The 57,671-nt window shown below is 70.9% G+C and carries 50 protein-coding genes and 1 pseudogene (2 of these 51 only partly in view); 25 read left to right on the plus strand and 26 right to left on the minus strand.

What is annotated here, in order from left to right; all coding sequences use genetic code 11:
* Nucleotides 1-1,197: the 3' portion of a regulator gene (locus tag PH203_RS02305; RefSeq protein WP_289915450.1), read on the plus strand. Its footprint begins 237 nt before the window's first position; the window shows 1,197 of its 1,434 coding nt (coding positions 238-1,434); the start codon falls outside the window, past its left edge; the stop codon is at nt 1,195-1,197.
* On the opposite strand, the gene PH203_RS02310 is transcribed toward PH203_RS02305, so the two are convergent.
* A complete protein-coding gene (locus PH203_RS02310) occupies nt 1,194-2,561 on the minus strand; it encodes an NAD(P)/FAD-dependent oxidoreductase (protein WP_289915451.1) in 1,368 nt (455 codons plus the stop codon). The two genes, PH203_RS02305 and PH203_RS02310, sit on opposite strands and share 4 nt — an antisense overlap.
* A 173-nt stretch (nt 2,562-2,734) precedes the next feature.
* The gene (locus tag PH203_RS02315) at nt 2,735-3,631 is read right to left on the minus strand and encodes a TIGR01777 family oxidoreductase (RefSeq protein WP_289915453.1); all 897 of its coding nucleotides are present in this window, start codon (nt 3,629-3,631) and stop codon (nt 2,735-2,737) included.
* A 56-nt stretch (nt 3,632-3,687) separates the two neighbouring features.
* Here PH203_RS02315 and PH203_RS02320 point away from each other — a divergent pair, with 56 nt between their 5' ends.
* On the plus strand, nt 3,688-4,176 hold the full coding sequence (locus PH203_RS02320; RefSeq protein ID WP_289915455.1) for a GNAT family N-acetyltransferase: 489 nt from the start codon (nt 3,688-3,690) through the stop codon (nt 4,174-4,176).
* Between the two features lie 201 nt (nt 4,177-4,377).
* Here the strand turns inward: PH203_RS02320 and PH203_RS02325 are convergent, their stop codons facing one another.
* A complete protein-coding gene (locus PH203_RS02325; RefSeq protein WP_289915458.1) occupies nt 4,378-5,571 on the minus strand; it encodes a MarP family serine protease in 1,194 nt (397 codons plus the stop codon).
* Nucleotides 5,572-5,776: 205 nt separating this feature from the next.
* Here PH203_RS02325 and PH203_RS02330 point away from each other — a divergent pair.
* Nucleotides 5,777-6,634: pseudogene (locus PH203_RS02330) on the plus strand (peptidoglycan recognition protein); the annotation flags it as partial.
* A 21-nt stretch (nt 6,635-6,655) separates the two neighbouring features.
* On the opposite strand, the gene PH203_RS02335 reads toward PH203_RS02330, so the two are convergent.
* Entirely contained in the window at nt 6,656-7,798 is a 1,143-nt protein-coding gene (locus tag PH203_RS02335; protein WP_289915459.1) for a peptidoglycan bridge formation glycyltransferase FemA/FemB family protein, read from the minus strand.
* A gap of 118 nt (nt 7,799-7,916) precedes the next feature.
* Nucleotides 7,917-8,270 carry an STAS domain-containing protein gene (locus PH203_RS02340; protein WP_289915460.1) on the minus strand — a complete coding sequence of 118 codons (354 nt, stop codon included), beginning with the start codon at nt 8,268-8,270 and terminating at the stop codon, nt 7,917-7,919.
* 251 nt (nt 8,271-8,521) lie between these two features.
* Between PH203_RS02340 and PH203_RS02345 the strand changes: the two genes are divergently transcribed.
* A complete protein-coding gene (locus tag PH203_RS02345) occupies nt 8,522-8,728 on the plus strand; it encodes a hypothetical protein (protein ID WP_289915461.1) in 207 nt (68 codons plus the stop codon).
* A 36-nt stretch (nt 8,729-8,764) separates the two neighbouring features.
* On the opposite strand, the gene PH203_RS02350 is transcribed toward PH203_RS02345, so the two are convergent.
* The 6 genes from PH203_RS02350 to PH203_RS02375 form a co-directional block, all read right to left on the minus strand.
* On the minus strand, nt 8,765-9,310 hold the full coding sequence (locus tag PH203_RS02350; protein WP_289915462.1) for a carboxymuconolactone decarboxylase family protein: 546 nt from the start codon (nt 9,308-9,310) through the stop codon (nt 8,765-8,767).
* Between the two features lie 66 nt (nt 9,311-9,376).
* Nucleotides 9,377-9,895, minus strand: a complete 519-nt coding sequence (locus tag PH203_RS02355; protein WP_289916602.1) for a DUF4240 domain-containing protein — start codon at nt 9,893-9,895, stop codon at nt 9,377-9,379.
* Nucleotides 9,896-9,951: 56 nt separating this feature from the next.
* Nucleotides 9,952-10,932: a WYL domain-containing protein gene (locus PH203_RS02360; protein WP_289915465.1), complete on the minus strand. Its 981-nt coding sequence runs from the start codon at nt 10,930-10,932 to the stop codon at nt 9,952-9,954.
* Between the two features lie 16 nt (nt 10,933-10,948).
* Nucleotides 10,949-11,572 carry a DUF4232 domain-containing protein gene (locus tag PH203_RS02365; protein ID WP_289915467.1) on the minus strand — a complete coding sequence of 208 codons (624 nt, stop codon included), beginning with the start codon at nt 11,570-11,572 and terminating at the stop codon, nt 10,949-10,951.
* Between the two features lie 200 nt (nt 11,573-11,772).
* Nucleotides 11,773-14,487 (minus strand): pyruvate dehydrogenase (acetyl-transferring), homodimeric type, encoded by a 2,715-nt coding sequence (aceE, locus tag PH203_RS02370; RefSeq protein ID WP_289915470.1) that lies wholly within the window; start codon nt 14,485-14,487, stop codon nt 11,773-11,775.
* Between the two features lie 299 nt (nt 14,488-14,786).
* Complete coding sequence (locus PH203_RS02375; RefSeq protein ID WP_289915471.1) at nt 14,787-15,419, minus strand: GntR family transcriptional regulator; 633 nt, start codon at nt 15,417-15,419, stop codon at nt 14,787-14,789.
* Nucleotides 15,420-15,675: 256 nt separating this feature from the next.
* On the opposite strand from PH203_RS02375, the gene PH203_RS02380 reads away from it, so the two are divergent.
* Nucleotides 15,676-16,344 (plus strand): hypothetical protein, encoded by a 669-nt coding sequence (locus PH203_RS02380; protein WP_289915473.1) that lies wholly within the window; start codon nt 15,676-15,678, stop codon nt 16,342-16,344.
* Nucleotides 16,345-16,401: 57 nt separating this feature from the next.
* Here the strand turns inward: PH203_RS02380 and sucB are convergent, their stop codons facing one another.
* The 3 genes from sucB to PH203_RS02395 all read right to left on the minus strand — a co-directional run bounded on the left by sucB (nt 16,402) and on the right by PH203_RS02395 (nt 21,474).
* A complete protein-coding gene (sucB, locus tag PH203_RS02385) occupies nt 16,402-18,195 on the minus strand; it encodes a 2-oxoglutarate dehydrogenase, E2 component, dihydrolipoamide succinyltransferase (RefSeq protein ID WP_289915475.1) in 1,794 nt (597 codons plus the stop codon).
* Between the two features lie 69 nt (nt 18,196-18,264).
* Nucleotides 18,265-19,653 (minus strand): dihydrolipoyl dehydrogenase, encoded by a 1,389-nt coding sequence (gene lpdA, locus PH203_RS02390; RefSeq protein ID WP_289915478.1) that lies wholly within the window; start codon nt 19,651-19,653, stop codon nt 18,265-18,267.
* Between the two features lie 300 nt (nt 19,654-19,953).
* The gene (locus tag PH203_RS02395) at nt 19,954-21,474 is read right to left on the minus strand and encodes a leucyl aminopeptidase (RefSeq protein WP_289915480.1); all 1,521 of its coding nucleotides are present in this window, start codon (nt 21,472-21,474) and stop codon (nt 19,954-19,956) included.
* A gap of 365 nt (nt 21,475-21,839) precedes the next feature.
* On the opposite strand from PH203_RS02395, the gene PH203_RS02400 reads away from it, so the two are divergent.
* The 5 genes from PH203_RS02400 to PH203_RS02420 all read left to right on the plus strand — a co-directional run bounded on the left by PH203_RS02400 (nt 21,840) and on the right by PH203_RS02420 (nt 28,359).
* On the plus strand, nt 21,840-23,873 hold the full coding sequence (locus PH203_RS02400; protein WP_289915483.1) for a hypothetical protein: 2,034 nt from the start codon (nt 21,840-21,842) through the stop codon (nt 23,871-23,873).
* A 112-nt stretch (nt 23,874-23,985) separates the two neighbouring features.
* The gene (gene pelF, locus PH203_RS02405; protein ID WP_289915484.1) at nt 23,986-25,506 is read left to right on the plus strand and encodes a GT4 family glycosyltransferase PelF; all 1,521 of its coding nucleotides are present in this window, start codon (nt 23,986-23,988) and stop codon (nt 25,504-25,506) included.
* The gene (locus PH203_RS02410) at nt 25,503-26,963 is read left to right on the plus strand and encodes a hypothetical protein (protein ID WP_289915487.1); all 1,461 of its coding nucleotides are present in this window, start codon (nt 25,503-25,505) and stop codon (nt 26,961-26,963) included. The genes pelF and PH203_RS02410 overlap by 4 nt, the downstream gene beginning before the upstream one ends.
* A complete protein-coding gene (locus PH203_RS02415) occupies nt 26,960-27,586 on the plus strand; it encodes a spherulation-specific family 4 protein (protein WP_289915489.1) in 627 nt (208 codons plus the stop codon). Before PH203_RS02410 ends, PH203_RS02415 begins: the two co-directional genes overlap by 4 nt.
* Entirely contained in the window at nt 27,583-28,359 is a 777-nt protein-coding gene (locus tag PH203_RS02420; protein WP_289915491.1) for an endo alpha-1,4 polygalactosaminidase, read from the plus strand. The genes PH203_RS02415 and PH203_RS02420 overlap by 4 nt, the downstream gene beginning before the upstream one ends.
* Nucleotides 28,360-28,367: 8 nt before the next feature.
* Here the strand turns inward: PH203_RS02420 and PH203_RS02425 are convergent, their stop codons facing one another.
* Nucleotides 28,368-29,162 carry an adenosylcobinamide-GDP ribazoletransferase gene (locus PH203_RS02425; RefSeq protein ID WP_289915494.1) on the minus strand — a complete coding sequence of 265 codons (795 nt, stop codon included), beginning with the start codon at nt 29,160-29,162 and terminating at the stop codon, nt 28,368-28,370.
* A gap of 60 nt (nt 29,163-29,222) precedes the next feature.
* On the opposite strand from PH203_RS02425, the gene PH203_RS02430 reads away from it, so the two are divergent.
* Nucleotides 29,223-29,972 (plus strand): hypothetical protein, encoded by a 750-nt coding sequence (locus PH203_RS02430; RefSeq protein WP_289915496.1) that lies wholly within the window; start codon nt 29,223-29,225, stop codon nt 29,970-29,972.
* Nucleotides 29,973-30,066: 94 nt separating this feature from the next.
* Here PH203_RS02430 and PH203_RS02435 read toward each other — a convergent pair whose 3' ends face one another.
* Entirely contained in the window at nt 30,067-30,738 is a 672-nt protein-coding gene (locus PH203_RS02435) for a hypothetical protein (protein WP_289915497.1), read from the minus strand.
* 181 nt (nt 30,739-30,919) lie between these two features.
* A complete protein-coding gene (cobT, locus tag PH203_RS02440; RefSeq protein WP_289915500.1) occupies nt 30,920-32,008 on the minus strand; it encodes a nicotinate-nucleotide--dimethylbenzimidazole phosphoribosyltransferase in 1,089 nt (362 codons plus the stop codon).
* 137 nt (nt 32,009-32,145) lie between these two features.
* Here cobT and PH203_RS02445 point away from each other — a divergent pair, with 137 nt between their 5' ends.
* A complete protein-coding gene (locus PH203_RS02445) occupies nt 32,146-32,664 on the plus strand; it encodes a methyltransferase domain-containing protein (protein WP_289915503.1) in 519 nt (172 codons plus the stop codon).
* On the opposite strand, the gene PH203_RS02450 is transcribed toward PH203_RS02445, so the two are convergent.
* Nucleotides 32,653-33,855 (minus strand): bifunctional adenosylcobinamide kinase/adenosylcobinamide-phosphate guanylyltransferase, encoded by a 1,203-nt coding sequence (locus PH203_RS02450; protein ID WP_289915505.1) that lies wholly within the window; start codon nt 33,853-33,855, stop codon nt 32,653-32,655. The two genes, PH203_RS02445 and PH203_RS02450, sit on opposite strands and share 12 nt — an antisense overlap.
* A 113-nt stretch (nt 33,856-33,968) precedes the next feature.
* On the opposite strand from PH203_RS02450, the gene PH203_RS02455 reads away from it, so the two are divergent.
* Nucleotides 33,969-34,181: a hypothetical protein gene (locus tag PH203_RS02455; protein ID WP_289915507.1), complete on the plus strand. Its 213-nt coding sequence runs from the start codon at nt 33,969-33,971 to the stop codon at nt 34,179-34,181.
* A gap of 57 nt (nt 34,182-34,238) precedes the next feature.
* On the opposite strand, the gene PH203_RS02460 is transcribed toward PH203_RS02455, so the two are convergent.
* The 3 genes from PH203_RS02460 to PH203_RS02470 all read right to left on the minus strand — a co-directional run bounded on the left by PH203_RS02460 (nt 34,239) and on the right by PH203_RS02470 (nt 36,854).
* On the minus strand, nt 34,239-35,312 hold the full coding sequence (locus PH203_RS02460) for a trypsin-like peptidase domain-containing protein (protein WP_289915509.1): 1,074 nt from the start codon (nt 35,310-35,312) through the stop codon (nt 34,239-34,241).
* An 82-nt stretch (nt 35,313-35,394) separates the two neighbouring features.
* Nucleotides 35,395-36,096 (minus strand): methyltransferase domain-containing protein, encoded by a 702-nt coding sequence (locus PH203_RS02465; RefSeq protein WP_289915511.1) that lies wholly within the window; start codon nt 36,094-36,096, stop codon nt 35,395-35,397.
* A gap of 83 nt (nt 36,097-36,179) precedes the next feature.
* Nucleotides 36,180-36,854, minus strand: a complete 675-nt coding sequence (locus PH203_RS02470) for a DUF3043 domain-containing protein (protein ID WP_289915513.1) — start codon at nt 36,852-36,854, stop codon at nt 36,180-36,182.
* A 226-nt stretch (nt 36,855-37,080) separates the two neighbouring features.
* Between PH203_RS02470 and PH203_RS02475 the strand changes: the two genes are divergently transcribed.
* The 6 genes from PH203_RS02475 (at nt 37,081) to PH203_RS02500 (ending at nt 45,999) form a co-directional block, all read left to right on the plus strand.
* A complete protein-coding gene (locus PH203_RS02475; RefSeq protein WP_289916604.1) occupies nt 37,081-37,860 on the plus strand; it encodes a PspA/IM30 family protein in 780 nt (259 codons plus the stop codon).
* Nucleotides 37,861-37,883: 23 nt separating this feature from the next.
* Nucleotides 37,884-38,162, plus strand: a complete 279-nt coding sequence (locus tag PH203_RS02480; RefSeq protein WP_289915514.1) for a hypothetical protein — start codon at nt 37,884-37,886, stop codon at nt 38,160-38,162.
* A 211-nt stretch (nt 38,163-38,373) separates the two neighbouring features.
* The gene (locus tag PH203_RS02485; RefSeq protein WP_289915516.1) at nt 38,374-39,594 is read left to right on the plus strand and encodes a sensor histidine kinase; all 1,221 of its coding nucleotides are present in this window, start codon (nt 38,374-38,376) and stop codon (nt 39,592-39,594) included.
* Nucleotides 39,595-39,701: 107 nt separating this feature from the next.
* The gene (locus tag PH203_RS02490; protein WP_289915519.1) at nt 39,702-40,385 is read left to right on the plus strand and encodes a response regulator transcription factor; all 684 of its coding nucleotides are present in this window, start codon (nt 39,702-39,704) and stop codon (nt 40,383-40,385) included.
* 135 nt (nt 40,386-40,520) lie between these two features.
* Nucleotides 40,521-43,628, plus strand: a complete 3,108-nt coding sequence (locus tag PH203_RS02495) for an efflux RND transporter permease subunit (RefSeq protein ID WP_289915522.1) — start codon at nt 40,521-40,523, stop codon at nt 43,626-43,628.
* A 112-nt stretch (nt 43,629-43,740) separates the two neighbouring features.
* Nucleotides 43,741-45,999, plus strand: coding sequence for a serine/threonine-protein kinase (locus PH203_RS02500; protein WP_289915524.1), 2,259 nt, complete (start codon nt 43,741-43,743; stop codon nt 45,997-45,999).
* A gap of 33 nt (nt 46,000-46,032) precedes the next feature.
* On the opposite strand, the gene nadA is transcribed toward PH203_RS02500, so the two are convergent.
* Nucleotides 46,033-47,217: a quinolinate synthase NadA gene (gene nadA / locus PH203_RS02505; RefSeq protein ID WP_289915525.1), complete on the minus strand. Its 1,185-nt coding sequence runs from the start codon at nt 47,215-47,217 to the stop codon at nt 46,033-46,035.
* A gap of 267 nt (nt 47,218-47,484) precedes the next feature.
* Between nadA and PH203_RS02510 the strand changes: the two genes are divergently transcribed.
* A complete protein-coding gene (locus PH203_RS02510; protein ID WP_007381494.1) occupies nt 47,485-47,841 on the plus strand; it encodes an iron-sulfur cluster assembly accessory protein in 357 nt (118 codons plus the stop codon).
* Nucleotides 47,842-47,926: 85 nt separating this feature from the next.
* Here the strand turns inward: PH203_RS02510 and PH203_RS02515 are convergent, their stop codons facing one another.
* Complete coding sequence (locus PH203_RS02515; protein ID WP_289915534.1) at nt 47,927-49,801, minus strand: PT domain-containing protein; 1,875 nt, start codon at nt 49,799-49,801, stop codon at nt 47,927-47,929.
* Between the two features lie 175 nt (nt 49,802-49,976).
* Entirely contained in the window at nt 49,977-50,186 is a 210-nt protein-coding gene (locus tag PH203_RS02520; protein ID WP_289915535.1) for a hypothetical protein, read from the minus strand.
* A 133-nt stretch (nt 50,187-50,319) separates the two neighbouring features.
* Between PH203_RS02520 and PH203_RS02525 the strand changes: the two genes are divergently transcribed.
* Nucleotides 50,320-51,294: a carbohydrate kinase family protein gene (locus PH203_RS02525; protein WP_289915537.1), complete on the plus strand. Its 975-nt coding sequence runs from the start codon at nt 50,320-50,322 to the stop codon at nt 51,292-51,294.
* Between the two features lie 5 nt (nt 51,295-51,299).
* Here the strand turns inward: PH203_RS02525 and PH203_RS02530 are convergent, their stop codons facing one another.
* The gene (locus PH203_RS02530) at nt 51,300-52,673 is read right to left on the minus strand and encodes a cysteine desulfurase/sulfurtransferase TusA family protein (RefSeq protein ID WP_289915540.1); all 1,374 of its coding nucleotides are present in this window, start codon (nt 52,671-52,673) and stop codon (nt 51,300-51,302) included.
* Between the two features lie 268 nt (nt 52,674-52,941).
* On the opposite strand from PH203_RS02530, the gene coxB reads away from it, so the two are divergent.
* From coxB to PH203_RS02550, 4 genes are all read left to right on the plus strand, one after another.
* Entirely contained in the window at nt 52,942-53,901 is a 960-nt protein-coding gene (gene coxB / locus PH203_RS02535; protein ID WP_289915542.1) for a cytochrome c oxidase subunit II, read from the plus strand.
* The gene (gene ctaD / locus PH203_RS02540; RefSeq protein WP_289915543.1) at nt 53,898-55,631 is read left to right on the plus strand and encodes a cytochrome c oxidase subunit I; all 1,734 of its coding nucleotides are present in this window, start codon (nt 53,898-53,900) and stop codon (nt 55,629-55,631) included. Before coxB ends, ctaD begins: the two co-directional genes overlap by 4 nt.
* On the plus strand, nt 55,628-56,026 hold the full coding sequence (locus PH203_RS02545) for a cytochrome c oxidase subunit 4 (protein WP_109499282.1): 399 nt from the start codon (nt 55,628-55,630) through the stop codon (nt 56,024-56,026). Before ctaD ends, PH203_RS02545 begins: the two co-directional genes overlap by 4 nt.
* Before the next feature lie 153 nt (nt 56,027-56,179).
* The gene (locus tag PH203_RS02550; protein ID WP_289915546.1) at nt 56,180-57,457 is read left to right on the plus strand and encodes an Ig-like domain-containing protein; all 1,278 of its coding nucleotides are present in this window, start codon (nt 56,180-56,182) and stop codon (nt 57,455-57,457) included.
* 120 nt (nt 57,458-57,577) lie between these two features.
* On the opposite strand, the gene PH203_RS02555 is transcribed toward PH203_RS02550, so the two are convergent.
* On the minus strand, nt 57,578-57,671 hold the final stretch of the coding sequence (locus PH203_RS02555; RefSeq protein ID WP_289915547.1) for a hypothetical protein. Its footprint extends 308 nt past the window's final position; 94 of the gene's 402 nt are visible here — the last part of the coding sequence; its start codon lies beyond the right edge, outside the window — the gene reads right to left on this strand; it ends in the stop codon at nt 57,578-57,580.

A 57,671-nucleotide genomic window follows, 5' to 3' on the forward strand; every position in this document is an offset into this window, starting at 1 on the left:
ACCGCGCAGGACCTCGGGCTCGACGCCTGTGCGCCGGTGTACGCCGGGCTGGAGTTCGCGGCCACCCCCGAGGAGGCCGTCGACATCGTCAGCGGGCTGTGGCGCAAGGACTCCGGAAGCCATGCCGAACTGCGCAAGATCGCGTTCACCCCGGCGGGGCTCGTCGTGCCCAGCCGCGACTGGCTGATCGGACGCGCCGACGACAAGGTGGCCCGCGGCGAACAGCCCGCCCGTGTCCCCGCACAGGGGCGCCCGGCGGTACCCCGGCAGCGCGGCGCCGAGCGCGGGCCCGGGCAGAAGGTCACCGGCGGCGACATCGCGGCCCTCCGGTCGGTCGGGGAGCTGTTCCGCTCCCTCGACAACATGTACGGCGGCGGACACGCCCGGCAGGCCCTGGTGCGGTATCTGGAGCACGAGTGCGAGCCGATGCTGCGCGGCACATACGGCGAGCAGACCGGCCGCCGGCTGTTCGCGGCGACGGCCGACCTGACCCGCCTCGCGGGCTGGACCTCGTACGACATCGCGGCGCACGGGCTCGCGCAGCGGTACTTCGTGCAGTCGCTGCGGCTGGCGCAGGCGGCGGGGGACCGGGCGTACGGGTCGTATGTGCTGATCACCATGAGCCGGCAGGCCGTGTATCTCGGGCACGGGCGGGAGGCGGTGCAGCTCGCGCGGGTGGCTCAGCAGGGGGTCGGGACGAACGCCCCGCCGGTGGTGCAGGCGCTCCTGCACGCCGTCGAGGCGCGGGGCCACGGGGTGCTGGGGGAGGTGCGGGCGTGCACGGGAGCCCTGGTGCGGGCCGAGCGCGCCCTGGAGGCGGCCCGGCCGGGTGACGAGGTGCCGTACTGGGCGCGGTTCTTCGACGAGGCGCAGCTGGCCGACGAGTTCGGGCACGCGCACCGGGATCTGCAGCAGTTCCGGGCGGCGGCTCAGCACGCCGAGCGCTCCCTGCAGCTGCGCGCCCCGGCGTACGCCCGCAGCCGCCTCTTCTGCCGGGTGGTGCTGGCCTCCGCCCGCCTCGGCCTGGGGGAGCTCGACCAGGCGTGTGCGCTGGGGGCGGAGGCCGCCGGGGCTGCCGCGGAGATGCGATCGGTACGGGCGATCGAGTACGTCCGGGACTTCGAGAAGCGGCTGGAGCCGTACAAGGACGCGGCGCCGGTGAGGGGTTACCGGGACAAGGTGGCGGCGCTCGGTTAGGCGGCCTCGGCGGCGGGGAGCGGCTCCGCCTGATGCATCGGGCCCGTCGCTCCCAGGTCCGAGAGGATCGCCGTCGACGCCCGGTGGCCCGAGTGCAGGGCGCCCTGGACGGTGCTGGTGTCCCGGTGGTCCCCGCACACGTACAGGCCTGCCAGCAGGCGTACCGGGCGGCGCGGGTCGTGAGGGGCCCTCATCGCCGGCACCGCCTCCGGGGTGTGATGGACCGCCAGGGTCTCCCAGCGTGTCGTGGAGGTGCCGTACAGGCGGGACAGGTGCGTGCGTACGGCCGTTTCCACGTCCGGTGGGGGAGGTCCGAGGACCGTCGAGGTGATCAGGGCGCGGCCTGCCGGGGCGCGGCTCGGGTCCACCTGGCTCACCACCGCCGTGTGGGCCACCGGGCCGCCCCGGTCCGCCTCCAGGAGCAGGGACGCGCCTGTCTCCGGGGGCTCGTCCGTCGTGTGGTGGACGACGGTCAGCTGGTGGAAGTCGGGGACGCGCAGGCCCGGCAGCAGGTCCGCGGCGGTGCGGGCGTCCGTCGCCAGGAGGACCGCGCGGCAGCGGAACTCGCCGTGCTCGGCCGTGGTGACCGAGCGCGTCGACACCGAGGTGACCCTGACGCCCGTGTGCACCGTGCCCGGCGGCAGGGTGCGGGCCAGCAGCTCCGGGAGGACCTCGGCGCCGCCCTCCGGCACGCACAGCCGTCCCGCCGCGAAAGCGCGCAGGGCGAGGTCGGCGCAGCGGCTGGAGGTGGTGAGCCCCGGGTCGCACAGGAGCGCGGCGAGCAGGGGGCGCAGAAAGCCGTCGACCGTACGGGAGGGCAGGCCGCGGGCCGTGAGGGACTGCCCCGCGGGCAGCTCCGGGCGGGCGAGGAGCCGTTCGATGGGGGTGTTCGCCACGCGGGTCAGCGCGGCGGCAAGGCGGGCCTGGTCCACGGCGGTGCCCAGCGGAGCGGTTCCCCGGGGCGCGCTCGCGCCGGTACCGGGTGCGACCGTCGGCCTCGGGGCGCTCGCCAGGGCACGTACGGCATGGAGTGCGCCCCTTGCGCCCCCGGTGCCCGCTGGTGCTCCCGCGCGGTGCCGGCGGCCGTCGCTGTGCAGCAGGACACCCGGGGCGAACGGACGCAGGACCAGTCCGTCGAGGCCGGGTGTCAGGCGTAGCTCCGGATACGCCGTGGACAGCAGCTGTCCGATCCGGTCGAGCCGGAAGCCGTCCACCTTCTCGGTCGACATACGGCCGCCCACCCCATGGGCGGCCTCCAGTACCGCGGTCGTCACTCCTGCGCTGGTCAGCCGATGCGCGGCGGAGAGGCCGGCGACTCCGGCTCCCACGATCACGACGTCCGCCTGGTACGCGGGCTCAAGCACGTGCCCCTCCTCGAGGTTGCGCGGCCGGTGGAGACGTCATGCCCCCAACTGGCTCCGGGGATACCCGAGTTCGGGTCGAGGTTAAGGCGGTAGCCGGTCAGGAACAGTCGCGCATGAACAGGGCACGGTCGCACGGCGGTCGCATACGGTCGCACCGGCTGTGTCGTCCGCTCTCACCGCGCCGCCCGGACCGCCCCCTCGATCTCCGGGAAGGCGAAGGTGAACCCCGACTCCAACAGCCGCCTCGGCACCACCCGTTGGCTGCCCAGGACGTCCACGGCCAGCTCGCCGAGCACCGCCCGCAGCACCGGCGCCGGGACGGTGAACAGCGTCGGGCGGCGCAGCACGCGTCCCATGGCCGCGGTGATCTCACGGTTGGTCACCGGGTCCGGGGCGGTCAGATTGAACGGTCCGGACAGCCCGTCGGTGTCGGTGAGATACCGGATCGCGGCCACCTCGTCGTGCAGCGAGATGAACGACCAGTACTGCCGCCCGTCGCCCAACCGCCCCCCGAGCCCGGCCCGGAACAGCGGGAACAGCCGTCCCCAGGCCCCGCCGCCGCGCGCCACCACCAGCCCGGTCCGCGTGAACACGGTCCGCACGCCCGCCTCCTGGGCGGGAGCCGCCGCGCCCTCCCACTCCACGCACAGCTCGGGCAGGAAGCCGTCGCCCGCGGGCGCGCTCTCGTCGACGACTCGGTCGCCGGTCTCGCCGTAGTAGCCCATCGCGCTGCCGTTGACGAAGACCCGCGGCGGTTTGTCCAGCGAGGCGATCGCCTCGGCGAGGGCGGCCGTGCCGAGCACCCGGCTGCGACGGATCCTCGCCTTGTACGCGTCGGTCCAGCGCCGGTCGCCGATTCCCGCGCCCGCGAGGTTGACCACCGCGTCACACCCGGCGAGCCCGGCCGCGTCCACCCGCCCGCCCTCGGGGTCCCAGCGGACCTCGTCCTCGTCCTTCGGCGCCCGCCGCACCAGGCGCACCACCTCGTGCCCGTCCGCGGTCAGCGACCGGGTCAGGGCTCCACCGATGAGACCGGACGCACCGGCCACCGCGATCCTCGAACGCCGCATGGGTGCCATTCTGCGCCGAGGCCCGGCGAAAGCCCCGGCCCCGTAGGGTGACAGTCATGTCTGAGCCGTACATACGCCGTGCCACCCTCGACGACGAGGACGCCCTGGGCCGACTCGACCGGGCCGCCTGGTCCACGCTGCACGCCGTCGGGCCGCGCCCCCAGCCGCCGTACAAGCCCTTCTACGACGAGCGGTTCGGCCCGCGCGACCATCTCCTCGCCGAACTCGACGGGGTGGTCGTCGGCTACATCCGGCTCGGCTTCCCGACCTCGCTGGCCTGCAACGCGCACGTCCGCCAGATCCAGGGCCTGGTCGTCGCCGAGGAGGCGCGGGGCGCGGGGGTCGGCCGGGCGCTGCTGCGGGCGGTGCAGGACGAGGCCAGACGACAGGGCGCCCGCCGCATCGCCCTGCGCGTCCTCTCCCACAACACCCCCGCCCGGGGGCTCTACGAGTCCGAGGGCTTCGTGGTCGAGGGGGTCCTGCCGGGGGAGTTCCTCCTCGACGGCGCCTACGTCGACGACGTCCTCATGGGGCGCAGTCTCTGACCTGATCGGCCCGGGCGGCGCTGCGCCGCCGATGGGCGACCAGAAGGAGCGCGGCCCCCGCGAGGAGCAGCGAGATCAGAAAGAAGACGGGCACGGAAACCTCCCGGGGTCTGGGCACATGATCAGGGGTATGCCCAGGCCCCGCCCCGGATACCGCACACCGTGCGAAAGACCACCGCTGAGGGCTACGACGCTACGACGCTACGACGTCACCAGGTCGCCCGTGTCCACCGGCGCCGTCGCGTCCGCCGCGCGCTCGGCGTCGTCCGCGACCTCGGCGGCGGTGAGGACGTACCCCGTCTCGGCATCGGACGTCGAGCGGGCGAAGACCACTCCGTAGACCTCGCCGCTCGTCGTCAGCAGCGGTCCGCCGGAGTTGCCCGGGCGGACGGTCGAGCGGATCGAGTAGATCTCGCGGGTGACCGTCTCGTCGTTGTAGATGTTCTGGCCCGTCGCCCGCACCCGGTTCGCGACCGTGGCCGCCTGGAGGTTGAGATCGCCGTCCTGCGGATAGCCGGCGACGACCGCCGAGTCCCCGCGCGAGGCGCTGTCCTCGAAGCGCAGGACCGGCGCCTGAAGATCGGGCACGTACAGCACCGCCACATCCTTGTCCGGGTCGAAGAGCACCACGCGGGCCTCGTACGACCGCCCCACCCCGCCGACCCGGACGGTCGGCTCGTCGATGCCGGCCACCACATGGGCGTTGGTCATGACGTGCTCCGGGGCGTAGACGAAGCCGCTGCCCTCGCGGCCCTGGGTGCCGCTGATGCCCTCGACCTTGACGGTGCTGTCCTTGGCGGCGTCGGTGGCGCGCGCGGTGACGCTGTCGCCGGTGGGCTTGGCGACGGTGGCCGCTGACTCGTTCTCGAAGGGGTTGAAGACCTGCGGGAAGCCCGCCTCGGTGAGCGCCGAGGTGGCCCGGGAGAACCAGGTCGGCGTGGTGTCCGGCATCGCGTCCTGGACGGCGCCGAGCAGACGGGAGTCCTGGATGGCCGTGGTCAGCACCGCCGACGAGGACGCGCCCAGCACGCTCGCCGCGACCCACGCCACGATCAGCACGGCCACCGAGTTGGCCGCCGCCCCGCCGATCCCGTCGGCCACCCTGAGCGGGCCGAGACTGGCACGGCCCAGCTCCCGGCGCAGCCGCAGCGCGAGCCGCCCCGCCAGTTCGTGCCCGACCACGGCCGGGACCAGCACCGTCAGCACCGCGGTCACCGTCGCCGACGTACTGCCCGGAGTCGTCAGATCCATCATCCAGGGCAGCACCCACACACCGATGACCGCGCCGCCCACGAACCCGGCGAGCGAGACACAGCCGGCCACCAGGCCGCGCCGGTAGCCGGATGCCGCGTAGGCCAGGATCACCAGCGCCAGCAGGATGTCGAGCAGGTCCACGGAGCCGCCTTTCTCTCGGACCCCTTATTACGCAGGGGACGGTCCCAGTGATCAGCAGGCACGCGCGCGCGGCGTCCGGAACCGGCCACGCGTACGTACGCACGTTGTACGTGCATCCGGAGAAACGCCCCGGACCAGGACGATGGTTCCACCGGGTGGCACACCACACATCGCGGACGGCACGGATCCGGACGAGAGTGGGACCATGCGTGTCCGAAGATCACGGGGGATACGACGGCGCCGGACGGTCCGAATACGGACCCGGGCGCCCCGGTCGCCGTGGCGCCCGGTCCGCCTCCCCGCCCGGGTGCTGCTCCTGCTCGCCTGCGTCCCCGGACTGACGGCCGTCGTCGTCCTCGTGCTCTGCGCGTACGGCGTCGACCGCCGCACCGAGGCCCACCCCGCACACCCCTTTGCGGCCCGCCCCGCAGCCGCGCACCACGCGGCGCGGCCGCACATCGTCCCGCGTTCGGTCTGGGCGACGGGCACGGGCGAGGCGAACACCACGGCCCGCACCCCGCCCCCCGCCCGCTACGACGACAAGGTCGTGGCCGTCTTCATCCACCACACCGACTCGCCCAACGGCTACGCCTGCGCGGACGCGCCCCGCATCATCCGCTACCTCGCCGCCGGACAGACCGGCGTCCGTGACTGGGACGACATCGGCTACAACTTCCTCGTCGACCGCTGCGGCACCATCTACGAGGGCCGCGCGGGCGGCGTCGACCGCCCCGTCACCGGCGCCCACACCCAGGGCTTCAACCACCGCACGACCGGCATAGCGGCCCTCGGCACCTTCACGGCGGGCGTCCCGGTCCCGCAGGCCATGACGGACGCGATCGCGGCCCTGGCGGCCTGGAAACTGGGCCTCGCGGACGTCGACCCGCAGGGCAGCGCCACACTGACCTCCAGCAACGGCCACAGCCGCTACGCCGCCGGCACCACCGCCAGGCTCCCCGCCGTCGCCGGCCACGACGAGGGCTACATGACCAGCTGCCCCGGCGCGGCCCTCACGGCCCGAATCCCGGAGATCAGGCGGACGGCGGCCCGCCTCCAGGGCCGTGCCCCGACGCCGGCCGGCGCCTCACCGGCGTCCGAGATACGCCCGCACCGCCCGCTGCAGCACCTTCCCCTGACTGCCGACCGGGCGTTCCCACTCCCCGAGGTACTCCACGGCCATGCCGCCCGCCCCCAGCTTGAAGCGGAGCCGCCCGAGGAGCCGGTCCTCGGTGAGGTTCGGCGTGATGGACCGCAGGTCGTACATCTCGGCGCCCGCTGACCGCGCGTCGTTCATCATCCGCCACAGCAGAGCGCTGCTGGGCCGCAGTTGACGCCCCTGACGGCCGGACGCGGCATACGAGTGCCAGGAGCACGCACCCACGTTGATCATGAGCGCGGCGGACAGTACGACGCCGTCGTACTCGGCGAGATACAGCCGCACCCGGTCGTCGTCCTCGGCGTTCAGCGCCTTCCACATGCGGCGGAAGTAGTCCAACGGGCGGGCCTTGAAGCCGTCGTGGGCGGCGGTCGCGACGTACAGCCGGTGGAAGTCCGGCAGATCCGACGCCGAGCCCCACGACACCCGCACCCCCGCCCGCTCCGCCGTGCGCAACGCCTGTTCCCAGTGCGGTGCGAGGCCGCCGCGCAGATCGTCGGCGGTGCGCCCCTCCAGGGGGACCAGGCACCCGTAACGCGGCTGACCGAGCCCGAACCCGTTCCCGTCCCCCTCCTCGCACCGCCGCCACCCGAGCCGCCCCAGCCGCTCGGCGGCGTCCAGCGCGTACCCGTCGATGGCGGCCGCGGGCAGATCGTGGAGACGGCGTACGGCGGGGTCGGCGATCCCCGACGTGACGGTCCCCGGCTCCCACTGCCGTACGACGACCGGCGGGCCGATCCGCACCGAGAACGCCCCGCGCGCTTCGAGATGCGCGACCAGCGGATCCAGCCAGCGCTCCAGACGGGCCTCCCGCCAGTCGATCTCCGGCCCGTCGGGAAGATAGGCCAGAAAGCGCCGGGTCCCGGGCAGCGGCCGGTACAGCACCAGCGCGGCCGCGACCATGGCCTCCCCGCCCCCCTCACCCACCTCGAACCAGCCGACGCTCTCCGCCAGCCAGTCGGGCTTCACATCGCCCCACTCCGGGATCTGGAGATGGCTGGCGTCCGGGTGCAGCCGCAGGTGGGCGAGATGCTCCTCGCGCGATATCTCCCGCACGTACGGGCTGGTCATGGCAGCGGTGCTCCTGTTCGGGGCCGCGCGGCGGCGCGGGCGGCCACCGTACGCCGGGGATCACGGCGCGGGTCAAGAGCTCACAGGTGAACCTTCCGGGCCGGTCCCGTGACGTCGGTCACCGGCGCCGGGCCGCTTCCAGCGCGGTGGCCAGACGCGGATACACCTCCAGGCGCTGATCCACGGCGGTGATCCGCAGGACGCGCCGGGTGAACGGATACGTCGCCACCACGAGCAGCCGGAGCCGCAGCGCCGCAGCGAGGTCCTGCACGTCCTCCAGCACGGCGACGCCGGTCGAGGTCAGACACGAGCAGCGCAGGTCGACAACGACCACGCTCGTCTCCTGGCCGGGGGCGCGCAACAACCGCCGTACGAGGTCGGTGCGGATGTGATCGGCGTTGGCGATGTCGATGATCTCGTTCAGCTCGATCACCAGGACGTCGTCGAGGTTGTGGGAGACCGGCAGCGGCACGATCGGCTCCTGAGCAGGGGTGCGACTCGGAGACGGGCCGCTTCCTGACCAGTCCTCATCGCCGAAGGTAGCCGAGGGGTACCGCACGGTGAAAGCGGGTTCGGGAAACCTCGAGCGCGGCCGTCTGCCGTATCTGCCTCAACTGCCGCGCCTTTCCCGGTTCACAGGTTTCTCGCAGCCCGCTCAACGATCACCCCGAAACAGCCTGCCTATCGTCTTGCGCACAGGCACCGATGTCGGAGGTGGGGAACATGACCAGCACGTACACCAGGATGACCCGCGGCCCCTGGGCGGCGCTCTGCGCGGCCGTGGCCGTCGTCCTCGGCCCGGCCGCCGTGACGGCCTCCGCGCTGGACCAGGCGAACGCGGCGCCGATGCACCATGCGGTGGTCGAGCTCGACCGGACGCAGGGCTACCTCCCGGCCGACAGCGGCCGCAGGCGCACCGCGGGCGTCTAGGGTCCGGTCCGGGTCGACCCGGTCCGACCCGAAGCGCTACGTCTGACCGCCGTCCGGCCCGGACAGTCCGAGGAACCGTTCCCCGGACGGATCGATGTCCACCCCGAGGCCGTTCATGAGGCCGGCCAGCATGACGTAGTAGCCGACGGTCGTGACGATCTCGACGACCTGCCGGTCGGTGAACCCGGCGCGGAGAGCCGCCAACCCGCCCTCGGACAGGGTGTGCCGGCCGACCAGCTCGATGACCGCCGCCACCGCAGCCGACTCCGCAGCGTCGAACTCCGGCCCATCGGAACGCAGTTCGGCGACCGCGGCCAACTGGGCTTCTGTCACACCGGAGTTCAGGGCGATCGGCCGGTGCTGGGCGGCCTCGTACTCGCACCCCGTACCCGCCGCGACCGTCATGATCACCAGTTCGCGCAGCCGGACGGACAGAGTCGACTCCAGCAGCACGGCCAGACCCATGTCGATCGCCGTGTCCGTCAGCGGCGGGGCGTGCGAGAGCATACGGAAGGCGTTGAGCGGGACGGGCAGCTTCGCGACACCGTCGGCGGGACGTTCCGGGTACGGGATACGGGCCATGCTTCCCCCTTCTGCGCTCCTGAACGTAAGTCTCTGCTCCCGGACGTAAGTCCCAGTTCCTGGGCGTCAGCCCCTGAACCGCTCCCACAACTTGGGATACCGCTCCGCCAGCACCCGCTCCGCCTCGAAGTCCACCGGTGTCCCCTCCGGCTCGGCCGGTGCCGGTGGGATGCCGAGGTCGGGGGCGATGGTGCCGGTGAGTTCCTCGTAGGCCTCGTCGGCCGCGTACCCGAGTTCCTCCCCGTCGCCGTCGATCTCCTCGTCGAAGTCGTCGAGGAGGTCGGCCAGGGAGTCGGGCGCGTGCACGGCACCCTCGTAGACCTCGCGGCCCTGGCCGATCAACCAGCACCGGAAGAAGTCGAAGGCGTCGTCGCTGGCCCCGTCGAGCAGTACCCAGGCGGCGCCCCAGAGGTCCCAGGTGTACGCGCGCTGGTAGCGGGCCTCGAAGTGACGGGCGAAGTCGAGGACCATCTCCGGGTCCAGCTGGAGCAGCTTGTCCACCAGCAGGTCGGCCTGCTCCTCGGGGTCGCCCTCGGCGGCCTCGCGGGTGGCGTCCACCAGCTCCCAGAACTCCGTCTCGTCCATCACGGGTCCAGCATCGGCCCTGGACGGGTGAGGCGCACGTGGAGTGCGGCGGATTGTTATGTCCCGTACAGCCGGGCCAGCTGCCGCGCAGCCTCCGTGAAACGCGCCCGCAGACTGTCCGGAGCCAGCACCTCCACTTCCGGGCCCAGCGACAGCAGCTGGGTATGGGCGACCGTCTCCGACTCGACCGCCAGCGTCACGGTCACCCAGCCGTCCCCGTCCGGCGGTCCCGCCGCCTCCAACGCCTCCCGGGCCGCGCCCCGGTCGCCGACGACGTACGGCAGTCTCCGCGCCCCCTCCGGGGAGAGTCGTACGACGGCCTCGGCCCGCAGGATCGAGCGTGCGAACCGTTCCGCCTGGGCCTCCCAGAAGGCGGGGAGGTCGAAGTCGTCGTCGCGTGTGTAGCGGTCCGGCGAGGGGGTCACCGCCGTGAAGCGGTCGATCCGGTAGACCCGGAAGGAACCGTGCCCGTCGGCGACCCGCGCGCACAGGTACCAGATCCCCGCCTTCAGCACGAGCCCGTACGGTTCCAGCTCCCGTTCCACCTCCGCCTCGCCCTTGCGATAGCGGGCGGTGACGCGCAGGTCGTCCCAGACCGCGTCGGCGACCGCAGGCAGCAGCTCGGGCGTCCTGGGCTCGCTCCACCAGTTCGGGGCGTCCAGATGGAAGCGCTGGGCGGCCGTCCTGGAGGCGTCCCGGAGCGAGGGGAGCAGCGCGGCCGACACCTTCAGACGGGCGGCGGAGGCCGCGTCCTCCAGGCCCATCTCCCGCAGCGCCCCCGGCACCCCGGACAGGAACAGCGCCTCCGCCTCACCCCGCGCGAGCCCGGTCAGCCGGGTCCGGTACCCGCCGATCAGCCGGTACCCGCCCGCCCGTCCCCGGTCCGCGTACACCGGAACCCCCGCCTCCGACAACGCCTGCGCGTCCCGGGTGATCGTCCGCTCGGACACCTCCAGCTCCCGCGCCAGTTCGGCGGCGGTCATGGAGGGCCGGGACTGCAGAAGCAGGACCATCTTGATCAGGCGGGCGGCACGCATACGACCATCATGTCTTTCAGCGGTTCTTGATGAAGTCCGTCACCAAGCCTTCGGCGCCGCCCCAGTAGGTGACACGGACACCGTCGTCCATGAACAGCGAGTCCACACCCTCGGGCAGCTCCACCCCGATCGACTCGCTCGCCTGGCTGCCGGACTCGGGCCCCTGGAGGGCCAGGGTCATCTCGGTCACCTCGTACTCGTCCATCCCGCCGCCACTCACCAGCAGCGCGGCGTACCCCTCCGCGCCGGGAGCGACGGTGACGAGCTCGTCCTTGCTGTCCTCGATCACCGGCGCCGGGCGCTGGGCGTCACCGAGCTGGACGTAGGGGTGGTGGTGGAGGGCGCACTCCTTGTCGCCGACGTTCTTCGCGGTGATGAGGATGTGCCGCACCGTCTCGGCGTCCGGCCCGTCCCAGTGCGAGGAGGTGATCGAGAGGTCCCCTTCCAGGCAGGCGGCGACGGCGGCACTGTCCTCGCCGGCCGCCTCGCCGCCGCTCGACTCGCTCACCTGGGCCGAGGGCTTGGTGTCCGTCGTGTCGGCGCCGGTGGCCTCGTCCGGCTCGCAGGCCGTGGTCGCGAGGAGCGCGGCCGCCACCGCGGCGCCGAGTGCGCAGGACTTCCAGGTCGTGGTGCTTCTCATCAGATCCCCCGTAACAGCCGCTTCCGACGCTTGCTGACAGGGAGTCTGAAAGACCAGTCACCCTTGGTCCATACCGCACGCCACTCTGTTACCGATCAAGGACACGGAGGGCACGCTTCCGCCGGAAGATCACAGACGCCGGACGGCCCCGGTGGCGAACCACCGGGGCCGTCGGGACACAAGGCCGGTCACATGGGGCCTTACAGGCCGTACTTCTCGCGCGCTTCCTTCACCGCCGTCGCCTTGATCTCGCCACGCCGGGCCAGCTGGGCCAGCGCCGCGACGACCACCGACTCGGCGTCCACACCGAAGTGACGGCGGGCCGCGTCACGGGTGTCGGAGAGGCCGAAGCCGTCCGCGCCCAGCGACGAGTAGTCCTGCTCGACCCACTGCGCGATCTGGTCGGGAACCTGGCGCATGTAGTCGGAGACCGCCAGCACCGGACCCTCGGCACCCTGCAGCGCCTGACGGACGTACGGCATCCGCTCCTCGCCGCGCAACAGGGCGGCATCCGCCTCCAGCGCGTCCCGCCGCAGCTCGGTCCAGGAGGTCGCGGACCACACGTCGGCGGCCACACCCCACTCCTCGGCGAGCAGCTTCTGCGCCTGGACGACCCAGTGGATCGCCGTGCCGGAACCCAGCAGCTGGATGCGCGGGGCGCCCACCGCGGCCACGTTCAGGCCCGCCGACTCCGCCGTGCTGAAGCGGTACAGGCCCTTGACGATGCCCTCGTCGATACCGAGCCCGGTGGGCTTGGCCGGCTGCGGGAGCGGCTCGTTGTAGACCGTCAGGTAGTAGAAGACGTTCGGGTCCTCGCCCGGGGCCGCCTCGCCGTACATCCGGCGCAGACCGTCCTTGACGATCGCCGCGACCTCGTACGCGAACGCCGGGTCGTACGTCAGGGCCGCGGGGTTGGTCGCCGCGATGACCGGCGAGTGGCCGTCCGCGTGCTGCAGACCCTCACCCGTCAGCGTCGTACGGCCGGCCGTGGCACCGACGAGGAAGCCGCGGCCCAGCTGGTCGCCGAGCTGCCACATCTGGTCGGCCGTGCGCTGCCAGCCGAACATCGAGTAGAAGATGTAGAACGGGATCATCGCTTCGCCGTGCGTGGCGTACGCGGTCGACGCGGCGATGAAGTCGGCCATCGAACCGGCCTCGGTGATCCCCTCGTTGAGGATCTGCCCGTTCTTGGCCTCCTTGTAGTACATCAGCTGGTCACGGTCGACCGGCTCGTACGTCTGGCCCTTGGGGGAGTAGATGCCCAGGGACGGGAAGAGGCTCTCCATGCCGAAGGTGCGCGCCTCGTCGGGGACGATCGGCACCCAGCGCTTGCCCGTCTCCTTGTCGCGGACCAGGTCCTTGATCAGGCGGACGAAGGCCATGGTGGTGGCCACGTTCTGGGAGCCGGAGCCCTTGTCGAAGGAGGCGAAGGCCTTCTCGGCGGGGGCCGGCAGCGGGGCCAGCGCGTGCGTACGGCGGGCGGGCGCCGGGCCACCGAGGGCCGCGCGGCGCTCCTGGAGGTAGCGCACCTCGGGAGAGTCGGCGCCGGGGTGGCCGTAAGGCACCACACCGTCGACGAACTCGCTGTCGGAGATGGGCAGTTCAAGAAGATCACGCATCGTCTTGAACTCGTCCACCGTCAGCTTCTTCATCTGGTGGTTGGCGTTCTTCGACGCGAAGCCCTCGCCGAGGGTGTTGCCCTTGACCGTCTGGGCCAGGATGACCGTCGGCGCGCCCTTGAACTCGACGGCGGCCTTGTAGGCGGCGTAGACCTTGCGCGCCTCGTGACCACCGCGCGAGAAGTGGAAGCACTCGATGATCTTGTCGTCGCTGAGCAGCTTCGCCATCTCGACGAGCGCCGGGTCCTTGCCGAAGAAGTCCTGGCGGATGTAGGCGGCATCGCGGGTCTGGTACGTCTGGACCTGCGCGTCCGGTACCTCGCGCAGCCGGCGCAGCAGCGCGCCCGTGGTGTCGAGCTGGAACAGCTCGTCCCAGGCCGAACCCCACAGCGTCTTGATGACGTTCCAGCCGGCGCCGCGGAACTGGGCCTCCAGCTCCTGCACGATCTTGAAGTTCGCGCGGACCGGGCCGTCGAGGCGCTGCAGGTTGCAGTTGATGACGAAGGTGAGGTTGTCGAGACCCTCGCGCGAGGCCAGGGCGAGTGCCGCCGTCGACTCCGGCTCGTCCATCTCGCCGTCGCCCAGGAAGGCCCAGACGTGGGAGGCGGAGACGTCCTTGATGCCGCGGTTGGTCAGGTAGCGGTTGAAGCGCGCCTGGTAGATCGCGGAGAGCGGGCCGAGGCCCATGGAGACGGTCGGGAACTCCCACAGCCAGGGGAGGCGACGGGGGTGCGGGTACGACGGGAGGCCGTTGCCGCCCGACTCGCGGCGGAAGTTGTCCAGGTGGGACTCGTTCAGCCGGCCGTCGAGGAAGGCGCGGGCGTAGATGCCCGGGGAGGCGTGGCCCTGGATGTAGAGCTGGTCGCCGGAGCCGACAGCTTCTCCGGAGTCCTTGCCCTTGAAGAAGTGGTTGAAGCCGGTCTCGTAGAGCCAGGCCGCGGAGGCGAAGGTGGCGATGTGGCCGCCGACGCCGTATTTGGAGCCACGGGTGACCATGGCGGCCGCGTTCCAGCGGTTCCACGCGGTGATGCGGTTCTCCAGCTCCGGGTCACCGGGCAGGCCCGGCTCCGCGGAGGTGGGGATGGTGTTGACGTAGTCGGTCTCGAGGAGCTTCGGCAGCGCGATGCCGTTGCCCTCCGCCCTCTCCAGCGTGCGGCGCATCAGGTACGCGGCACGGTGCGGGCCGGCCGCCTTGGCGACCGCGTCCAGCGAGGCCTGCCATTCGGCGGTCTCCTCGGGGTCGCGGTCCGGGAGCTGGTCGAGCTCGCTCGGCCGGATGGCGTTGGGGTCGGTCATGTCGCCGCCTTCCTCGGTCGAAGGGGGTTCCCTCAATCAGGCAGGGTCTTCGGGGGTGCCCTTGGTCTTTGGCAGGACAGGGCGGAGAGCCTCGGGTGGAGGCCCGTCGGCGACTGTAACTCCCTGATCGATGATCGATCAAAGGGTTGAAGGGCAAAACCTCTCGATTGCGAGAAAGTAGGCACGGGGTGCCTCCGGCGGTGGCACCGGGTGACCTTGTTTTGCGCCTGTTTTCGCAGGTGAGCGGGGGAGTGCTCGGGTGGGTCCGCTACCCGCGCACCCGGCGACGCACCCCCTGCCTACTCGCCCTCGTGCCTCGGCGCGCAGCCCAGCACGTGGGCCTTCACCAGCTCCGCGATCCGCGGATCCCGACGCCGGAACGCCTGGACCAGCTCCTCGTGCTCCTCCGCGTACGACTGCTGGACCGTGCCCAGCCAGCGGATCGACAGGGCCGTGAAGACCTCGATGCCGAGCCCCTCCCAGGTGTGCAGCAGCACGGAGTTACCGGCGGCGCGGACCATCTCGCGGTGGAAGCCCACCGTGTGCCGCACCTGTCCCGTCCCGTCCGACGCGCGGTCGGCCTCGTACAGCGCGGCGACATGCGGTTCAAGGGCCGAGCAGTCCACCGCCAGCTTCTCCGCCGCCAGCTCCGCCGCGATCGCCTCCAGGCCGGCCCGGACCGGGTAGCTCTCCTCCAGATCGGCCGCCGTCAGATTCCGTACCCGCACGCCCTTGTTCGGCGCCGACTCGATCAGCCGCAGCGACTCCAGCTCGCGCAGCGCCTCCCGCACCGGCGTCTGGCTGACCTCCAGCTCCGTCGCGATCCGCCGCTCGACGATGCGCTCGCCCGGCTTCCAGCGCCCGCTCACGATCCCCTCCACGATGTGCTCGCGGATCTGTTCGCGCAGCGAGTGGACGACGGGCGCGGTCATGAGTGCTCCTTAAGGGCGTTTGACGTAAAGACAATAAGGCCGCAAGGGCGTCGGGGAGGGGCGCACGGGGGCGCTTTCATGCAGGTGAGACGAGACTTACACGCTCACAGGGCACCCCGTCCTGTAAAGACCCGTACCGGGTGCGGCGCGGAGGCGTCACCGCCGTGTCACCACGGGAACCCACCGAAGCCCGTTCCCCGTCGCGCTCGGCGTGGGGTACCCGAGCGGGGCGCCCCCAGCACCATCGGGGGATGGCATGAACAATCGAGGACGGCGCGGAGCGCTTCGCTGGACGGCCTCGGCAGCCGTGATCGGCGCGATCGTCGGGATCACCGGGTGCCAGCAGACGACGACCCGGGCGACGGCGGAGGCCGGGCCCAGCGGCACCGACGCGATCACCAACATGGCGGGCGGCCGAACCGGCGGCGCCTGTGTCTTCGTCAAGCCGGACGGGGCGCAGAAGTTCGGGCACGTCGGCTGGGGCTTCAGGATCGCCGGCACCGGTCAGTGGGTCTACGGCGCCGTGGAGAACCCCACCAACAAGCTGTACACCCCGCCGGGCGGCGACATCGGCGCCTGGCACGCGCAGGGGACGTACGACCGCATGCTCAGCGAGATGTCGCGGGACGCCCACTACCCCGGCAAGTCCAAGCAGCCGTACAGCCGTTACCGCTGCACGGACTCCGCCACCTACGACGTCGCCGCCGCCCGGGCCATGATCCGCAAGGTCGAGGCCCGCGGCTTCCTCGTCGGCGTCGACCCGAGGACCGGCCAACTCACCTCACGGGACTGCCTCGACGCGACGTACGACGTCCTGAAGGCCTACCGGACCAAGGGCCTGACGAAGGCCGACAAGCTGTCCGTCCCCAATGTGTGGGTGGAGCTGCTGTGGGGCTGGTCGGACCAGAAGCTGACGCCCCGGTGATACGACGGTGCCCCGCCCGGAGATCCGGACGGGGCACCGTACAGGCACTGGCGCGGCTTACAGGCCGAGCTCTACCTCGAACTCGCCCGCCTCCAGGATCGCCTTGACCGCGGTCAGGTAACGGGCCGCGTCGGCGCCGTCCACCAGACGGTGGTCGTAGGAGAGGGTCAGGTACGTCATGTCACGGACGGCGATGACCGTGCCCTCTTCGGTCTCCAGGACGGCCGGGCGCTTGACCGTGGCGCCGATGCCGAGGATCGCGACCTGGCCCGGCGGCACGATGATCGTGTCGAAGAGCGCACCGCGCGAACCGGTGTTGGAGATGGTGAAGGTGGCGCCGGACAGCTCGTCGGGCGTGATCTTGTTGGCGCGGACCTTGCCGGCCAGCTCCGCCGTGGCCTTCGCGATGCCGGCGATGTTGAGGTCGCCCGCGTGCTTGATGACCGGGGTCATCAGGCCCTTCTCGGAGTCCACCGCGATACCGATGTTCTCGGTGTCGAAGTAGGTGATCGTGCCCTCGGCCTCGTTGATCTTGGCGTTGATGGGCGCGTGCGCCTTCAGCGCCTGGGCCGCGGCCTTGACGAAGAACGGCATCGGGGAGAGCTTGACGCCCTCACGAGCCGCGAACGAGTCCTTCGCCCGGGCACGGAGCTTCATCAGACGCGTGACGTCGACCTCGACGACCGAGGACAGCTGCGCCTGCTCGTGCAGCGCCTTGACCATGTTGTCGCCGATGACCTTGCGGATGCGCGGCATCTTGACGGTCTGGCCACGGAGCGGCGAGGCCTCCAGGCTCGGCGCCTTCTTGGCGGCGGGGGCGGCCGGGGCAGCAGCGGCCGGAGCCTGGGCCGCGGCGGCGGCCTTCGCGGCCTCGGCGGCGGCGACGACGTCCTGCTTGCGGATACGGCCGCCGACGCCGGTGCCCTTGACGGTGGCCAGGTCGACGCCGTTCTCGGCGGCGAGCTTGCGCACCAGCGGGGTCACGTAGGCGCCGTCGTCACCGGAGGTCGCGGCGGGAGCCGGGGCCGCGGCCGGGGTGACCGGAGCCGGAGCCACCGGCGCGGGGGCCGGAGCGGCCGGAGCCGGAGCGGCGGCGACCGGGGCGGGCGGAGCCACGGGCGCGGCGGGGGCCGGAGCCGGGGCCGGCGGAGCCACGGGCGCGGCCGGGGCGGCGGGCGCGGGAGCCGGGGCGGCCGGAGCCGCGGGGGCGGCAGCGGCCGGAGCGGCACCCGGGGCACCGATGACGGCGAGCTTGGCGCCGACCTCGGCGGTCTCGTCCTCACCGACCGTGATCTCAAGGAGCACACCCGAGGTGGGCGCCGGGATCTCGGTGTCGACCTTGTCCGTGGAGACCTCGAGCAGCGGCTCGTCGGCCTCGACGCTGTCGCCGACCGACTTCAGCCAGCGGGTGACGGTGCCCTCGGTGACGGACTCGCCGAGCGCGGGCAGGACGACGTCCGTGCCCTCGGCGGAACCGGCGCCGGTGGCGGCCTCGGCGGTGGGAGCGGGCGCCGGGGCGGCCTGCTCGGTGGACGGGGCGGCAGCGGCCGGCTCCGGAGCCGCGGCGGGCGCGGGCTCGGCGGCCGGGGCCGGGGCGGCAGCGGGCGCGCCCGTGCCGTCGTCGATGACGGCCAGCTCGGCGCCGACCTCGACCGTCTCGTCCTCGGCGACCTTGATGGACGCGAGAACGCCGGCGGCGGGCGAGGGGATCTCGGTGTCGACCTTGTCGGTCGAGACCTCGAGCAGCGGCTCGTCGGCCTCTACTCGCTCACCCTCGGCCTTCAGCCAGCGGGTGACGGTGCCCTCGGTGACGCTCTCGCCGAGCGCCGGAAGGGTTACGGAAACCGCCATGGTTTCGGTTGCTCCTTACGAATTGCGGAAGTCTGTGTTCATCGCGGAGTCGCTTCGTCGACCGAGGGGTCAGTCGTGCGAGTGGAGGGGCTTGCCCGCGAGGGCCAGGTGGGCCTCGCCGAGCGCCTCGCTCTGCGTCGGGTGGGCGTGGATGAGCTGCGCGACCTCGGCGGGCAGCGCCTCCCAGTTGTAGATCAGCTGGGCTTCGCCGACCTGCTCGCCCATGCGGTCGCCGACCATGTGGACGCCGACCACGGCACCGTCCTTGACCTGGACGAGCTTGATCTCGCCCGAGGTGTTCAGGATCTTGCTCTTGCCGTTGCCCGCCAGGTTGTACTTCAGAGCGACGACCTTGTCCGCACCGTAGATCTCCTTGGCCTTGGCCTCGGTGATACCGACGGAGGCGACCTCCGGGTGGCAGTAGGTCACCCGCGGGACACCGTCGTAGTCGATCGGGACGGTCTTGAGACCGGCCAGCCGCTCCGCAACCAGGATGCCCTCGGCGAAGCCGACGTGCGCGAGCTGGAGGGTCGGGACCAGGTCACCGACGGCGGAGATGGTGGGGACGTTCGTCCGCATGTACTCGTCGACCAGGACGTAGCCGCGGTCCATCGCGACGCCCTGCTCCTCGTAACCGAGACCGGCGGAGACCGGGCCGCGGCCGACCGCGACGAGCAGCACCTCGGCCTCGAACTCCTTGCCGTCGGCCAGGGTGACCTTGACGCCGTCGGCGGTGTACTCGGCCTTCTGGAAGAAGGTGCCCAGGTTGAACTTGATGCCGCGCTTGCGGAACGCGCGCTCAAGAAGCTTGGAGGAGTTCTCGTCCTCGACCGGCACGAGGTGCTTCAGGCCCTCGATGACGGTGACCTCGGAGCCGAAGGACTTCCACGCCGAGGCGAACTCGACGCCGATGACACCGCCGCCGAGGATGATCGCGGACTTCGGTACGCGGTCCAGGACGAGGGCGTGGTCCGAGGAGATGATCCGGTTGCCGTCGATCTCCAGGCCCGGCAGCGACTTCGGCACGGAGCCGGTCGCGAGGAGCACGTGGCGGCCCTGGATGCGCTGGCCGTTCACATCGACGGAGGTGGGGGAGGAGAGCCGCCCCGTCCCCTCGATGTACGTCACCTTGCGGGAGGCGACGAGACCCTGGAGCCCCTTGTACAGACCGGCGATCACGCCGTCCTTGTACTTGTGGACCCCGGCGATGTCGATGCCCTCGAAGCTGGCCTTCACGCCGAACTGCTCGCTCTCGCGGGCCTGGTCGGCGATCTCGCCCGCGTGCAGCAGGGCCTTCGTGGGGATGCACCCTCGGTGCAGGCAGGTGCCGCCGACCTTGTCCTTCTCGATCAGGGCGACGTCCAGGCCCAGCTGCGCCCCGCGCAGGGCCGCGGCGTAACCGCCACTACCACCGCCGAGGATCACTAGGTCGAAAACGGTGCTGGCGTCGTTCGCCACGTCACGTCCTCCATGCATGTGCGCCTACGCCGGTCTGCGGTGACCGGTCGGCGGCTGGTGTCCGGCCGCTCTTTCTTCGGCCCTGTGGTGGGGCCCTGTCCTGCCGAGCCCCATCTTCGCACTTGTCCGAGGAGAACGAGACGCCGGGCCGGGGTGTGAGACACCACACGCTCACATGTGAGGACGGCACAAACCGAGATGCCTGGGGCGACATACCTAGGGGCGCGGGGAACTGCGCGACCAGCCACAACCGGTCCGCAGTCGCCCACGCCCCTCAGGCGCCGAGCTCTTAGGCGAACATCAGCCCAGGTCACCCGCGGCGGTCAGCTCCGCCAGCCGCACCAACGTACGCACCGCCGTCCCCGTACCCCCCTTGGGCGTGTACCCGAACGGCCCACCCTCGTTGAAGGCCGGCCCCGCGATGTCGAGGTGCGCCCAGGTGATGCCCTCGCCCACGAACTCCCGCAGGAAGAGCCCGGCGACCAGCCCGCCACCCATCCGCTCACCCATGTTCGCGATGTCGGCGGTGGGGGAGTCCATCCCCTTGCGCAGGTGCTCCGGCAGCGGCATCGGCCAAGCCGGCTCGCCGACCTCCTCCGCCGCCTCGTGCACCGCGGAGCGGAACGCGTCGTCGTTCGCCATGATCCCGAACGTCCGGTTGCCCAGCGCCAGCATCATCGCCCCGGTCAGCGTCGCCACGTCGACGATCGCGTCCGGCTTCTCCTCGGACGCCGCCCACAGCGCGTCCGCCAGCACCAGCCGGCCCTCGGCGTCGGTGTTGAGCACCTCGACCGTCTTGCCGCTGTACATCCGCAGCACATCGCCCGGCCGCACCGCGGACCCCGACGGCATGTTCTCGGCCAGCGCCAGCCACCCGGTGACGTTCACCTCGAGCCCGAGCCGGGCCACCGCGACGACGGCCGCGAAGACCGCCGCCGCCCCGCTCATGTCGCACTTCATCGTCTCGTTGTGACCCGCCGGCTTCAGCGAGATGCCGCCCGAGTCGTACGTGATGCCCTTGCCGACGAGCGCGAGGTGCTTCTTCGCCTTGGACGAGGTGTACGACAGCTTCACCAGCCGCGGCTTCGCCTCGGAACCGCCGCCGACGCCGAGGATGCCGCCGTAGCCGCCCTTGACCAGCGCCTTGTCGTCGAGCACCTGCACCTTGATGCCGTGCTCCTTCGCCGCGGCCTGTGCGACGGCGGCGAACGCCTCCGGGTACAGGTCGTTCGGCGGGGTGTTGATGAGGTCACGGGCCCGGTTGAGCTCCTCGGTGACCGCGAGCGCCCGCTCGACGGCCGCCTTGTGGGCGCGGTCCCGGGGCTTGCCGCCGAGGAGGGCGACCTCGGCCAGCGGCGCCTTGCCGTTCTTCGGGTCCTTGCCGTTCTCCTTGTACGCGTCGAAGGAGTACGCCCCGAGCAGCGCGCCCTCGGCGACCGCGCCGACATCCGCGGCGTCCGTGAGCGGCAGGGCGAAGGCGGCCTTCTTGGAGCCGCTCAGGGCCCGGGCGGCCGAACCGGCGGCCCGGCGCAGCGCCTCGGCGTCGAACGCGGAGTCCTTCTCGGGCTCCGGGCCGAGCCCCACCGCCACCACGAGCGGGGTCTTGAAGCCGGACGGCGCCGGCAGCTTCGTCACCTCGCCCTCGGCGCCCGCGGCACCGAGGGTCTCCAGGACGCCGGCGAGCTTGCCGTCGTAGGCCTTGTCCACGGCTTCGGCACCCGGGGCGACGACCGGGCCCTTCGCGCCCTTGGCGACACCGATCACGATCGCGTCGGCCCGCAGGCCGGGCGCCGCGGCGGTGCTGAGAGTGAGAGCAGTCACGGTGGTGAAATCTCGCTTCCGATGTGAAGTTCAGTAGGTCGAGTCTGGGTGGGTCGACCGGGCCCGACAGCCGACCCTAGATCTGCGTCAGGGAGCGGCATCGACCGGGGCCTTCACCCCGTCGATGAACACCCGCACCGAGCCTACGCGCGTGTGGCTCGTTCGCTCATTCCTGCGGGCGTTCACCTGTCGGTGGCGTCGTGGCCACTTCTCATCCCTCACTCCCGGTGACCTGAGCCACACTCCTGGTGTTCCGGTGGGCACCCCGCTCACCGCTTTGCATGATTTCCAAGATCTTCCTTGGATGTATCACAAGGGACCATGAGGGGCCCTCAAGGAGATCTTCTGGGGGGAAGGGACACCCAATGGCGCAGAGTGCGCACAGATGGAGAGCCACGGCCGCCGTCGCCACGACGGCGGGACTCATCGCGCTGGGGCTGGGCGCACCCGGCGCCGCGGCCGCGGCGACGCCGCGCATCGATCTCAAAGTACTGGTCGTGGACAACGGCGACAGCCCGGTTCAGGCCATCACCGCCCAGCTGAAGAGCACCGGCATCCCGTACACCACCGTCGACCTGAACGACCCGGGCCGCCCGGCCATCACGGACGCCTTCCTCAGCGACACGGTGAACGGCACGCCCCGGGCCAAGTACCAGGGCGTGGTGATGCCCAACGAGGCCCCGTTCGGCGCCGGTTCGGCCGAGCAGACCGCGTTGGAGACCTACGAGCGGACGTACGGCATCCCGCAGGTCGACGCCTACACCTGGGCGCACCCGGGAGTGGGCCTGGAGTACAGCAGCTACTCGGGCTCGCTGGACGGGCGGGAGGCGGGCGTCACCACCGCCGGCAAGGCGGGGCCCTTCGGCTATCTCGACGGCGCGCTCACCTTCGAGGACAACTCCCCGTCGGTGCTGGAGAGCTACGGCTATGTGGCCACGCCCGGCACCGGCTTCACCAGCTACGTCGACACCGCCGTGCCCGGCGGCACCGGCCGCGGCAGCCTGATCGGCGAGTACGCCCACGACGGGCGCCGCGAACTCGTGGTGACCTTCGCCTACAACCAGTACCAGCAGCAGTACCGGGTACTCGCCCGCGGCATCGTCGAATGGCTCACCCAGGGCGTGCACCTGGGGCAGGCCCGCAACTACTTCGCCGTCCACATCGACGACGTCCTCGCCCCCGACAGCCGGTGGGACACCCAGGCCAACTGCACGCCCGGCGACTTCGACTGCGCGGGCGGCGACGGCGAGGGCACCACGCCGATCCGGATGACCGCCGCCGACGCGGTCCACGCCGCCCAGTGGCAGCAGCAACAGGGCTTCACCCTCGACATGGTCTACAACGCCGGCTCCGGCGAGGAGTGGAAGACCGAGCACGGCGGCACGGACGCCCTCGCCACCCAGCTGCTCGCCGACAAGGCCAAGTACCGCTGGATCAACCACACCTACACGCACAGGTTCCTGGGCTGCGTCCAGGACACCTCCACCGTGCCGTGGAGCTGCGCGAAGAACGCCGACGGTACGACGCAGTACATGAGCCGCGCCGACATCTCCGCCGAGATCCGCAACAACTACAACTGGGGCGTTTCCAAGGGCCTTCCGATGACCCGCGGCGAACTGGTCACCGGTGAGCACTCGGGCCTGAGGACCCTGCCGCAGCAGCCCGACGACAACCCCAACCTCGCCGGCGCCCTCGCCGACAACGCCATCAAGTGGACCGGCTCCGACAACTCCCGTGAGCCGGAGCAGCGTTCCGTCGGCAGCAGCACCAAGACGGTGCCCCGCTACCCGATGAACGTGTACTACAACGTGGGCACCGACGCCGAGATGGTCGACGAGTACAACTGGATCTACACCTCGGCGGCCGACGGCGGCAGCGGCATCTGCGAGAACAACCCGACCTCCACCTGCCTCCCCGGCCCGCTCGACCCGGCCACCGGCTACCAGTCGTACATCGTCCCGCAGGAGGCCCGCACGGCCCTCGGCCACGCGATCAGCAACGACCCGCGCCCGCACTACGCCCACCAGTCCAACCTGGCCGAGGACCGCACCCTCTACCCGGTCCTGAACAAGGTCCTGGCCGACTACCGGGCCCTGTTCGCCGACAACACCCCGGTCCAGAACCTCTCCCAGACCGCCATCGGCACCGAACTCCAACGCCGGGCGGCATGGCAGGCGGCGCTGGTGAGCGGCAAGGTGACGGCGTACCGGATCGGCACGACGGTTACGATCACGGCTCCGAGCGGGACTCAGATCCCCGTGACCGCCCCGGAGGGCACGAAGAAGCAACTCCTGCTGTCTACCACTGCGTTCGGGACACCGTACGCGGGGCAGCGCTCGGCCTGGACCACGCCGGAGCCGCTGCAGTCGGCGGTAACTCTGAAACTGCCTCAGGGGTAGCGCCCCGTCAGGGGCGCGGGGAACTGCGCGACAAGCCACAACGGACCCGCAGTCGGCCATGGCGCGCAGTTCCCTCGCACAACATCCGCAAACAGGGGGGAGCCGCGCAGCGATGCGTACGGGCAGACACGTCACCATGCTCACCGAAGGCACCTACCCGCATGTCCACGGCGGCGTCAGCACCTGGTGCGACCAACTCGTCAAGGGCATGCCGGAGGTCGACTTCCACATCCTGTCGCTCACCGGAAGCGGCCGCGAACCCGTGACCTGGGAGCTGCCGCCGAACGTGTACCGCCACACCTCGGTGCCGACCTGGGGCCCGCTCCCGGGCCGCAGACACGCCCCGTACGGCAAGGCGAGGCGCCGCTTCATCGACTCGTACGAGCGTCTCCTGCTCGCCTTCCTGGACCCCGAGTCCCCCTGCGACTTCGGCGAGGCCCTCTACGAACTGGCCGGGCTCGCCCGTGACGGACGCCTGTCGGCGGCCCTGCGCACCGAGACGGCCCTGCGCTCCCTGATGTGGATCTGGACGATGCCGCACCTGCCGACGGCCGAGGCCAACCCCACGGTCCATGACGCCCTGACGGCGACCGACCTGCTGGAACACGCCCTGCGCCCCCTCGGCGTCCGCATCCCCGAGGACTCGGTCGCCCACGCGGTGAGCAGCGGCCTGGCCACCCTGCCCGCCCTCGCCGCCCACGAACTGGACGGCGTACCGTTCCTCCTCACCGAGCACGGCATCTACCTCCGAGAGCGCTACCTCGGCTACCGCTCGGACGCCCAGCGCTGGCCGGTGAAGGCCTTCATGCTCGGCTTCTACCGCGAACTCAACTCGCTCGGCTACCGGGCCGCGGACCTGATCACCCCGTGCAACCAGTACAACCGCCGCTGGGAGGAGCGCGGCGGCGCCGACGGCGACAAGATCCGCACGGTCTACAACGGCGTGGACCCGTCCGCCTTCCCCCATGCGGGCCCTGAGCCCGAGGTCCCGACCCTCACCTGGTGCGGCCGGGTCGACCCCATCAAGGACCTGGAGACCCTGATCCGCTCCTACGCCATGGTCCGCGCCGAGCTCCCGGAGACGAGACTGAGGCTCTTCGGCCCGGTCCCGCCGGGCGGCGAGGAGTACAGGACCAGGCTGGAGAAGCTCGCCGCCGAACTCGGCGTCACCGACGGACTCACCTTCGAGGGCCGCATCAACGAGGTGTGGCGGGCCTACGCGGCCGGTCACGTCGTCATGCTCTCCTCCATCTCGGAGGGCTTCCCGTTCTCCATCATCGAGGCCATGTCCTGCGGCCGCACGACGGTGTCGACGGACGTGGGGGGAGTGCGGGAGGCGGTGGGCGACACGGGTCTGGTGGTCCCGCCGCGTGAACCGGAGAAACTGGCGGCAGCAGCGCTGACTCTCCTCCGGGACGACGAACGACGCCTGAAACTCGGCGAGTTGTCGCGACAGAGGGTGATCGACCGCTTCACACTCCGCCGTTCCGTCGACAACTTCCGGACGATCTACCAGGAGCTCGCAGGCATGCCCGAGGTGTACGAGCCCACGCTCGAAACCGTCGCCGACTGGACCCTCGAACTGCGCGACCCCTGGTACGCCGCGGTCGCGACGGACGGAACCGACTGGTGAGCGGCTCCGTCTGGCTCCCCCCGGGCGCCCGCCCGGACACCGTCGCCGGCATCCCCCGGCAACGCACCCCGAGCTGGGCCGCACCGGACCCCATCGACGAACTGGCGGCCCGCCTCGAAGACTTCGTCGCCGCGGCCGTCCACCCCGACGAGATAGCCGCCCTCCTGGAATCCGACGGCATGTCGGACGACCAGATACGCGAGCGCTACGGCGTCAAGAACTCCTTCGCACTGGCCGAGGAGCTGTACGAGCGGGTCGACCGCCGCTACCCCGAACCGGACGGACCCCTCCACGACCCCTGGCAGGTCGGCCTGTTGGGCTGTCTGCTCCGGGGCGTGGTCTTCGCACTGCCGGGCTTCGGCTACGTCCTGGGCGCCCCCCTGATGACCGGCCCGAGAGACTTCGGCCTCCCGGCCGGCACGGTCCCCCTCCTCGCGGGCGCCCTCGTCGGCTGGACCTGGAACCAGGGCCTGGCGCATCGGGCGTACTCCTGGCTGGGCTTGGGAGACCGTACGGCGGCCAGACGCAGCCTGCTGCTGGGCGCCCCGGTGGGCGCGGTGCTGGGTGTGCTGGCCGCGCTGCTGGTGGCGGGCACGGGAGACGTGGCGGGCGTGGCTTTCGCCGCGGGCCAGTCCGTGTACCTGGGAGCGTCGACGGTTCTGCTGGTCCTGGGGCGCGAACGGGTGCTGCTGCTGGCGTTGTTGCCCATGGCGGGCGGGGCGGCTCTGGCCCTGGCCCACCCGGTGCCGGACGCAGCGAGACTCGTCCTGCTGCTCGGCTGCTTGGCGGCGGTGGCGATCCTGGGGCTGGTGGAGGTCCTGCCGCTGGGTGACGTACCCAAGGGCCGCAGGGTCGTATTCAATGTGCGGCTGCCGCGGCGCGGACGCGACAAGCCACGAACCACCCGCAGCCGCCGGACAACCATGGGCCCCCGTCTCTTCGCCTCCCTCCCCTACGCCCTGTTCGGCCTGGGAACCGGCGTCCTGGTGCTCTACGCGGCCCTGGACGACGCCCTGGCCGCGGTCGCCCTGACCCTCGGCATGGGCCCCGCGGAATGGCTGCTCCACCGCTTGCGCAGCAGCAGCCTCACCGGCCTCCGCAACTCCCGCACCCCGAAGGCCTTCTGGCGCACCACGGCAACCGCCCTGCTGGAATGCCTGGCCGCCTATCTGGCCATCCTCCTCGCCCTCGGCCTCGTCACCGACATCACCGGCGCCCATCTGGCGGCCCTGCTCCTCCTCGGCGTCGTCCTCTGGACCGGCCTGCTGCTCCAGTCCTTCGGCGCCATCCTCACCGCGACGGCGATCTGTCTCGCCGCGGCCTCGGCCCAGACGCTCGCCCTGCTGACCCACGCGGGCGACCACCACTGGATCGCCCTGACCGTCTACGGCACCGCGGCCGTCGCCCAAGCCGCCCTTGTCTGCGCCCTGTTGGGGAGAGTGACCGCCCACCGATGAGCAAGCTCCTGATCCCGTACTACGAGCACCCGTCCGTCCGCCCGGCCGAATGGGACGCGATCATCGCGGCCGCCCCCCGCCTCTACGGCGTGATCCTCAACCCGGCCAACGGCCCGGGCGACCACCCGGACGAGGCCTTCGCGGAGGTCGCCGCCCGCTTGCGCGCAGAAGACGTACGGGTGCTGGGCTACGCCGACACGGACTACGCCCGCAGACCACTCGCCGACGTCGTCCGTGACCTTGACCGCCACCGCGACTGGTACGGCACGGACGGCGCCTTCTTGGACCAAGTCACGTCAGGCCCCGAGGAGTTGGGCTACTACAGACACCTCGCCAGGGCAGCCGGCGGCACCCTCGCCCTCAACCACGGCACCCTCCCGCACTCCTCCTACGCCCGCATCGCCGACGTACTCGTCACCTTCGAGGGCCACTGGACGACGTACCGCCGACGACCCCCGCAGCCATGGCGCGGCAGTACGGACGTACGGCTGTGCCATCTCGTGTACGGCGTCCCGGAGGCCGTCGATCTCACGGCGGAAGGAGTGGACCTGTACTGCGCGGTACCCGGCGTAGGAGATCATCCTTGGGGTACGTTGCCCCACACTCTGGAGTCCGCTCGGTGAGACGCGTTTTCTGGCTGGTTCCTCTTCTCCTGCTGGCCGCCTGTACGACGACCCCGGACTCGAAACCCGGCCCGCGCTGGCAGCCGACCCCCGGCCTCGACTGGCAGTGGCAGCTGACCGGCAAGAAGATCGACACCTCCGTCGACGTCCCGGTCTACGACATCGACGGCTTCGACCAGCCCGAGTCGACGGTCAGCGCCCTGCACGACAAGGGCCGCAAGGTGATCTGCTACCTCTCCACCGGAGCGTGGGAGGACTGGCGCCCGGACGCGAAGAAGTTCCCCAAGTCGGTCATCGGCCGCAGCAACGGCTGGGAGGGCGAGTACTGGCTGGACATCCGCAAGACGGACGTCCTGGAGCCCTTGATGGCCGCCCGTATCGACATGTGCCGTGACAAGGGCTTCGACGCGGTGGAGCCGGACAACATGGACGGCTACGTCAACCGCACCGGCTTCCCCCTGAAGGCCTCCGACCAGCTCCGCTACAACCGGCTGATCGCCGAACTGGCCCACGACCGCGGCATGGCGGTGGGCCTGAAGAACGACCTCGACCAGATCCCGCAGCTGGTCGAGGACTTCGACTTCGCGGTCAACGAACAGTGCGCGGAGTACGACGAGTGCGACGCCAACACGCCGTTCATCGAGGCGGACAAGGCCGTCTTCCATGTGGAGTACGAGCTGCCGACGAGCGAGTTCTGCGCGGAGTCGAAGAAGCTGAAGCTGAGTTCGATGCTGAAGAAGTACGAGCTGGGGGTGTGGCGCCGGGCTTGCTAGGCGGCGGGTCAGCCGCCGAGCGAGAGCACGACCAGCGCGGTCGTGGCCGCCGTCTCCGCGAGGCCCCCGAAGACATCACCGGTGACCCCGCCGAAGCGGCGCGTGCAGTGCCGCAGCAGGAGCTCGGCGGCCCCGACGGCGACAACGACCGCCAGGGCCGTACGGACGACGTCGTACGGCCCGAACAGCGCGCCCGCCCCCGCGGCCGCCGCCACGACCGTCACGCCGACGGCCACCGCACCGCTCACCGGCACGACCCCCGCGACCGCCGCCCCCAGCCCCTCCGGACGGGCGGCGGGCACCCCGCTGCGGGCGGCCGACGTGAGCGCGAGCCGGGCCGCCGTCGCCGAGACGACCGCGGCCACCGCGCCCCACGCCCATGACTCGTCGTACGCCTGCGTCAGCGCCGCCACCTGCGCGAGCAGCACGAAGACCAGGGTGATCACCCCGAACGGCCCGATGTCCGACTGCTTCATGATCCGCAGCGCGTCCTCCGCGGGCCTGCCGCTGCCGAGACCGTCAGCGGTGTCGGCGAGGCCGTCGAGGTGGAGGCCGCGGGTGAGCACGGCGGGTACGGCGGCGGTGGCGACGGCGGCGAGCAGCGGGCCCGCGCCGAGGAACAGCAGCAGCACGCCGAGGGCGGCGGCCGTCGCGCCGACCACCAGCCCCGCCAGCGGAGCGCACAGCATGCCGCCGCGGGCCGCTTCACGGTCCCAGCGGGTCACCTTGACCGGGAGCACGGTGAGGGTGCCGAAGGCGAAGCGGAGGCCGTCGGGCCAGGGGTTCGAAGAGGACGCGGACACCGGAGGAGGTTACCCGGCGGTCAGAAATGCGTACGAGGCACCCATGGATAAAGTTCGCTTATGGGACATTGGCTGCAGCGGAACATCATCGAACCGGGCAAGCTCCCGCTGCTGCTCGCCCTCACCTCCTTCGTCGTCACCTTCCTGGTCACCCGGGTGATCACCCGCCTCATCCGCGCGGGCAGGGGACCGTTCGGCAACATCAGCTCGGGAGGCGTGCACATCCATCACGTGGTGCCAGGGGTCGTCCTGAGCGTCGTGGGCGGCTTCGGCGCCGTCGCAAGCGGCCGGCACGGCTTCGGCTCCGCCGTCTGTGCCGTCATCTTCGGCATCGGCGCGGGCCTGGTCCTGGACGAGTTCGCGCTGATCCTGCACCTCGACGACGTCTACTGGACGGAGGAGGGCCGCAAGAGCGTGGAGGTGGTCGTACTGACCGCGGCCCTGGTGGGCCTGGTGCTGTCGGGCTTCTCGCCCTTCGGCGTCAACGACCTGACGCAGGACGAGCTCCAGGACCGCGCCAGCGTGATCTCGACGGTCGCCGTCAACTTCCTCTTCGCCCTGGCCGTCCTGAGCAAGGGCAAGGCCCGTATGGCGATCTTCAGCGTGATCGTCCCCCTGGTCGGCCTGATCGGCTTCGTCCGCCTCGCCCGCCCCAACTCCCCCTGGGCCCGCCGCTTCTACCGCCGCCGCCCCCGAGCCCGAGCCAAGGCCACGCTCCGGGCCTACCGCCACGACCGCCGCTGGACGACCCCCCGCCGCAAACTGGAAGACCTCCTCGGCGGCAAACCGAACCCACGCGCCCTCCCGTGACACACCCCGGAGGCCGTACCGGCTTGCCCCGTTGCGGTTCACCGCTTCACCGCCCCGACCGCCCGCCGCCCCCCGTCGGCGGGCGGCGTCGGTGTCAGGTCAGAGCCCGGTCCCTGTGCCGGCGATGGCGTAGCGCCGAGATCCCGCACAGCATCAGCACCGCCGCGATGGCCGCCAGGTGCTCCTTGCCCGCGAGGTTGTTCTTCAGCAGTACCTCGACGACCATCGCGGCGATCACGACCCCCGCCGTGATGTACGCGCGGTACCGCCAGCCCAGGAACACCGCCAGCCCCACGACCGCCGCCGACGGGCCGGTGTCCACGACCTGTGCGTCCGTGAGCGGGAGGCCGAGCGGGCGGTCGGGGCCCAGCCAGATGCCGAGGCGGGCGTAGAGGGTGCCGGCGAGGGTGGCGGCGTAGGCGATGACCAGGGTGCGCCACCAGCCCAGGCAGATCTCCGCGATGCCGAAGACCAGCAGGAGCTGGGCCAGGGCGCCCCAGACGGGGAGGTCCAGGGCCGGTACGAACAGCGACAGGGGCGTCCTCAGCAGGGCCAGCCACAGCGGGTCCTCCGCCCGTACCGCCCCGATGTTCTGCACGAACTGATAGCCCCACGACTGGTTCTGCACGAACTGCAGCACCGCCGTCAGGCACACCGCCCCGATCGCCATCGGCGCCGCCCGCCACCGCCGCCGGACCAGAGGCCCGCGCACGGTGACGTACAGCGGTCCCCATTCGGTACGGGCCCAGCGGGCGATCCTGTCCATCGGCGCGTCTCCAGATGCGTGCGGTGCGGCCACCGGCCACGTCCGAAGACCGATCCGAACAGGGCGAAAGTTGAGCGACACCTACGTGATCTGGATCTCCCGGGCCTGACATACGCCTTCCCGGCAAACCGGCGACACCCACACAAAAGTGTCAGATTGACGCCCCTGAATTCCCCCGGGACTACTCCTCCTTCTCCGGCTCCTCGCCGGCCTCCTCTGCAACCGCCGGCTTCTCCGGCAGCTCAGCGGCCAGCGCCGCCGCGGCCTGCACCAGCGGCAGTGCCAGCAGCCCCCCGGCGCCCTCGCCGACCCGCACCCCGTGATCCAGCACCGGCTCGAGGGCCATCCGGTCCAGCGCCTTCGCCTGCCCCGGCTCCCCACTGTCGTGCGCGGCCAGCCACCAGTCCGGCGCCCGGAAGGCGATCCGCTGCCCGACCAGCGCACAGGCGGCGGTCACCACGCCGTCCAGCACGACCGGCATCTTCCGCACCGCACTCTGCAGCAGGAACCCGGTGATCGCGGCAAGGTCGGCCCCGCCGACCGTCGCCAGCAGCTGCAGCTGATCCCCGAGCACCGGCCGGGCCCGCCGCAGCGAGTCGCGGATCGCCGCGCACTTCCGCATCCAGGCGAGGTCGTCGATGTCCTCCCCGCCCCGCCCGGTCACCACGGACGCGTCGGTCCCGCACAGCGCGGCGACCAGCACGCCCGCCACCGTCGTACCGCCGACGCTCACATCGCCGAGCACCACCAGATCCGTACCGGAGTCGGCCTCCTCGTCGGCCACCGCGACCCCGGCCCGGAAGGCGGCCTCCGCCTCCTCCAGGGTCAGCGCGTCCTCGACGTCGACACGGCCGCTGCCGCGCCGCACCCGATGCCGTACGACATCCTCCGGCAGCGTGTCCGGCTCGCAGTCCAGCGCCATGTCCACGACCCGCACCGGCACCCCGAGCCGCCGCGCGAGCACCGACACCGGCCGCCCGCCCTCGAGGATCTCGCGCACCAACTCCCCGGCGCTGCCCGCCGGCCGGGCCGAGACACCGAGTTCGGCGATGCCGTGGTCGCCGGCGAAGAGAACCACCCGCGGCCGTTCGACCGGCCGCACCGGTACGGCGGACTGCGCCGCCGCCAGCCACTCACCCAGGTCGTCGAGGCGGCCCAGCGACCCGGGCGGCACGATCTGACGCTCCCGACGCGCCTCGGCGTCGCGGCGCACCCCACCGTCGGGGCGCTCGATCAGATCGGTGAAGTCGTCGAGATTAAGCGAGCTCATTCGCCGAACAGTACCGGCACCGGTCGAACAGGACGCCGCCACATGGTCACCACGCACACCCGACGTCGTTGCCCCCAAGATCCGGATCCCATACGTTCCGTTTTGCAGCGGATTGTCATACGTCTCAGGGAGCCCCCATGAAGCGCCTGCGCACCCGTGTCAACGACCTCGACCGCAGACGCCGTCACCGCTCGACGGCACGCGCGATCCTGCGGCTCCTCCCGGAACCGGAGAGCTGGCTGGACGTGGGAACCGGCGACGCCCGCTTCCCGGAGACGGCCAGGGAACTCTTCCCGTACACCTCCTTCGACGGCATCGACCCGACGCCCCGCGTGGAGCAGGCGAGGGAGGCCGACCGGGTGGAGGAGGCGTACGTCGGCAGCCTGACGGACGAACAGCTCGCGAAGACCCTGCGTGAGCGCTACGACGTCGTCACCGTCCGCCGCCCCCTGGACCCGGCCGGGGAACTCCACGCAGCACTCGGCGTGCTGCGCTCCGGCGGCTACCTCCTCCTGGAGAGCCCGGAGGCCCCCTCGCAAGGACTCCGCACGGAACTGGAGTCCCGGGGCTGCACGGTCCTCCCGGCCCCGACCCGCCGCCCCCACCCCTGGACACCCCACCGGGTCATCGCCCGCAAGGACCCCTCACCCGCGTAGGACGAGCGCCTGCCCCGCCACCACCAGCACCACCTGCTCGCACTCACCCGCGAACGCCACGTTCAGCCGCCCGAGTTCGTCCCGGTACCGCCGCCCGGAAGCGGTCGTCGGCACGATCCCCGACCCCACCTCGTTGGACACGGCGACCACGGTCCGCCGGGTCGCCCGCACCGCCTCCGTCAACTCCCGCACCCGCTCCCGCAGCGCCCGCTCACCCCCGTCGGCCCACTCCGCGTCGTCCCACGCCCCGACGGCGTCCATCGCGTCCGTCAGCCACAGCGACAGACAGTCGATGAGCAACGGCGGCCCGTCCTCGGCGAGCAGCGGCACGAGGTCGCAGGTCTCGGTCGTACGCCAGGACCCGGGCCGTCGCTCCCGGTGCGCGGCGACCCGGGCGGCCCACTCCCCGTCCCCGTTCCGCGTGCCGCCGGTGGCCACGTACAGCACCTCGGGAAACGCCTCGAGGCGCCGCTCCGCCTCCACCGACTTCCCGGACCGCGCCCCGCCCAGCACCAGCGTCCGCCGCGGCACATCCGGTACGTCCTCGTAGGCGCCGACGGCCAGCGTCGTACCGTCGGGCACGGCCCGCGCCCCCGCCGCCGCGAGCCGCCGCCGCAACTCGGTGCCCGGCGGCACGTCGTGGTCCAGATGCACGGCGATGACATCGGTGGTCGGCCCCACCGCCCCGACCGCCCGCAGCCTGGCGAGCGCGTCCGGCCGCCCCACGACATCGGCGAGGACCATGTCGTACATGTCCTTGGGGTTCTCCTCCAGCCCCGCCGGAGCGCCCCCGGGCGGCAGATACAGCAGCCGCTGCCCGTCCGGCCCGGTCACCGCGTACCCGGTCCCCGGCGCGTCCATCGCCACCGCCCGCACCCGATGTCCCGTCAGCAGCGCCAGCTCGCGCCCGTCCGGCACCCGTCCCGGCTGCGGCAGCCCGGCCGGCACCTCCACGGCAGGCCCGTCGTGCGGATGCGACAGCAGCACCTGACGCACCTGCCCCAGCGAATGACCGGCCCGGGCCGCCGCGAACGCCGCGCCGGGCGTCAGGTCGAGCAGCAGGGCCCCGTCGACGAGCAGCGCGGTGGCCGCCCGCGCATCGGCCCCGAGCGCCACCGCGCAGGCGGCACAGGGGCAGTCGGGCCGGGGGAGTCCGCGGGGAGCGCCGGTGCCGAGGAGAGTGAGTTCCACGGACCTGATTTTCGCTTGTCGGTGCAGGTGCTGCGCGTCCGGATAGGCTCATGGCAGGAGCCGGATCAAGATCCGGCTTCTGCTTTGCAGGTGTTCACACCAGGGAGGCGTACATGGCGGCATGGACGTGGGTATTCGAGAAGGCCGACGGGACGGAGGTCCAGCCCGCGGTCGCGCCTGAGGAGTTCACCACGCAGGGGGACGCCGAGTCCTGGATCGGGGAGGTCTGGAAGGACCTCGCGGAAGGCGGCGCGGATCAGGTGCACCTGTACGAGGACGGCACGAAGATCTACGGGCCGATGAGCCTGCACGCCGAAGAGGCGTAAGCACGAGGAAAGGGGCGGCCGGATCACAGGCCGCCCCTTCTCACTGCCCCGCTGCCCCTACTGCTCGCCCAGCGTCACATCCACCGTCTTCTCCGCCCCGTCCCGCGTGTACGTCACCGTCACCTTGTCGCCCGGCGCGTCCGCCGCCAGCGCCTCGGAGAGAGAAGTGACCGTCGTGATGTCGGTGTCCCCGAGCCGGGTGATGATGTCCCCCGCCTCGATACCGGCCTTGTCCGCGGCCCCGCCGTCCTTGACCTCGACGACCGCGACCCCGGCGGCCCGGTAGCTGTCGTCCACGACCGTACGGGCGGTGATGCCGAGCGCGGCCCGCCCGGAGTCGGTCACCCTGCCGTCTTTGATGATCTGGTCGGCGACGGTCTTCACCATGGACGACGGGATCGCGAACCCGATGCCCGGCGCCGCGCTGTCGCCCAGGCCGGGGTCGGTCGCGGCGAGGGTCGGGATGCCGATGACCTGCCCGTCGAGGTTGACGAGGGCGCCGCCGCTGTTGCCGGGGTTGATGGCCGCGGAGGTCTGCACCATGTTGGCGATGGTGGCCCCCGTACCACCGCCGGCGGGGCCCTCCGTGACGGTCCGTCCCGTCGCCGAGACAATGCCCTGGGTCACGCTGGAGGACAGCCCGAGCGGCGAGCCCATCGCCAGCACGATCTGCCCGACCTCGACCTTGGAGGAGTCTGCGAAGGCCGCCGCCCGCAGTCCGTCCGGCACCTGGTCCAGCTTGATGACGGCGAGGTCCTGCTCGGGGTAGGCGTAGACGAGCTTCGCGGTGAGCGCGGTCTCGCTGTTCGCGGTCGTCACCTGGAACGTCTTCTCGTCACCGACGACATGCGCGTTGGTGACGATGTGCCCCTTGTCGTCGTAGACCACCCCGGACCCCAGGTCACTGCTGGCCTCGATCTGCACGACCGACGGCAGGACCTCCTTGATGACCTTCGTGTAGTCGTCCTGGAGGTCGCCCGCTGCCATGGGGACGGCGGCCTGGGCGGTGGTGGAACCGGACTTCGACGAGGAGTCCTCCGAGCACGCGGACAGCAGCGCGAGCGAGCACGCGAGCGCGGCGACGGGCACGGCGAGACGGAGGGCACGGGCACGGGTGCGGGAAGCGTCCATGCCCCGAGTCTCTCCACGGGGTGAATGTCCGGCTTGTGCTGCTCACCCGAACGAGGGCACCCGAGCCCAGGGACCCGTACCGTCAGCCCCGCACCCCGCACAGATGCAGCAGCGCCGCGACCTGCCGATAGGGATCCGTCCGCCCGGCCCGCTCCTCGCAGGCCAGCAGCGTCTCCAGGTCGTCAGGGATCTCCGCGTCGTCCGCGGCGGTGTCGGTGAACACCCGCACCCCGTACCAGGCGTGCAGCGGCGCCCCGATCCCGGCCAGCGTCGCGGTGAGCGTCTCCAGCCGGTCGGCCCGTACGTCCATTCCGAGCCGGTTGGTGTACGAGACGGTGTCGAAGCCGCCGAGCGCACCGGTCCAGTCCCCGGCGAGCCCCGGCCGCATGGCCAGCGCGTCGCCGTTCCGCACGAGCAGCGAGACCAGCCCGCCCGGGGCCAGCATCCGCCCCAGCCCGGCCAGCAGGGCGTCCGGCTCCTCGACGTACATGAGCACGCCATGGCAGAGCACGACATCGAAGCTGCCCGGCAGGAAGTGCACGCCGGTGTCGCGGCCGTCGCTCTGGACGAGCCGCACCCGTTCCCGGATGCCCTCGGGTTCCGCGGCGAGGGCCTCGCGCGCGGCGGAGATCATCGCCGCGTCCTGCTCGACCCCGGTCACCTGGTGACCGGCCCGGGCCAGGCGCAGCGCCTGGGTGCCCTGTCCCATCCCGACGTCGAGCACACGCAACCGCTGCCCGACCGGAAAGCGCCCGGCTATCTGTTCGTCCAGCTGGCGGGCCACCAGCTCCTGTCGTACGACATCCCGCAGCCCGCCCAGCTTGCTCAGCCAGGCATCCGCCGCGCCCCCGGTGAACGGCGTAGTGCTCAGGGCCGCTCTCCGCGCTTGACCTGCGGCTTGGGCAGCCGGAGCCGACGCATCTGGAGGGAGCGCATGAGGGCGTAGGCGACCGCGCCCTTGCGGGACTGGTCGGGGAAGCGCTCGCCCAGCCGCTTGCGCAGGCGGAAGCCCGTGAGGACCGAGTCCAGCACGATCATGACGATCACGACGAGCCACAGCAGCAGCGCGATGTTCTGCAGCGAGGCCACCCGCACCATGCTCAGCACGAGGATGATCACGGCCATCGGCAGGAAGAACTCCGCCACGTTGAACCGCGAGTCGATGAAGTCGCGCGCGAACTTGCGGACCGGGCCCTTGTCACGGGCGGGCAGATACCGCTCGTCGCCGCCGGCCAGCGCCTGGCGCTGCTTCTCCAGCGCGGCGCGGCGCTCGTCGCGCTGCCGCTTGGCGGCTTCCTTGCGCGTCATCGACGTATTGGCCACGCTGCGGCGCTGCGACTGGGCCTCGCTCCGCTTGGGAGTGGGGCGGCCCTTCTTGGCCTCGGGGTGGCGGGTCTGCATGGAGTCGGTCACCGGCGCCTTGTCGGCGGGGGCCTTCTCGTCCTTGGTGGCACGGCTACGGAACACAAAACCCAAGGGTAAGGGGTGCCCGGGGTTGGACCCCAGCCCGGTGGGGAACGATCCGGCAACGCCAGTCGTCATGTAGGGGACGTAAGGGGACGGCCGGTGACCTACTGCTCACCCTGAAGGTCACCTACTCCCTACGCCGGAGCAAGGCCTTGGCCAGTCGTCCTTGGGGAGGAGCGCATCCGCCCCGGAACAGTGCGTCAATGGATGCAGGGCCCGTACTGTGGGTTCTGTCGCAGAGCTGGAGCTGGACTCGGTCAGAAGGGGGCGCGCGAAGCCCATGAGCGGTGTCATGAAGCGTATGGGGATGATCTTCCGCGCGAAGGCGAACAAGGCCCTTGACCGGGCCGAGGACCCGCGCGAGACCCTCGATTACTCGTACCAGAAGCAGCTGGAGCTGCTCCAGAAGGTGCGCCGCGGCGTGGCCGATGTGGCCACGTCCCGCAAGCGCCTGGAACTCCAGCTCAACCAACTCCAGAACCAGTCGTCCAAGCTGGAGGACCAGGGCCGCAAGGCGCTCGCGCTGGGCCGTGAGGACCTGGCCCGCGAGGCGCTCTCCCGCCGCGCCGCCCTCCAGCAGCAGGTGACGGACCTCGAGACGCAGCACGCGACGCTCCAGGGCGAGGAGGAGAAGCTCACCCTGGCGGCCCAGCGCCTGCAGGCGAAGGTCGACGCCTTCCGCACCAAGAAGGAGACCATCAAGGCCACCTACACCGCGGCCCAGGCCCAGACCCGGATCGGCGAGGCCTTCTCCGGCATCTCCGAGGAGATGGGCGACGTCGGCATGGCCATCCAGCGTGCCGAGGACAAGACGGCGCAGCTCCAGGCGAGGGCGGGCGCGATCGACGAGCTCCTCGCCTCCGGGGCCCTCGACGACCAGTCCGGCATGCACAAGGACGACATCCAGGCCGAGCTGGATCGCCTCTCGGGTGGTACGGATGTAGAGCTGGAACTGCAGCGCATGAAGGCGGAGCTGGCGGGTGGGCCGTCCGGTGGCCAGCAGGCCATCGAGGGCGGTTCGGGCGCACAGTCGCAGTCCCAGCAGCAGCCGCAGGACACCCCGCGCTTCGACAAGCAGTAGGGCCCACGCCTTAGGAGGGCGACATGATCGTCAGGATCATGGGGGAGGGGCAGGTGAGGCTGGCCGACAGCCACCTCACCGAGCTGGACAAGCTGGACGACGAGCTGTTGGCCGAGATGGAGAACGGCGACGGCCCAGGCTTCCGCCGCACCTTCGACGCCCTCCTGGCCAAGGTCCGAGAACTGGGCGACCCACTGCCGGACGACGCCCTCGAACCCTCGGACCTGATCCTCCCGGCCCCGGACGCAACGCTGGAACAGGTCCGGGACATGCTGAGCGACGACGGCTTGATCCCGGGCTGAGTGACTAAGCCCGTCGGCGGTCACTTCTTGACGCAGGCCCAGGAACTCAGCCCGTCCGGCGTTTGAGGACGAGGCCCCTTAAGGGCCGACAGCGGGGGTCTGGGGGCGGCAGCCCCCAGCAGGGGGCACCGGAAGCGCCGGGCAACCGCACAGGAAACCTACAGGTGACCCCCGTTCCAAGCCCCGCAGGGCACCCGTACCGTTGGCAGACGTGAGCACCCTCGACCGCGTCCGGCACCAGCTGAAGGCGCACCCCATGGCGCTGGACGCCCTGCTCGCGGCCGGCGTCCTCGGCTGCATGGTGGCCGGCTCGTTCGTGGACCCGCGGGGACCGGACGGCGTCACCTGGGGCTTCCGTACGCCGGCCCCGCTCAGCCTGGTCCTCATCGGACTCAGCGCCGCCGCTCTGGTCTTCCGACGCCGCGCCCCGATGACGGTGCTCGCCCTCACTGGCTCCTTCTCGATCGTCGAGTGCGTCACCGGGGACCCCCGCGCCCCCGTCGCCATGGCCGCGGTGATCGCCCTCTACACCGTCGCCTCCACCACCGACCGCCCCACCACCTGGCGCGTCGGCCTGCTGACGATGACCGTCCTCACCGCCGCCGCCATGCTCGGCGGCCCCCTGCCCTGGTACGCCCAGGAGAACCTCGGCATCTTCGCCTGGACCGGCATCGGCGCCACCGCGGGCGACGCGGTCCGCAGCCGCCGGGCCTTCGTGCAGGCCATCCAGGACCGCGCCGAGAAAGCCGAACGCACCCGCGAGGAGGAGGCCCGCCGCCGGGTCGCCGAGGAGCGGCTGCGGATCGCCCGTGATCTGCACGACGTGGTCGCCCACCACATCGCCCTGGTCAACGTCCAGGCGGGAGTGGCCGCGCATGTCATGGACAAGCGGCCCGACCAGGCCAAGGAGGCCCTGTCCCACGTACGTGAGGCCAGCCGCTCCGCGCTCAACGAACTCCGCGCCACCGTCGGTCTGCTCAGACAGTCCGGCGACCCCGAGGCACCGACCGAGCCCGCCCCGGGCCTGAACCGCCTCGACGAACTCGTCGGCACCTTCCGCAGCGCCGGACTCCATGTCGAGGTTGCCCGCGCCGACGCCGGCACCGAACTCCCCGCCGCCGTCGACCTGGCCGCCTACCGCGTCATCCAGGAAGGCCTCACCAACGTTCAGAAGCACGCCGGTACGGAGGCGAAAGCCGAGGTCAGCGTCGTCCGGGTGGGTCCGAACATCGAGATCACCGTCCTCGACAACGGCGCGGGGAAGGATGACGACCCCGAGAACGGCGGCGGCCACGGCCTCCTCGGCATGCGGGAACGCGTCACCGCCCTGCGCGGCACTCTCACCACCGGTCCCCGCTACGGCGGCGGGTTCCGCGTCCATGCGATCCTGCCGGTCAAGACCCGCAGCCGCGCCGCCGACGACGCCGTATGACCCCCGATGACCCCCGTATGACGAGGCCGTGGAACTCCCGCGCACCCCGCGGCAGTTGTCGTGACACCAAGCCGTAGCAGCGAACCCCCTGCCGCAGAGGACCCCGTATGACCATCCGCGTCCTGCTCGCCGACGACCAGGCCCTGCTCCGCAGTGCCTTCCGGGTGCTCGTCGACTCCGAGCCCGACATGGAGGTCGTGGGCGAGGCGTCCGACGGCGCGGAGGCGGTGCGGCTGGCCCGGCAGGAGCGCGCCGACGTCGTGCTGATGGACATCCGGATGCCCGGCACCGACGGTCTCGCCGCGACCCGGATGATCAGCGAGGACCCGTCGCTGGCCCATGTCCGGGTGGTCATCCTGACGACCTTCGAGGTCGACGACTACGTCGTGCAGTCGCTGCGCGCCGGCGCCTCGGGGTTCCTCGGCAAGGGCAGCGAACCCGACGAGCTGCTCAGCGCCATCCGGATCGCGGCGGGCGGCGAGGCGCTGCTCTCCCCGGCCGCCACCAAGGGCCTGATCGCCCGCTTCCTCGCCCAGGGCGACGGGGCGGAGGAGGCCGCCGACCCGGCCCGCACCGCCCGCCTCGACGCCCTCACCGTCCGGGAGCGCGAGGTCCTCGTCCAGGTCGCCGGCGGGCACTCCAACGACGAGATCGCCGAACGGCTCGAAGTCAGCCCGCTCACCGTGAAGACGCACGTCAACCGGGCCATGGCCAAGCTGGGCGCCCGGGACCGGGCACAGCTCGTGGTGATCGCGTACGAGTCGGGGCTGGTACGTCCAAGGGTGGACTGAACTCCACCCGGGCGTACTGCGGCCGGAGTATGCGCCGGATGAGGAATTGGACCTGGGGGCTACGAAACACCCGCCCCACAGGACACAGGGTGTAGGGGCCGCTTCTGCCGCTCACAGAATTGAGATCCCTGACCCATGTCCTGGCTGTCGAGATTCAGCCTCGCGCAACGTGCCCTCATAGGCCTGATGTCGATCATCGCGCTCGCCTTCGGAGCGATCGCGATTCCCCAGCTCAAGCAGCAGCTGCTGCCCTCCATCGAACTGCCGATGGTGTCCGTGCTCGCCCCCTACCAGGGCGCCTCCCCGGACGTCGTCGAGAAGCAGGTCGTCGAGCCCATCGAGAACAGCCTCGAAGCCGTCGACGGCATCGAGGGCGTCACCTCCACGGCCAGTGAGGGCAACGCCCTGATCATGGCGTCCTTCGACTACGGCCCCGACACCAAGCAGCTCGTCGCCGACGTCCAGCAGGCCGTCAACCGGGCCCGCGCCCAGCTCCCGGACGACGTCGACCCGCAGGTCGTCGCCGGTTCCACCGACGACATGCCGACCGTCGTGCTCGCCGTCACCTCCGACAAGGACCAGCAGGCCCTCGCCGACCAGCTCGACAAGACGATCGTCCCGGACCTGGAGTCCATCGACGGCGTCGGCCAGGTCACCGTCGACGGCGTCCGTGACCTCCAGGTCACCGTCACCCCGGACGACGCGAAGCTCGCGAAGGCGGGCCTGACCTCGGCCGCCCTCGCGCAGGCCCTCCAGGCGGGCGGCGCGACCGTCCCCGCCGGTTCCTTCGACGAGGCCGGCGCCAACCGCACCGTCCAGGTCGGCGGCGGCTTCACCTCGGTCGGGCAGATCCAGGACCTGATGGTCACCGGCGAACCCGGACGCAAGCCCGTACGCCTCGCCGACGTGGCCACGGTCAGGCAGGAGCAGGCCCCGGCCGACTCCATCACCCGCACCGACGGCAGGCCCAGCCTCGCCGTGATGGTGACGATGGACCAGGACGGCAGCGCGGTCTCCATCTCGAACGCGGTCGAGGACAAGCTCGCCGACATGCAGAAGGACCTGGGCTCCGACGCGACCGTCACGGTCGTCAGCGACCAGGGCCCGGCGGTCGCCAAGGCCATCGAGGGCCTGACCACCGAGGGCGCGCTCGGTCTGCTCTTCGCGGTCCTGGTGATCCTGGTCTTCCTGGCGTCGGTCCGCTCCACCCTCGTCACGGCGGTGTCGATCCCGCTGTCCGTGGTCCTCGCGCTGATCGTGCTGTGGACCCGCGACCTCTCCCTCAACATGCTGACGCTGGGCGCGCTCACCATCGCCATCGGCCGGGTCGTCGACGACTCGATCGTGGTCCTGGAGAACATCAAGCGCCACCTCGGCTACGGCGAGGAGCGCCAGGAGGCCATCCTCAAGGCGGTCCGCGAGGTCGCCGGAGCGGTCACCTCCTCGACCCTCACCACGGTCGCCGTCTTCCTGCCGATCGGCCTGGTCGGCGGCATGGTGGGCGAGCTGTTCGGCTCCTTCAGCCTCACGGTCACGGCCGCCCTGCTGGCCTCGCTCCTCGTCTCCCTGACGGTCGTCCCGGTCCTGTCGTACTGGTTCCTGCGCGCCCCGAAGGGCACCCCCGAGGACGCCGAGGAAGCCCGCCGCCTCGCGGAGGAGAAGGAGGCGAAGAGCAGGCTCCAGCGCCTGTACGTCCCCGTCCTGCGGTTCGCGACCCGGCGCCGGCTGACCAGCGTGCTGATCGCGGTCGTCATCCTCGTCGGCACGTTCGGCATGTCCGGTCTGCTCAAGACCAACTTCTTCGACCAGGGCGAGCAGGAAGTCCTCACCGTCAAGCAGGAGTTGAAGCCCGGCACCAGCCTCGCGGCCACCGACGAGCAGGCGAAGAAGGTCGAGAAGCTCCTCGCCGGCACCAAGGGCGTCAAGGACTACCAGGTCACCATCGGCTCCTCCGGGTTCATGGCGGCCTTCGGCGGCGGCACCGACACCAACCAGGCCTCCTACTCCGTGATGCTGGAGGACTCGGCGGCCTCGGACGACGTACAGGACCGCATCGAGGCCGGACTGAAGAAGCTCGACGGCATCGGTACGACGACCATCGCGGCCGGTGACGGCTTCGGCAGCCAGGACCTCAGCGTGGTCGTGAAGGCGGCCGACGCGGACGTCCTGCGCGAGGCGTCGGAGGAGGTCCGCAAGACGGTCGCCGGCCTGGACGACGTGACGGACGTGACCAGCGACCTGGCGCAGAGCGTGCCGCGCATCTCGGTGAAGGCCAACTCCAAGGCCGCCGCGGCCGGTTTCGACGACCAGACCCTCGGCGCCGCCGTCACCCAGGCGGTCAAGGGCACCATGGCGGCCAAGGCGATCCTCGACGACACCGAGCGCGATGTCGTCATCAGGTCGGCGAGGCCGGCCCAGACGCTGAAGGAGCTGCAGGAACTGCCGCTCGGCCCGGTGAAGTTGGGTGACGTCGCCACCGTGAAGCTGGTGGACGGCCCGGTCTCGATGACCCGGATCGACGGCCAGCGCGCCGCCACCATCACCGCCAAGCCGACCGGCGACAACACGGGCGCGGTGAGCGCGGACCTCACGTCCGAGCTCGACGCCCTGAAGCTCCCGGAGGGCGCCACGGCCTCGATCGGCGGAGTCACCTCGGACCAGGACAGCGCGTTCAAGAACCTGGGCCTGGCGATGCTCGCGGCGATCGCGATCGTCTTCATGCTCCTGGTCGCGACCTTCCGTTCGCTGGTCCAGCCGCTGATCCTGCTCGTCTCGATCCCCTTCGCGGCGACGGGCGCGATCGGCCTGCTGATCATCACGGACACCCCGATGGGCGTCCCCGCGATGATCGGCATGCTGATGCTCATCGGCATCGTGGTGACCAACGCGATCGTGCTGATCGACCTGATCAACCAGTACCGCAAGCAGGGCTGTTCGACGGTCGACGCGGTCATCGAGGGCGGCCGCCACCGGCTCCGCCCGATCCTGATGACGGCCCTGGCGACGATCTTCGCCCTGCTCCCGATGGCCCTCGGGGTCACCGGCGAGGGCGGCTTCATCGCCCAGCCGCTCGCGGTGGTCGTGATCGGCGGCCTGATCACCTCGACCCTGCTGACCCTGCTCCTGGTCCCGACGCTCTACACGATGCTGGAGCTCCGCAAGGAGCGCCGCGCGAAGAAGCGGGCCCTGAAGCGGGAGAAGAAGGCGGAGGTACCGGCCCAGCCGGAACCCGCCGGCGTGTGACGACGGCGACGGCCGGGTTCTGGATCTGCGACACTCCGGAACCCGGCCGTCGGCGTTTCCGCGTTATGTATCTTGTGGCTCGAACTGCTTTACGGTGAAGGGGATCCCGGTCGTGCCACTGCACAAGGACGACCCGAAAACGGTCGGCGGGTACAAGCTGGTCGACCGGCTCGGCTCCGGAGGCATGGGCGTCGTCTACTGGGGCAGATCGCGCTCGGGCCGTGACGTGGCCGTCAAGGTGGTGCACGCCCAGTACGCGGAGGACAGGGTCTTCCGCGCCCGCTTCCGCCAGGAGATCGAGTCCGTCCGCAAGGTCAGCGGCGCCTTCACCGCACCCGTGGTGGACGCCGACCCGGAGGCGGTACGCCCCTGGATGGCGACCCAGTACGTCCCCGGCAGCTCCCTCGCCGAACGCATCCGCGACCACGGCGCCCTCAGAGGCACCCAACTGCGGCGCCTGGCCCTGGGGTTGGTGGAGGCGCTGCAGGACATCCACCGCGCCGGAGTCGTCCACCGCGACCTCAAGCCCGCCAACGTCCTGATGGCCGAGGACGGCCCCCGCGTCATCGACTTCGGCATATCCCGCGCCGCCGAGAACCACCAGACCCTCACCGAGACCGGCCAGATGATCGGCACCCCGCCCTTCATGTCACCGGAACAGTTCACCGACGCCCGCACGGTCGGACCCGCCTCGGACGTCTTCTCGCTCGCCGCGCTCCTGGTCTACTCGGCCACCGGACGCGGCCCCTTCGACGCCGACAGCCCCTACATGACCGCCTTCCGGGTCGTCCACGAACCGCCCGGGCTGGACGGCGTACCACCGAAGTTGCGCGCGGTCCTGGAGCGCTGTCTGGTCAAGGACCCCGCCGAGCGCCCCCAACTGGACGTCCTGGCCAAGGAGTTCGCGGAGGCACTGCCCGAGTCCGACCCGATGGACATGGACACCGCGACCCTCACGTCGGCCGGCCTGAGGACCGTCGAGGAGACCTACGTGGGGACCGGGCACGCGTCGCCCGCGAAGCGCACCCGGGGCGGGGGCCCGGCGCGCCGCAGGGTCCGCCCGCTGCTGACGGCGGTCTGCGCGGTGGGTGCGCTGATCCTGGGAACGGGGTGGTACCTGGCGTTCGGACCGGGCTTCCCGGAAGACGACCCGGCCGAGGATCCCGCCTCGGTCGAGGACTCCCGCTTGGTGGCGCTCCCCGCCGACTGGCAGCCCTGGCGGTCGACGACGTTCGCGACGGCGGAGCGGGGCGAGATCAACGCGCTGGTCAAGGAGGGTGGGGACGCGGGCGAAGCGACCTGCCGGCGCTACGAGAACGCGGTCTACTGCGCGGGCAACAACATCCTCCCGGTCCGCCTGGACGGCCGTACCGGCGCCACCGTCTGGCGTTCCGCTCTCGCGTCCTCGGCCGAGGACGCGGACGCGCGGCAGCGGCGCGACATCTTCCAGCTCCTCGGGGTGCAGGACGACACGATGCTCCTCCAGCACTCCGTCTTCGAGGGCGCCAAGGGCGTGGCGGCCAGCATCGTGGCCCTCGACACCGAGAGCGGCGAAGAGCGGTGGTCCCGGCCGAGGAACAGCGTGAGCGTCGACCAGATCCTGTCCGGCGACCTCGTCATGACCCCCGACGTCACAGGCAAGCTGGTGACGGCCCGTTCCGTGCGCACCGGCGCCGACCGCTGGACCGCGGAGCTGCCCTCCGACGACTACTGCCAGTTCACGACGGCCGGCACCCGGCTGTACGCGCACTGCTTCCCGGACGCCGAGAGCGAGGACGCCCTCCTCCTGGAGCTGGACAAGCGCGACGGATCGGTGCTCCGGCGGCTGAACACCCCGCACGCGAGCAGCCTGCTCGGCGCCGTCGACGGCCGCCTGGTCTTCGTCGTCGGCGGCGAGCTCGGCCCGGCGCGCCCCCAGGACCTGACGTTCGGCGCGGTCTGGCTGCTCGACCCGGACACCGGCAAGGGCACCGCGACGAAGCTGACCCGGACCTACGACGGTTCGGTGCGGATGGCCGCCGACACCCTGTGGATCGCCCAGGCCAACGGCAAGGTGGCCGCCGTGTCCCCACTGACCGGCAAGCTCCTGTGGCAGACCGGGACCAGTGTCGAGGGCTCGGGCCAGCCCACGTACGACGGCGCGACCCAGACCGTGTACGTGGCCAGCATCAGCGGCCGGGTCGCGGCCCTCGACCCCAACGACGGCACCCTGCTGTGGGAGTCGGGCGCACAGGCCGACCGCACCGCCGAGGGCGACTCGACCAGGTCCATGGTGCTGCCGTACGGCGGCGCACTGGTCGTGAGCACCCCGGACGGCACGGTCTTCAGCCTCGACCCCGCGGCCCCCGAGGACGAACCCGCCTCGGGGTGACGACAGGGCGGTGACAACAGGGCGGTACGAAGGCTACGGCAGCGCCAGCATCCGCTCCAGCGCCAGCTTCGCGAACGCCTCGGTCTCCTTGTCGACCTCGATGCGGTTGACCAGGTTGCCCTCGGCGAGCGACTCCAGCGTCCACACCAGGTGCGGCAGGTCGATCCGGTTCATCGTCGAGCAGAAGCAGACCGTGCGGTCGAGGAACACGATCTCCTTGCCCTCGGGCGCGAAACGGTTGGCGAGCCGCCGCACGAGGTTCAGCTCGGTTCCGATGGCCCACTTGGAACCGGCCGGGGCGGCCTCCAGGGCCTTGATGATGTACTCGGTCGAGCCGACGTAGTCCGCCGCGGCCACGACCTCGTGCTTGCACTCGGGGTGCACCAGGACGTTGACGCCCGGGATCCGCTCGCGGACGTCCCGCACCGACTCCAGGCTGAAGCGCCCGTGCACCGAGCAGTGCCCGCGCCACAGGATCATCTTCGCGGCCCGCAGCTCCTCGACGGTGAGCCCGCCGTTCGGCTTGTGCGGGTTGTAGACGACGCAGTCCTCCAGGGACATGCCCAGGTCGCGGACGGCGGTGTTGCGGCCGAGGTGCTGGTCGGGCAGGAACAGGACCTTCTCGCCGTGCTCGAAGGCCCAGTTCAGGGCCCGCTCGGCGTTGGACGAGGTGCAGATCGTGCCGCCGTGCTTGCCCGTGAACGCCTTGATGTCCGCGGAGGAGTTCATGTACGAGACGGGCACGACCTGCTCGGCTATGCCGGCCTCGGTCAGCACGTCCCAGCACTCGGCGACCTGCTCGGCGGTGGCCATGTCGGCCATCGAGCATCCGGCGGCGAGGTCGGGGAGGACGACCTTCTGGTCGTCGCCGGTGAGGATGTCCGCCGACTCGGCCATGAAGTGCACACCGCAGAACACGATGTACTCGGCCTCAGGGCGCGCGGCCGCGTCCCGGGCCAGCTTGAAGGAGTCGCCCGTGACATCGGCGAACTGGATGACCTCGTCGCGCTGGTAGTGGTGGCCGAGCACGAAGACCTTGTCCCCGAGCTTCTCCTTGGCCGCGCGGGCACGCTCGACCAGGTCCGGGTCGGACGGCGAGGGCAGGTCGCCGGGGCACTCGACACCCCGCTCGCTCTTCGGGTCGGCCTCACGGCCGAGGAGCAGCAGGGCAAGAGGAGTCGGCTGTACGTCGAGCTCCTGGGTCTGGGCGGTGGTCACGACACGCACCCTTTCTACTTTTCGTCGATTTGACGTTATCTATCATAACCCGCTTCACGTCACTTTGACGATGGTCATAGCGTCGATGTGACATGAATCCCGGTGCCGCACCGGCCGCCGCCGCTCGGGCCGCTGTTCGCTTCGTCGCGGGTGTGCGAGCATGAAAGAACAGGCGAAAAGACAAGTCGCTCGGCCCGGAATGAATCCGCGGCCCCGACGGTTGCAACCGTCGGCAAGCAGTCTCCGTACAACCCGGGAGAGATGTAGATGTCCGTATCGGACGAGACCGGCACCGTCACCGACGGCATCATCCTGTCCGACGCCGCCGCGGCGAAGGTCAAGGCCCTGCTCGACCAGGAAGGCCGTGACGACCTGGCCCTGCGCGTCGCCGTTCAGCCGGGTGGCTGCTCGGGCCTGCGTTACCAGCTCTTCTTCGACGAGCGTTCCCTCGACGGCGATGTCGTCAAGGACTTCGACGGCGTCAAGGTCGTCACCGACCGCATGAGCGCCCCGTACCTGGGCGGCGCGTCGATCGACTTCGTCGACACCATCGAGAAGCAGGGCTTCACGATCGACAACCCCAACGCCACGGGCTCCTGCGCCTGCGGCGACTCGTTCAGCTAAGCCCCACCGGCTGAACGGCAGGACCACGAGAAGGCGGCGGCCCCCTCCGACGGGGCCGCCGCCTTCGTCCGTACCGGGGCGGGTGCTACCGCGCCCCGGACGTCTCCGGCAGCCGGGCCCCCGCCTTCTGCAGCGGGACCTGCTTGCCGTCCGAGCCCACGACCTCACGGTCGCCCAGCGGCTCGTCGAGCTGCAGCGTCTCGTGGTAGGTCTTCGCGATCATGATGCAGATCTTGCCCTCCCAGGGCGTCTCGGTCACGGTGACCTTCACCTCGTCCGCACCCTGCTCCACCGACACCTTGTAGTCGGCGCAGACCCCGCCGGTGTAGCTCACGGTCAGCTCACTGCCCTCGGCCGTGTAACCCTCCACCGTCACATCCCGGGTGGCAGGCGCCGCGGTCGGCTGATCGGGGTCGGGACCGGTCGGCCGCGGGCTCGGCTGCCCGGTCGGCTCATCACTCGGCCCGCCCGGCTCCGTGGGCTGCGTGGCCGGGGCCAGATACTTCGGGTCGATCGCCGGATACGTCACCGTGAACCCGTCCTGCGCCCCGGACGCCCTGACCTCGAACAGCCAGGACGGCACCAGCGCCTGCCGCGCGTCCACATAGTGCGAGGCCAGCCCGAACACGGCCTTCTCGACGGTGATCGTGTCCCGCGCGGGCGCCCCGGCCGAGGGCGAGGCAGCCCCGGAGGACCCGCACGGCGCCTCCAGCCGGTCCTTCAGCGGTACGGGACTGGCGCACCCCCCGATCCCCATGCGGTGATCGGCCGCCGGCTTCGCGTTCAACAGCGCCAGCGCCTGCTCCGCGTCCACCACGGGATAGGTGTCGCTCTTCACTGGCGCCTTCAACTGACCGCTGCCACCGACCACTTCACCCTGGGCGCTGACGGTGACCCCCGTCGTCCACCCGTGCGTCGGCAGCCCGCCGACCACCGGATCGGCGTTGACGACCCGCTGGGCACCCATGACCTGGCTCGCGTCGATCTTCGCGTCGTCCTGACCGACCGCCTTCAGCACCGGCGCCGCCGCCTCCGTCGCGGCCTTCTCGCTCACCGGGTCGCCGGCCGGAGCGACCGGGTCGCTCGCACACACGGTCTCGCTCTGGCAGTTGTCGGTCCCCGGCGCGTACCGGTGGAAGGTCCAGGCCCCGGGGGCCAACTGGTTCACCTGCAGACTCGGCCCGGCCGCCTCCTGCCCGCCGACCTTCCAGGCCTTCCCCTCCAGCACGGGCGTCCCGTCGATCCCGAGCGCCTTCGCCAGCCGGGCCACCTCGTCCTCGGTGACCTCGCCCGTCGCCCGGTACACCGGCGCCTCGCCGGGCCCGTCCGGCAGCGTGCCGTCGGCCTGATAGGTGACGCCGTTCGGATCGGGCTCCCCGGGCGCGATCCCGACCGTTCCGCCGCCGTTCCCGGTGTACCCGTCGAGGTGGAGCAGCGGGGGAGTGTCGTCACCGTTCGCCCCAGACGTCGTCTCCCCGCCCGAGCCGCCGGATGCCGACGTGGCGAAGTACGCCCCACCGCCCCCGACGAGCAGTACGGCGGCGGCGACGGAGGCGATGAGCGCGGGGGAGCGGCGCCGGACCCGGCGCCCGCCGTCGGCGCTCTCCGCCACGGAGGCGGCGACGAGGGGCTCATGAGGATCGCCGCCGCCCTCCTCGGGACCGGCCTCGGCTTCTTCTCGGACTTCCTCGACGGCACGGGCACGAGCAGGGGCTTCGGCGCTCTCGGCCGCCGCGACCTCGGCCTCTTCGGCCGCTTCACTCTCCGCGGCCTCTCCGGCCGCCTCGGTCTCGGTCGTCGCTGTCTCGGTGGCCCCGGTCTCGGTCGCCCCGGTCTCTTCGGCGGCCTCGGCCTCCGCCGCTGTGCCGTCCCGCTCCTCGGCGTCCCCGGCACCCTCATCGGCGCCCGTGGCCTTGCCGACCTCGGCGTCGTCGTCGTTCTCGGGTCGCTCGGTGTTCACCGCATCGCTCCTTCGGCCGCGCATCTGTCCCTAAGACCCTGACCCGACCCTGTCAAAAAGGCCGGCTGGTGGGTCGTATCCCACATCCCCTTTACGGGGGACAGCGATGGGACGCAGCGGGGGAGCGCACGGTTCCCCGAAGAGCGCTTGTTCCGGTCGCCCTCAGGCGCCGGTCTCAGTCGCCGTAGTCCGACATCTCGTCCAGCAGCCGGGCGGACGAGGTCGGAACCGTCACCCCGTGGATGAGTGAGGGCGAGACCGGAAGGGCAGTGACACGGTCGGGAGCCGCCCAGTGCGGGGCCATCCGGGCGCAGTCCCCGCGCAGCGACACGAGGTCGCCGTCGAGGTCGGCCGACGCGGGGGCATGGACCTTGAGGTTCGTCATACCGGCACCGTATGCACGTCGGAGCCCGCGAAGAAAGATCTACTATCGGGTAGTTTCGGCGGCTTCAGAGCGCCCTGCCGACCGGGTAGCGTGAACTGTCAACCCAGTTTCTCCCCACAGGAGAGTCCACGCCGTGCGCATCGCAGTCACCGGCTCCATCGCCACCGACCACCTCATGACCTTCCCCGGCCGCTTCGCCGACCAGCTCGTCGCGGACCAGTTGCACACGGTCTCGCTCTCCTTCCTGGTCGACAATCTCGACGTCCGCCGGGGCGGCGTCGGCGCGAACATCGCCTTCGGCATGGGCCAGCTCGGCACCTCGCCGATCCTGGTCGGTGCCGCGGGCTTCGACTTCGACGAGTACCGGGCGTGGCTGGACCGGCACGGCGTCGACACCGCCTCCGTCCGTATCTCCGAGACGCTGCACACGGCCCGATTCGTCTGCACCACGGACGCCGACCACAACCAGATCGGCTCCTTCTACACCGGTGCGATGAGCGAGGCCCGCCTCATCGAGCTCAAGACGGTCGCCGACCGCGTGGACGGCCTCGACCTGGTCCTCATCGGCGCCGACGACCCCGAGGCGATGCTCCGCCACACGGAGGAGTGCCGGTCGCGTTCGATCCCCTTCGCCGCCGACTTCTCCCAGCAGATCGCCCGGATGAACGGCGACGAGATCCGGATACTGCTGGAGGGGGCGACCTACCTCTTCTCCAACGAGTACGAGAAGGGGCTCATCGAGTCCAAGACCGGCTGGACGGACGAGGAGATCCTCTCCAAGGTCGGCCACCGGGTCACCACGCTCGGCTCGCAGGGTGTGCGGATCGAGCGGGCCGGCGAGGAGCCGATCGTCGTCGGCTGCCCGGAGGAGGACCGCAAGGCCGACCCCACGGGCGTCGGCGACGCCTTCCGCGCCGGGTTCCTGTCGGGACTGGCCTGGGGCGTCTCCCTGGAGCGCGCCGCCCAGGTCGGCTGCATGCTGGCGACCCTCGTCATCGAGACGGTCGGCACCCAGGAGTACCAGCTGCGCCGCGGCCACTTCATGGAGCGCTTCACCAAGGCGTACGGGCATGAGGCCGCGACCGAGGTGCAGAAGCACCTGGCCTGAGCCCGCTAGGAGAGCCGGCGGACCAGATATGCCGTTCCCTTGTCCGCCGGTTCCTCTCCCACGTACTCCTGCTCCCGCATCTCGCACCACGCAGGGATGTCCAGCCGCGCGGCCTCGTCGTCCGACAGGACCCTGACCAGGCCGCCCACCGGCACGTCTCCGATGACCTTCGCCAGCTCGATCACGGGGATCGGGCACCGCTTGCCGAGGGTGTCGACGACCAGCTCGCCCTCCTCCGCGACCTGCACGACAGCGGAAGGCGTCGGCGCCCCGAGCTTCTCGCGCACCCCCGCCACCGCCCCCGGCAGCACCGCGAGGAACCTCTCCACGTCCTCCTCCGTCGCCCCCCACGGCAACGACACCCGCACATTCCCCTCACTCAGCACACCCATCGCCTTCAGCACATGGCTGGGCGTCAGCGTGCTGCTCGTGCAGGACGATCCGGAGGAAACGGAGAAACCCTCCCGATCCAGCTCGTGCAGCAGTGTCTCCCCGTCGACATAGAGACAGGAGAAGGTGACGATCCCGGGCAGTCGCCGCTCCGGATCCCCCACCACCTCCACGTCCGGCACCAGCCGCGGCACCCGCGCCCGGATCCGCTCCGTCAGCTCCCGCAGCCGTACCGCCTCTTGGGCCGCCTCGGCCCGCACGGCCCGCAGCGAGGCAGCCGCCGCGACGATCGCGGGGAGGTTCTCGAAGCCGTACCCCCTTTCGTCCGTGGGCCCTTGAGCGGCGAACCGCACGCCCTTCCGGACGACGAGCAGACCGACCCCCGCCGGTCCGCCCCATTTGTGCGCACTCCCGGCGAGCAGCGACCACCCACCCTCGACCGGCCCCCAGGCCAGCGATTGAGCGGCGTCCACCAGCAACGGCACTCCGGCCGCCCGGCAGGCCTCGGCGACCTCCGCCACCGGCTGCACGGTCCCCACCTCATGGTTGGCGGACTGAAGACAGGCGAGCGCGGTGTCCGGCCGAAGCCGGGAGGCATACCCGGCGGGGTCCACCCGCCCCGTACGGTCGACACTCACCCGAGTGACCGAACCCCCCTCGCCCTCATGCGCTTCGGCCGAATGGAGCACGGAGGAATGTTCAACAGCTGACACGATCAGGTGACGCCCGACGCGCCGCCGCCCGGCCAACGCCCCCGCGACACCGCTGTGTACGGCGGCGGTCCCGGACGGAGTGAAACCGAGCTCGTCCGGTCGACACCCCACGGCCTCGGCGGCGGCTTCCCGGGCGGCATCGAGCAGCATCCGGGCTCGACGGCCCTCGCGGTAGAGACGGGAGGGATCGGCCCACCCCTCGTCCAGCGAGGCCAACAGCGCCTGACGAGCGACGGGATGGAGGGGAGCACTGGATGCAGCGTCGAAGTAGGACACGCGTCAACGCTAACGCCGCCAGGGGCGCGGGCTGTGTCTGATTGCGGCCCCGCCGACGGGCGCGACCAGCCACAACAGGCCCGCAGCCGCCAATCAAGCGAACCCCCACTCCACTAGGCCCCCCTCCCCGCGAACCCCCGGAGGGCGTGGGCTAGGGTTTGGTCCGCATAAACATCCAAACCCCTGCCCGACGCAGGGCGGCGACCGACCACCGAGTAAGGCAGGCCGCAGCCAATACGCGCGGGCGAGACTCTCGGGAAGGCGCTACGTGAGTCCCAACGGCTCCGACCGCTCGCCGCGGCGCCCGATGCGGCGGAAGCTGCTGCAGGCAATGACCGCGGGCCTGGTCCTGGCGACCGCGACCGGTTGCACATACAAGGACTTCCCCCGCCTTGGTATGCCCACCCCCACCACCGAAGAGGCTCCGCGGATCCTCTCCCTGTGGCAGGGCTCGTGGGCGGCCGCGCTCGCCACCGGCGTGCTGGTCTGGGGCTTGATCCTGTGGAGCGCCATGTTCCACCGGCGCAGCCGCACCAAGGTCGAGGTTCCTCCGCAGACCCGGTACAACATGCCCATCGAGGCGCTGTACACGGTGGTCCCCCTCATCATCGTCTCGGTGCTCTTCTACTTCACGGCTCGTGACGAGTCGAAGCTCCTGAGCCTCGACAAGAAGCCCGACGTCACCGTCAACGTCGTCGGCTTCCAGTGGAGCTGGGGCTTCAACTACATCGAGAACGTCGACGGTTCCACCGGTGACGCGAAGACCGACAAGAACCTGGACGCGATCCCGGACCGGTTCAAGGACCAGTTCCCGGCGAACGCGGGCGGTGTCTACGACGTCGGTACGCCCGGCACGCGGAACCCGCAGACCAACAACCCGGGTCCGACCCTCTGGCTCCCCAAGGGCAAGACGGTCCGCTTCATCCTCACCTCGCGTGACGTCATCCACTCTTTCTGGGTGGTGCCGTTCCTGATGAAGCAGGACGTCATTCCGGGGCACACCAACTCCTTCCAGGTGACCCCCAACAAGGAGGGCACCTTCCTGGGCAAGTGTGCGGAGCTCTGCGGCGTCGACCACTCCCGAATGCTGTTCAACGTGAAGGTCGTCTCTCCCGAGCGCTACGAGCAGCACCTCAAGGAACTCGCTGAGAAGGGGCAGACCGGTTACGTTCCCGCGGGCATCGAGCAGACCGCCCACGAGAAGAACCGGGAGACGAACAACCTGTGAGCATCCTCAACGAACCCCAGGGTGCCGCGGCAGAGTCCCACTACGCGGACGAACTGCCGGTCCGGCGCAAGCAGCCCGGCAACGTCGTGGTCAAGTGGCTCACCACCACTGACCACAAGACCATCGGTACGTTGTACCTGGTCACGTCGTTCGCGTTCTTCTGCATCGGTGGCGTGATGGCGCTCCTCATGCGCGCCGAGTTGGCCCGTCCGGGTCTGCAGATCATGTCGAACGAGCAGTTCAACCAGGCGTTCACGATGCACGGCACGATCATGCTGCTGATGTTCGCGACGCCGCTGTTCGCCGGCTTCGCGAACTGGATCATGCCGCTGCAGATCGGCGCGCCGGACGTGGCGTTCCCGCGGCTGAACATGTTCGCCTACTGGCTGTACCTGTTCGGCTCGCTCATCGCGGTCGGCGGTTTCCTCACCCCGCAGGGCGCGGCCGACTTCGGCTGGTTCGCCTACAGCCCGCTGTCGGACGCGGTCCGCTCGCCGGGCATCGGCGCCGACATGTGGATCATGGGTCTGGCCTTCTCCGGCTTCGGCACCATCCTCGGCTCGGTCAACTTCATCACCACGATCATCTGCATGCGCGCACCGGGCATGACGATGTTCCGCATGCCGATCTTCGTGTGGAACGTGCTGCTGACCGCGGTCCTGGTCCTGCTCGCCTTCCCGGTCCTCGCGGCCGCGCTGTTCGCCCTGGAGGCGGACCGCAAGTTCGGGGCGCACATCTTCGACTCCGCCAACGGCGGGGCGCTGCTGTGGCAACACCTCTTCTGGTTCTTCGGCCATCCAGAGGTGTACATCATCGCGCTGCCGTTCTTCGGCATCATCTCCGAGGTCATCCCGGTCTTCTCCCGCAAGCCGATGTTCGGCTACATGGGCCTGATCGGCGCGACCATCGCGATCGCGGGTCTGTCCGTGACGGTGTGGGCGCACCACATGTACGTCACCGGCGGGGTGCTGCTGCCGTTCTTCTCCTTCATGACGTTCCTCATCGCCGTGCCAACGGGCGTGAAGTTCTTCAACTGGATCGGAACGATGTGGAAGGGCTCGTTGTCCTTCGAGACACCGATGCTCTGGGCGACCGGCTTCCTGATCACCTTCACCTTCGGTGGTCTGACCGGTGTCATCCTGGCCTCGCCGCCGATGGACTTCCACGTCTCGGACTCCTACTTCGTGGTGGCGCACTTCCACTACGTGGTGTTCGGCACCGTCGTCTTCGCGATGTTCTCCGGCTTCCACTTCTGGTGGCCGAAGATGACCGGCAAGATGCTCGACGAGCGCCTCGGCAAGATCACCTTCTGGACGCTGTTCATCGGCTTCCACGGCACCTTCCTGGTCCAGCACTGGCTGGGTGCCGAGGGCATGCCCCGTCGCTACGCGGACTACCTCGCGGCCGACGGCTTCACCGCCCTGAACACGATCTCGACGATCAGCTCGTTCGTCCTCGGCGCGTCGATCCTGCCCTTCTTCTACAACGTGTGGAAGACGGCCAAGTACGGCAAGAAGATCGAGGTCGACGACCCGTGGGGCTACGGCCGTTCGCTCGAGTGGGCGACGTCCTGCCCGCCGCCGCGGCACAACTTCCTCACCCTGCCGCGGATCCGCAGCGAATCCCCGGCGTTCGACCTGCACCACCCGGAGATCGCCGCGCTCGACCAGCTCGAGAACGCGCCTCACGGTGAGAAGGCTCTCGCGGGCGGCAAGGAGGCCGGCAAGTGAAGATCCAGGGCAAGATGTTCATGTGGCTGAGCGTCTTCGTCCTCGCCATGGCGGTCGTCTATGGCGTGTGGTCGAAGGAGCCGGCCGGTACCACGGCCCTCTTCCTGGCGTTCGGTCTGTGCATCATGGTCGGCTTCTACCTGGGCTTCACGGCCCGGCGGGTCGACGCGGGCGCGCAGGACAACAAGGAGGCGGACGTCGCGGACGACGCCGGCGAGGTCGGGTTCTTCAGCCCACACAGCTGGCAGCCGCTGTCCCTCGCGGTCGGTGGCGCGCTCGCCTTCCTGTCGATCGCGATCGGCTGGTGGCTGATGTACTTCTCGGCGCCGCTGATCCTGGTCGGTCTGTGGGGCTGGGTCTTCGAGTACTACCGCGGTGAGAACCGCACCCAGTAGCACGGCCTGAGCTCAACAGGAGCCCGGACACTCCGTCAGGAGGGTCCGGGCTCCCGCTTTTGCAGCAGTTTCGGTAGCCGTTTGCCCCAATGCCGGTCACTCGTCCGCGCTACCCACCGCGCCGGTGCTGACAAAGCTTCCTAGCGTGAAGTCATGAGCCAGACCGTGTCTTACCGGAGCCCGCGTACGCGCACCGTCATCTCCTGTGCGCTGCTGGTCGTCGCCCTCACCGCGGGCGCCACCGCCTGCGGCGGCGACGGCAACCCGCTGTCGGCGGCGCCGTATGACGCGGCGGACCAGATCGCCTTCAACGGCCCCTCGGGCGACGGGGAGAAGGCCGACCCGGACAAGCCGCTGGAGGTCACAGCCGAGGACGACGACGGCCGCATCACGGACGTCACGGCCATGGACGCCACGGGACGCCATGTGGCGGGCGAACTCTCCGCCGACGGCTCCCGCTGGCACAGCACCACCCCGCTGGCCGCCAGCGCCCACTACACGGTGCGGGTGAGCACCGAGGACGAGGACGGGGCGCCCGGCCGCCGGGTCCTCACCTTCGACACCGGCAAGCCCCTCACCAAGAAGCGGCTGAAGGTCACCTTCGGCCCCAAGGCGGGCAAGTACGGCGTCGGCCAGCCCATCACGGCCGAACTCAGCAAGCCCGTCAAGGACAAGGCGCAGCGGGCCGTCGTCGAACGCGCCCTCAAGGTCGACTCGATGCCCGCCACCGAGGGCGCCTGGCACTGGGTGGACGACAAGGAGCTCCACTACCGGCCCAAGGAGTACTGGCCCGCCCACGCCACCATCCAGGTGCGCAGCAACCTGGACGGCATCAAGATCAGCGACCGGCTGTGGGGCGGCAAGGTCAAGCCCCTGAAGCTGACCACCGGCGACCGCGTCATCGCCGTGACGGACGCCTCGTCGCACTCCCTGACGTTCTACAGGAACGGCGAGGCGGTCAACGAGATCCCGGTCACCACCGGCAAGCCCGGCTTCGAGACCCGCAACGGCGTCAAGGTCGTACTCGGCAGGGAGTACTTCGTACGGATGCGCGGCACCAGCATCGGCATCGCCGAGGGCTCCCCGGAGTCGTACGACCTGCCCGTCTACTACGCCACCCGCCTCACCTGGAGCGGCGAGTACGTGCACGCCGCGCCCTGGTCCGTGGGCTCCCAGGGTTACGCGAACGTCAGCCACGGCTGCACCGGCATGAGCACCGGCAACGCCGAGTGGTTCTTCGACAACGTCCGCGAGGGCGACGTGGTCAAGGTCGTCAACTCGGACGGCGACACCATGGAGTCGTTCGGCAACGGCTTCGGCGACTGGAACCTCAGCTGGAAGAAGTGGCGCAAGGGCAGCGCCCTGGTGGGCGGCACACCGGAGGGCCCCAGCCCGGCGCAGAAGGCCAGGCTGAGGCCGGAGAGCGTATAGAGCTGCCTCAGGGGCACGAACCCGAGGGGCGCGGGGCTGTGTCGATATGCGGCTCCGCCGCGTGGGCGCGACAAGCCACGATGGGCCCGCAGCCGCCCGCGAACCCCAGGACCCGTGCTCCTAGGCGCTCAGCGGCCTCTTCGCCCGCAGCAGAGAAGCCAACGCCGAGGCGAACTCAACGGGATCCACCGGATGCGTCACAGCCGCCTCCGCA

Source organism: Streptomyces sp. S.PB5 (assembly GCF_030403745.1).
In the GTDB taxonomy this organism is placed as follows: domain Bacteria; phylum Actinomycetota; class Actinomycetes; order Streptomycetales; family Streptomycetaceae; genus Streptomyces.

Excerpts from the sequence above, each read along its gene's own strand:
- PH203_RS02380 (WP_289915473.1), top strand. The coding sequence starts at position 15,676 with ATGAACAATCGAGGACGGCGCGGAGCGCTTCGCTGGACGGCCTCGGCA.
- PH203_RS02430 (WP_289915496.1), top strand. The coding sequence starts at position 29,223 with ATGGGACATTGGCTGCAGCGGAACATCATCGAACCGGGCAAGCTCCCG.
- PH203_RS02445 (WP_289915503.1), top strand. The coding sequence starts at position 32,146 with ATGAAGCGCCTGCGCACCCGTGTCAACGACCTCGACCGCAGACGCCGT.
- pelF (WP_289915484.1), top strand. The coding sequence starts at position 23,986 with ATGCGTACGGGCAGACACGTCACCATGCTCACCGAAGGCACCTACCCG.
- PH203_RS02355 (WP_289916602.1), bottom strand. The coding sequence starts at position 9,895 with ATGGACGAGACGGAGTTCTGGGAGCTGGTGGACGCCACCCGCGAGGCC.
- PH203_RS02375 (WP_289915471.1), bottom strand. The coding sequence starts at position 15,419 with ATGACCGCGCCCGTCGTCCACTCGCTGCGCGAACAGATCCGCGAGCAC.
- PH203_RS02475 (WP_289916604.1), top strand. The coding sequence starts at position 37,081 with ATGGGGATGATCTTCCGCGCGAAGGCGAACAAGGCCCTTGACCGGGCC.
- cobT (WP_289915500.1), bottom strand. The coding sequence starts at position 32,008 with ATGAGCTCGCTTAATCTCGACGACTTCACCGATCTGATCGAGCGCCCC.
- PH203_RS02490 (WP_289915519.1), top strand. The coding sequence starts at position 39,702 with ATGACCATCCGCGTCCTGCTCGCCGACGACCAGGCCCTGCTCCGCAGT.
- aceE (WP_289915470.1), bottom strand. The coding sequence starts at position 14,487 with ATGACCGACCCCAACGCCATCCGGCCGAGCGAGCTCGACCAGCTCCCG.
- PH203_RS02435 (WP_289915497.1), bottom strand. The coding sequence starts at position 30,738 with ATGGACAGGATCGCCCGCTGGGCCCGTACCGAATGGGGACCGCTGTAC.
- PH203_RS02365 (WP_289915467.1), bottom strand. The coding sequence starts at position 11,572 with ATGAGAAGCACCACGACCTGGAAGTCCTGCGCACTCGGCGCCGCGGTG.
- PH203_RS02335 (WP_289915459.1), bottom strand. The coding sequence starts at position 7,798 with ATGACCAGCCCGTACGTGCGGGAGATATCGCGCGAGGAGCATCTCGCC.
- PH203_RS02315 (WP_289915453.1), bottom strand. The coding sequence starts at position 3,631 with ATGCGGCGTTCGAGGATCGCGGTGGCCGGTGCGTCCGGTCTCATCGGT.
- PH203_RS02320 (WP_289915455.1), top strand. The coding sequence starts at position 3,688 with ATGTCTGAGCCGTACATACGCCGTGCCACCCTCGACGACGAGGACGCC.
- PH203_RS02415 (WP_289915489.1), top strand. The coding sequence starts at position 26,960 with ATGAGCAAGCTCCTGATCCCGTACTACGAGCACCCGTCCGTCCGCCCG.
- PH203_RS02455 (WP_289915507.1), top strand. The coding sequence starts at position 33,969 with ATGGCGGCATGGACGTGGGTATTCGAGAAGGCCGACGGGACGGAGGTC.
- PH203_RS02400 (WP_289915483.1), top strand. The coding sequence starts at position 21,840 with ATGGCGCAGAGTGCGCACAGATGGAGAGCCACGGCCGCCGTCGCCACG.
- PH203_RS02350 (WP_289915462.1), bottom strand. The coding sequence starts at position 9,310 with ATGGCCCGTATCCCGTACCCGGAACGTCCCGCCGACGGTGTCGCGAAG.
- PH203_RS02470 (WP_289915513.1), bottom strand. The coding sequence starts at position 36,854 with ATGACGACTGGCGTTGCCGGATCGTTCCCCACCGGGCTGGGGTCCAAC.
- PH203_RS02360 (WP_289915465.1), bottom strand. The coding sequence starts at position 10,932 with ATGCGTGCCGCCCGCCTGATCAAGATGGTCCTGCTTCTGCAGTCCCGG.
- sucB (WP_289915475.1), bottom strand. The coding sequence starts at position 18,195 with ATGGCGGTTTCCGTAACCCTTCCGGCGCTCGGCGAGAGCGTCACCGAG.
- PH203_RS02460 (WP_289915509.1), bottom strand. The coding sequence starts at position 35,312 with ATGGACGCTTCCCGCACCCGTGCCCGTGCCCTCCGTCTCGCCGTGCCC.
- PH203_RS02495 (WP_289915522.1), top strand. The coding sequence starts at position 40,521 with ATGTCCTGGCTGTCGAGATTCAGCCTCGCGCAACGTGCCCTCATAGGC.
- PH203_RS02550 (WP_289915546.1), top strand. The coding sequence starts at position 56,180 with ATGAGCCAGACCGTGTCTTACCGGAGCCCGCGTACGCGCACCGTCATC.
- PH203_RS02520 (WP_289915535.1), bottom strand. The coding sequence starts at position 50,186 with ATGACGAACCTCAAGGTCCATGCCCCCGCGTCGGCCGACCTCGACGGC.
- PH203_RS02480 (WP_289915514.1), top strand. The coding sequence starts at position 37,884 with ATGATCGTCAGGATCATGGGGGAGGGGCAGGTGAGGCTGGCCGACAGC.
- PH203_RS02345 (WP_289915461.1), top strand. The coding sequence starts at position 8,522 with ATGACCAGCACGTACACCAGGATGACCCGCGGCCCCTGGGCGGCGCTC.
- PH203_RS02510 (WP_007381494.1), top strand. The coding sequence starts at position 47,485 with ATGTCCGTATCGGACGAGACCGGCACCGTCACCGACGGCATCATCCTG.